Origin of the sequence: Allobosea sp. BK604 (assembly GCF_004341515.1) — a bacterium.
Taxonomy (GTDB): domain Bacteria; phylum Pseudomonadota; class Alphaproteobacteria; order Rhizobiales; family Beijerinckiaceae; genus Allobosea.
On record NZ_SLZF01000015.1, the window covers coordinates 1 to 56680 of the forward strand.

Sequence of the window (56680 nt, forward strand, 5' to 3'; positions counted from 1 at the left end):
ATGCGATGCTGGCCTCCGCCCAGCCAGCATCTTGAATCACAATCCAAAACCCAGGGGAATCCCTCTCGATTCAATCAAACCGGGAAACGCTCTAGCGCATCGGCCCGAAAAGTGCGTCGCGGTTTTCGGAAAAGCCGATGCGGAAAAAGAAGCTAGCGCATCGGCCCGAAAAGTGCGTCGCGGTTTTCGGAAAAGCCGATGCGGAAACGAGGAACGAGGGCGGACACGATACTGTCCGCTCTCGCTACGGCATCAGCAGCCCGCCATTGACCTCGATCACCTGCCCGGTGACGTAGCCGCTCATCGCGTCCGAGCACAGCCACTGGAAGGCGCCGACGCATTCATCGGCGGCGCCGATACGGCCGAGCGGGATCTGCTTCTCCAATGCGGCGAGCATTTCGGGCGGGCTGGTCCGGTCCTGCATCGGCGTCGAGAGCACGCCGGGGGAGACGCAATTGACGCGGATACGGTCGGCCGCGACCTCCTTGGCGAGCGCCCGCGAGAAGGTCGCGATGAAGGCCTTGCTGCCGGCATAGAGCGAGGAACCGCCGCCGCCGCCGGTGCGCGCCGCGATCGAGCTCAGATTGATGATGCAGCCTCCGCCGCCCTGCTTGCGGAATTGCGTGACCGCGGCCCGGCAGGCGGCGAAGGTCGAGCGGAAGTTCAGCGCGATATGCTGCTCGAACAGCTCGTCGCTGGTGTCGGCGACGGGCCGGCGCTCGATCAGGTCGCCGGCATTGTTGATCAGCGCGTCGATGCGGCCGAAATGCTGGACGGTCTCGGCGATCAGCCGTTCGACCACGCCTTTCCGGGAGACATCGCCCTGCAGCAGGACCGCCTCGCCGCCGCCTGCAGTGATGGCATCCCGCACCGCCTCGCCCTCGGCCTTGCCGGAGCGATAATGCACCGCGACCTTCATGCCGGCGGCCGCCAGCCCCTTTGCCGCCTCGGCGCCGATGCCGCGACTGGAACCGGTGACGAGTACGACCTTGCCGGGCAAGTCCTGCCCCAACCCTTTCGCCATCGCTCAGGCCTCCTGCGACATGCTGGCGAGGCCGGTCAGGATCACCTCCGCCACCTCGTCCGGCGCCTCCACGGGAAGCGCATGACTGACATTCTCGATCTCGACGAGCCTGGCCCGCCCGCCGATCTCGGCTTTGAGCGAGCGGCCATTCTCGGGCGGCGCGCTGACATCGGCGAGGCCCTGGACGATCAGCACCTCGGCGGAGCCGGCGGTCCACCAATCCGAGATATCGGTCGCCGCCGCGGCGGCGAGATAGGATTTCATCACCGGCTGCGACCAGCCGCTCATCCAGACCGAGATGTCGCGGCCCTTGCCGTACCAGGCCGCCTGCACGGCCTTGGCGCGGATATCCTGGGGCGTATCGACGGCCTGGGCAAGGCGGATCGCTTCGGCGATCTCCGGCGAGGGCTGGACCTTGCCGGAGCAGCCAAGCAGCACGACGAGCCGCACCAGCTCGGGGTGGTCGGCCGCGACGGTGCGGGCGATGCGGTTGCCGAAGCCATGGCCGATGAGGACGATCTCCTCGGCCTTGAGACCCTCGATCACGGTCGCGACGTCCTGGGCGAGATCATGCAACGTCAGCCCGTCGAGCGGGCCGGAGCTGCCGCCGCTGCCGCGCGGATCGGGCAGGGCGACCTGGTAGCCGGCCTCCACCAGCCGCGCTGCCAGCGGATCGAGATCCTCCGCGGGTCGGCCAAGGCCGGGCAGCAGGCAGAGCAGGGGACCGCTGCCGGCCAAGCGGACGCGCAGCGCGACATCGCCGCGCGCGAAGTTGCAGACGCTGTAATGCATGGTCAGGTCTTCTCGATGTTCCAGTAGACGAGCGTATTGGCCTTCACCACGCCGGTGACGTTCTTGCGCCAGAGGAAGGGCTGCTTGAACTGGCCGAGCGGGATGTAGGGCAGGAACTCCCAGAGCCGGGCATGCATCTTCTCGACCAGGGCCTTCTGCTTCGCCGGGTCGGATTCGCGGATGTATTCGAGCCGCATGTCCTCCTCGACCTGGTCGCAGGGCCAGCCGACGAAGTTCTTGCCGTCGCAGGTGGTGATGGTCGAGGGACTGGTCAGCGGGCTCGCGAGCTGGGCGCCGTTGGCGCTGGTGTGGAAGATGTTCCAGCCGCCCTGGGCCGGCGGATCCTTCTTGGCGCGTCGTGCTGCGGCGGTGCCCCAGTCGGTGAGCTGGAGGTCGACGTTGAAGCCGACCTTCTTGAGGATATCGACCGTGACCATGCTCATCGCCTGGTAGGCCGGAATATCCGAGCCGCCGATCAGGATGACGGGCCGTCCGTCATAGCTGGATTCCTTGAGAAGCTGGCGGGCCTTGTCGAGATCGGGCTTGCGGAAGGCGTCGGAGCCGATCTCGGTGCCGTTCGGGCTGCCGCAGACCCAGTAGCCGTAGCATTCGCGCCAGTATTTCTTGTCGCCATAGGCGGCCGCCATGTAGTCGGCCTGGTTGACCGCATGCGCCACCGCCTGGCGCGCCTTCAGATCGTTGAAGGGCGGGTGGAGATGGTTGAAGCGCAGCACCGCATAGGTCTCGATCGGCCAGACCTCGCCGACGACGATGTTGCTGTTGCTGGCGACCGTCGGGATCAGGTCGAGCGAGGGGCCGTCGAGGAAATCGACCTCGCCATTCTGCAGCGCGCCGAAGGCGATCGCGGCGTCCGGCATGACGTTGAGCTCGACACGGTCGACCTTCACCACCTTGCCGCCGGCGAAGCCGGAGGCCGGCTCCTTGCGCGGGATGTAGCCCGCGAACTTGTCGTAGACGATCTTCGAGCCGGCCCGGTACTCGGCCGTGTTGAACTTGAACGGGCCGGAGCCGACGATCTCCTTGATCGGCGTGAACGGGTCGGTCAGCGCCTCCTTCTCGCGCATGATGCTGCCGGCGATGCCGTTCGAGCCGCCGAGAAGGAACTCGACATAATTGAACGGCGTCTTGAGCTTGAGCGTGAAGGTGCGATCGTCGACCGCCTCCATGCCGGCAAGGGCAGCGGCGAAAATCTGGTTCTGCGTGTCGCGGATGAACATCCGCTTCAGCGAGGCGATGACGTCGCGTGTCGTTACCGGCGAGCCGTCATGGAAGGTCAGGCCTGGCCTGAGCGTGAAAGTGTAGGTCAGCTTGTCATCGGACTTGCTGTAGGTCTCGACCATTTGCGGCCGGGGCACCATGTCGGCGTCCCAGCTGAACAAGGTGTCGTAGACCATGGCCGCGTGCACCGAGGTGACATTGGCCTGCGACTGGTGCGGGTCGAAGACCAGCGGCTCGGCCTGCGGCACCACGCGCAGCACCCTGGCCGCGGGCTGAGCCTGGGCGAACGGTGCCGGCAGCCCGCAGGCAGCAGCGAAAGACAGGGCAGTTTGGGTGAATTGCCGGCGAGATATCATCACGTCCTCCCACGATCGCGATATCGAGCAATGAGGAGGATACGCCGCCGATGTAATTTAACAACGTTATTTTGCGAGCATATCGCCTGATACATGCTCAAAAAAGAAACTAAGCTACATTTTCAATCGCCGATCGGCTGTGAGCCGTCATTGCCGTGGAGCCCGCGCAACGTGTCGCGGGCCTTGCGCAATTTGGCACCCACACGCTCGGCGCGGCGGGCCGCCACCAGGGTGGCAATGCAGTCGAGCATGTAGAGCTGGCCATAGCGACTGCGATTGGGAATCTCGAAGCGCTGGTCGTCATCGGGGATGTCGAGACCGATCAGGACCGAGCTCGCCTCGGCGAGCGGGCTTATGGCCCGGGTGACGGCGATGACGCTGGCGCCGTTGCCGCGGGCGAGCCGCGCGGCCTCGAGCAGCGAGGCGGGTCGGCCGGTGACGGAGAAGATCAGCAGCGCATCCTTCGGCCCGCACAGGCTCGCGGCGACCGGTTGGCGATAGGGATCGACGATCGTCGCGGCGGCGATGTCGAAGCGGTAGAGCCGGTTCTCGGCTTCGGCCGCGACATTGGCCGAGCTGCCGCCGACACCCATGCAGAACAGCCGTTGCGCCCTATGGATCGCCTCCGCCGCCTGGTCGAGCGCGGCCGGGTTGCGCTGGGCGAAGCTATAGGCGAGGGCCTGGGCCGTGGCTTCATAGACCTGTGTGGCGATGGCGGCGGAATCCGCCGCAAGCCCGGCCGGTTCCGACATCACGAACATCCGGCCGGTCGCGAAATCGCGGGTCAGCCGCAGCTTGAAATCCTTGAAGCCGGAGGCGCCCATGCGGCGCGCGAAGCGCACGATGGTCGGCTCGCTGACCTGCGCCCTCTCGGAGAGGTCGCGGGTGGTCATGGCCGCGGCCGCGTCGATATCGACGAGAATGGCCTCGGCCACGCGCCGCTCGGCCTTGTTCAGCTCCGGCAGGATCTGGCGCATATGGTCGATGAGGCTGGCATTCGGCGGCATGGCGGTGAGCTGTTCCCGAGCGCGATCTGGGTGAAAGCGGGACAAGACCATTTTCGAGCGAAGTGGATACCGGTTCGCATGAAGAAAATGCGTCAAAACAGATAGATAGAGCATTTTCGCGATTCGGAGAAACGCGGAAATACTCTCCACTGGCACCTATGCACGAGAGCGGCGGGCGAATGGAAGAACCGGGAGGTTACGTTGAGACGGGCGGGGAGCGCTGGTTGGGCGCTGCCACCGTGAGCCTCGCAACGCCGCCCGTGGTTTCGATCAGGCCCGTTTAGCGAGCGACGGCCGGCGAAGGGCTTTGCTGCACCGGCGCCAAGGCCGGGACGAACATCCGCCCCTTCACGAGCAGCCACAGGGTCATCGCGGCGAGACCGGCGACAAAGAGCGTCGCGAGAACGAGGAAGATCGGGGCGAGTGTCGCCATCGCGCCGCCATCGCCACGGGCGACAAGGCGGATCGGGGCGGTGGCGATCGCCGTGGCGCCGAAGCTGAAGGCCCAGAGACCGGGAACCGCACCCGCCTGAGCGATCCAGGGCGCCAGCCTGGCGAGAATGAGCAACTGGAGAATGCCGTAGCCGATCAGGCCATGGACGAAGACATCCGGCGCGCCGCCGGCGACGGAAAGATAGGCGACCGCGCCGACCGGGGCGGGCGCGAGCTGGATCCCGAGCGTCGGGCGCAGTGCGGCCGGCTTGGTCGGTCCGGTGAGAAGGCGATGGAGGATCACCGACTCCATGGCGAGCCAGGAGAGCACGCCGGCGCCGAAGGCGAGCTGGCCCCAATCGGGATAGCCGAGGGCGGAGACGACCGTCGCCGAGACGAAGCTGCCGGCGACGGTCGGCAGGTAGAGCACAGCCGTTGTGGTCCCGTGATCGCGCTCGCCGTGCCAGAGCTGGCCGGTTCGCCAGACGCCGAAGCCGAGGGTGAAGGCAAAGCCGAGCACGAAGATCACGAGGGCGCCTGATCGCAAGTACGGCACCAGGCCGCCGGCGATCAGCATGGTCGAGACGCCGGCGAGCCCGATGAAACAGCATTGCACGGGGTGGCTGGCCTCGGCGGCCAGCTTCGATGCGGAAAGCAGCGCCTTGATCGCATAGAGGATGATCAGCGCCAGCCAGACGATGCCGGCGACGAGGTAGATCGCTTCGCCGATCGCGGCGGGGAAGCCCCATGCCTGCGCAGCGGCCCGCCATGTTCCGCCGAGGCCTGCGAGCCCGAGGACGATGCCGAAATAGGAGGCCGGCGTGTTCTCGGCGATCTCGGCGAGCCAGAACCGCTGCGCTTGAACGGTCGTATCCATGGTTGACCTCGCAAAATGGCGAATGGGAGCCGGAAGGAGCATAGGCTCGACCAGGCTGGCCGAGCCTATGTGTTTAACGCTACTTCTTGAGTGCCGCAGAGATCTGGCCGACCAGTGTGGCCCAGGGCATGTCCAGCGCGCCATACACCGCGCCAGCCTCGGGCCGGCCATTGTCCTTGAGAATCTCCACCATCAGGGTCGCGTAATCCGAGATGATGACGCCGGCTTGAAGCATGCGCAGCAGGCCCGCCTGGTGCTTGGTCTCGCTGAACGTGCCGGAAGCGTCGACCGCGACATAGGCGTCGAGACCCCGGGATACGGCTGTCATGGCCGGGAATGCGGCGCAGACCTCCAGCGAGATGCCGGCGAAGATCAGCTTCTTGCGGCCGGTGGCCTCGATGGCCTTGGCGACACGGGGGTCGTCATAGGCGTTCACCGTGGAGCGGTCGATGATCTCGATGCCGGGAAGCGCCTCGACGAGTTCCGGGAAGGTCGGCCCCCACATGCTGTCGCGTGCCGTCGTGGTGACGACGATCGCAGGTTGAGCGCCTTGGCGGCCTTCGCCAGGGCGACGACGTTGTGCTTCAGCTCGCCGGTCGAATAGTCCCGCACGCCGGTCATCAGGCCGATCTGGTGGTCGACGAGAACGAGGGCGGCATTGTCGGCGGTCAGCGGTTCGTAGGTGCGGAAGGTCATCGCTTTCTCCTGCAAGTGATCGCGTCTTTGCGATGGGCAAGGAGTTAGCCGCCGGACCTTCGGCCGAGAAGTCGCCAGATTGTGAACCGAGCGTCCAAATGACTGGACGATGACCGAGTCGGGCTGAAACCGAATGATGTCCCCGCGGCGGGACGTCCAAAGCAATCCTTTTTGGGATCGTCCAATTCATCGGACGCTAGGTTTCTGACTTGCCGGCTTCTCGGACGGTGGGCCGAGCCATAGCGTGATCTTCAACAGCAATGACTGACCGGAGATCGAGCAATGCCCATGACAGCGAGGATCGAGACGCAGGAAGGCGGCGTCGGCAGGCTTGGCGATGCCGTTTCGGGCAGGAGCCACACCATCGGCAGCGGCTTCACAGCCCACCATTTCTCGGAAGAGGCATTTGGCGGAACGATGGATCCGCTGATCATGGTGGACCACTTCGTGATGACTGCGCCGACATTCGATCCCCATCTCCATGCGGGGATTTCGGCGGTCACGGCGATGTTCGAGGATTCGACCGGCGATTTCCTCAACCGCGATACGCTTGGCCACGACGTCGCCCTGAAGCCAGGCGACCTGTACTGGCTCGCGGCCGCATCGGGCGCGGCCCATGAGGAGCGCCCGGCGGAAGGCGCGCGGGTCCATGCGCTGCAGATCTTCGTCAATCTTCCAGGCCGCCTGAAGACGGAGCCGGCGCGCTCGTTGCACGTCCGCCGCGACGAAGTTCCGATCCTCGAGGGACAGGGGCACCGGGTGCGTGTCCTGCTTGGCCGCAGCGGGGGCACGGTCGGCACTGAGGGCACGCCGGAAGAGATGACGATGCTCGACGGTTTCCTGGAGCGTGGCGGTGGTTTTGCCCATGAGTTGCCCGAGGGGCGTCAGGCCTGGCTCTACGCCGTCTCGGGCCGGCTGGTGATCCGCTGCGACGGCGAGGAACGCCGTCTGGAGGCAGGCTTCGCAACGACGGTCCGCGCGGGTTCGCCGACCTGGGTCGTTCTGAAGGCCGACGAACCGACCCATTTCGTGCTGATGGCCGCGAAGCCGATCCGCGAGTCCTTCGTCAGGCGCGGGCCGCTGGTGATGTCGACGGTGGCCGATGTCGAACGCACCTTAGCCGGCTACGCCAAGGGCGAGTACGGCCGCATCCCGGCCTGAGGTCCTTCCACTTGAATTCGAAATGCCGCGCGGCGGGGTCGCCGCGCGCTGGGGAGAGCTTTGCCGGTCGTCAGCGCGCGCCCGGCTCAACAGCGGAGAATGACGATGACCCATGTCGCGATTGATCACGCCGACCTGAGCGGCACGACCACCTTCGAGATCTCGCCGGCCGAGCGCGAGCGCGAGAGCGCCTTACGGGAACGCTTCGCCCGCTTCTGGGAGAATGCGAGCGGCGAGCCGCGGGCGGTCTATGACAGGTTCATATCCGGCAGTCCTCTGACGGATGATGTCACCCTCGATGCCGTCGTCAAGGACGGCGTGCGCGGCTGGTGGGTGCGGCCGGCACGCACCGAGTCGCGGCGGGCGATCCTCTTCCTCCACGGCGGTGGCTATGTCCTCGGCTCGGCTGAGGCCTATCGCGGCTTCGTCAGCCAGATCGTGAGCCGCGTGCGGATTCCGGCGCTGGTCATCGATTATCCGCTGGCGCCGGAGGCCACGCTGCCCGCCGCTCCGAATGCGGCCCTGGCGGCATGGCATTGGCTGGCCACCCAGGGTTTCGACAGCATCGCCATCGTTGGGGATTCCGCCGGCGGCGGGCTGACGCTCGTCACGCTCGCGAACCTTGTCGGGCGAGCCGAAGGACCGTCGCCGGTCGCGGGCGTGGTCTTCTCGCCCTGGGCCGATCTCACGCTGTCCGGCGCGTCGATGACGGACCCGGCGCTCCAGGATCCGCTGATCGGCCGCGACTACCTGCAGGATTGCGCCGGGAAATATACCGGCTCCCTCAGCCCCTCCGATCCGTTGGCCTCGCCCCTTCTCGGCGATCTGCGCGGGCTGCCGCCGCTGCTCATCCAGGTCGGCACCGATGAACGCCTCCTCGACGATTCGACGCGCTACGCCGCAACGGCAGCGGAAGCGGGCGTCCCGGTCCAGCTCGAGATCTGGGAGGGCATGCATCACGTCTTCCAGCTCGACGTCGCGCATCTCGAAAGCAGCCGCAGCGCGCTCGACCGCGCCGCCCTCTTCCTCCGCCACGCCTTCGCCTGATCACACCGTACCAGCGGGAGAAACAACCATGTCGTTCGAGACCATTCGCGAGAAATCCTTCGACGTCGTGATTGCCGGCGGCGGCTCAGCAGGCGCCGTGCTCGCGAACCGCCTGAGCGAGGATCGCAGCAGGAGCGTGCTCCTGCTCGAAGCCGGCCCGGCCTATGCCCCGGCCGATTATCCCGACATCATCGCCAATGCGAACCGGGTCGGCGGCGACGCGGCGCATGACTGGGGCTATCACACGCAGGATCGTCTCGGGCTCGGCCACGATGTGAGGGCGATCCGCGGCAAGGTCCTTGGCGGCAGTTCCGGCGTGAACGCGGCGGTCGCCATGCGGGCGAGACCTTCCGATTTCGCGCGCTGGACGGCGCGCGGGCTCGACGGCTGGTCGTTCGAGGATGTGCTGCCGATCTTCAAGGCTCTCGAGAACACGCCGACCGGCGACGATGCCTGGCGCGGGCGCTCCGGCCCGTTCCCGATCCGCCAGCGCACGATGGAGGAGATCACCCCGGCGATGCGGGCCTTTGTCCTCGCCTCGGAGGTGGCCGGCCTGGCTCGGGTGAGTGATTTCAACGGGGCCGAACAGAACGGCGTCTCGCCCTATCCGCTGAACGTTGTCGACGGCCGCCGCATCAACACCGGTATGGCCTATCTGACCGACGCGATTCGCGGCCGGCCTAACCTGACGATCCTGGGCGGAGCCGAGGTCGACAGCGTGATTTTCGACGGCCGGCGCGCGCGCGGGCTTCGCCTGGCGAGCGGCGAGACGATCATGGCCGGTCAGGTGATCCTGTCGGCCGGGGCCTTCGGCAGCCCGGCGATCCTGATGCGCTCCGGAATCGGGCCGGCCTCGCATTTGCGCGAGCTCGACATCCCCGTCCTCCAGGACGCTCCGGTCGGCGAGCGGCTGAAGGAGCATCCGTTCTACTACAATGTCTATGCCCTGCAGCGGGAGGCGGGTTCGATGAACCCCGTCGCCGGCGCGATCATCTGGACACGCTCGAGCGAGGCGGGCCCGGATGAACTCGACCTGCACATCTCCGGAACCCATATTTTCGACCCGGCGCAAAGCCCGACGGGCGGCGCCATCGTCCTCGCCTGCTCGGTGACGTTGCCGAACTCGGTCGGCTCGGTTCGGCTGGCCAGCCGCGATCCGCGCGCGATGCCGCTCATCCGCTATAATTTCTTTCAGGACCCGAGCGACCTTCGCCGGATGATGGAAGCGGTTCGGCTCTCCCGCCGGATCGGGCGGACGGCGCCGTTCAGCGACACGATCGCGTTGGAGATGGCGCCAGGGCCGGACGTCGAGGATGACGAAACGCTCAGGAAGGCGGTGATCGCGTCGGTCGACGGCTACGCGCATCCGACATCGAGCGTTCCCATGGGCGGTCCCAACGATCCCGCAGCCGTGGTCGACAGCAACGGCGCGGTGCGCGGAGTGGACGGGCTGCATGTCATCGACGCCTCGATCATGCCCGACATCGTCTCGGCCCCGACCAACGTGACCACGATCATGATCGCGGAGGCGATCAGTCGAAGGCTCCTCCGAGCGTGATGGCAAGATGTTTTCGGCGTCGCAGGCCGGCTGGCCTGACCCGGCCGGACGATCAGGGCTTCCACAAAAGTGGGCGCGGGGCGAAGCCGAGCTTTGCCTTTGCCCGGCTGTTTGAAGCGCCGGTCAGCAAGCAGTGATAATAGACGGCCTCCTCGCCTGCGGACTTGAGCGCATCGTCGACGCTGATACGCGGCACCTCCCGCGCACCGACCCAGCGAGCGAAGGCCGGAAGCCATTCGGCGACGGGAAGCGGGTCGTCGTCGACGACGTTATAGGCGCCGGGCTCCGCCGTCAGGGCGGAGATCGTTGCAGCAACGGCGTCGTCGATATGGACGAAGGACCAGACGGCGCGTCCGTCGCCGATGATCACCGCCTCGCCCTTCCGCACCTGATCCGCGATGGCACCGTCCGGGCGATACCAGGTGCCCGGACCGTAAAAGAAGCCGTAGCGCAGGACGGTGCCGGCCAGGCTGGGCGACGCAATCAGGCGCGCTTCGTAGTCGTCGAAGGCGCGGGCACTGTGGCCGATCTCGCCGGGGGCGTCGCGCCTCAACCTGGCGTTCTCGTCGGCCAGCGTCCCCGCGGGAGCATCGAGGTAGAAGCCACGAGATTGCATGATGAAGCGACTGACGCCCAACGCCTCGGCGGCGGCGAGCAGATTGCTGCCGCCTTCCCGGTGCAGTCGCGTATCATTGGGCATGGCCTTGATGATGTCGGCCGGGTTGGCGGGAAGCCAGGTCAGCTGATCGATGACGACATCCGGCTCCGCCGCCTCGATCGCCCTGTGAACCTCCGCTGCCTCGAAGGCATCGGCGATGGACACTCCCGCTCCGAGCTCCCGGAGGCGGTCGACGCCCGGCCCCGACCTTGTCATGCCGGTGACCCGGTGGCCCTGCGTCTGCAGCGCCCGCACGAGCGGCAAGCCAACGGCGCCAGAGGCGCCGGCGATGAAGATGTTCATGTCGATAGTCCCGATGATGAGCGCTCGGGAGAGCGCCTTGGTTTCTCGATCCGGCGGCTCGTTGGGAGGCGGATTCACCGAACAGGTTGATTCAACCTGATCGGATCCGGCTCTAGCCCTGCTTGTTGTCGAGCACGGCCTGCGGCGTGTTCCGGAAGCTGATCGCCATGCGGTTATACGTATTCATCAGGCCGATCGCGATGGTGAGATCGACGAGCTCGCGCTCGTCGAAGACCGCGCGCACGGCAGCATAGGCCGCATCGGGAACCCCGGTTTCGGCGACGCGCGTCACGCTTTCTGCCCATGCCAGGGCGGCGCGCTCGCGCTCGTCGAACAATCCTCCCGCTTCCGGCCAGGCCTGCACCAGCGCGATCTTCTCGATTGGCTGCCCACGCTTCAGCAGGTCGCGCGTGTGCATGTCCAGGCAATAGGCGCAGTTATTGATCTGCGAGATGCGCAAATAGACCAGGTCGACCAGGATCGGTGAGAGGCTGCTCTGGAGGATGTAGCCGTAGACCCCGCCGAGAGCCTTCAAGCCGGCCGGAGCGACCTGATTGTAGTCGAGGCGCTTGCTCATCGTCGTATCCTTACGATTCGAGGCGGTTACTTGAGCGGCGTGACGAGCTGCTTGTCGTCGCTGTCGACGACGAAGACAGCCAGGAGCTTGGCAGGCCTTGTCTTGCTCGCGTTCCGGCTGATGGCGTGCGTGGCGCCCGGCACCTCGTGCCAGCTCTCGCCGGCACGATAGACCCGGGCCGGGCCGTCATCGACCTTCGATTCGATCGCTCCTGAGAGGACATAGGCGAAGATGAAGGCCGATTTCGCGTGGGTATGCGCAGGCGAGGCGCCACCCGGTGCGTAATCGACGACAAGCGCGACCAGCGACTTGCCGGGGATATTGGGAATCGCGCGTTCGAAATGCGGGGTGACCTTTTCTTCGGGGCCATGCGCGGCGGCGGGCATCGCAGTGGCGATGGCGAGGCCGCGAAGGTGGCGCCGATCAGGGATCGAATGGTCATGATGGTTTCTCCTTTCCCGCAGAGAGATCGCTCCTTTCTGGTCTAATAAAAAGCACCAAGAACTTATAAAAATCATGTACTACGAAACTATGGACAAGCCGCTGCAGCTCAAGCTCGATCGCTCGGCCCGGACGCCGCTGGCCGAGCAGATCCGCATGGGGATCAGCACCGCGATCGAAACCGGCGTGCTCGCGCCCGGCGCGCGCCTGCCGTCCTGGCTGGACCTGGCGGCCCAGCTCGGGGTCGCGCGCGGCACGGTGCGCGCGGCCTATGACAAGCTTTCGGCGGCACAGTTCATCGTGGCCTCGCGTGCCGCCGGAACCCGCGTTGCGGATCGCCCGCCCGCCACCTCTCGCATCGAGCAAGCTCCTGCTCCCGGCTCCTTCATGGAGACTTATCTGGAGATGATTGCCGGCCCGGCGATCTTCCAGATGGGTGTGCCGGCACAGGAAACCTTCCCGGCGACGCTGCTCGCGCGGCTCCGTGCGCAGGCCGCGCGCGCGGAGGCGAGCGCGCCCGCGATTTACCCCGATCCGCGCGGCGAGCTGGAATTGCGGCGGGAGATTGCGGCTTATCTCGCGGTCGCGCGCGGCCTCGACTGTTCGCCCTCGCAGATCATCGTCACGGCCGGTTACACCGGCGGCCTCGGATTGGCGCTGCGCGGGCTCGGCCTGGAGGGGCGCAAGGTCTGGTTCGAAGATCCGGGCTTTCCCTTCACCAGGCGAGGGCTCGAACTCGCGCGACTATCGCCGGTGCCTATCCCGGTCGATGAGGAGGGCATCGATGTCGAGCACGGCCTGCGCCATGCATCCGATGCTGCGCTGGCGGTCGTGACGCCGGGTCAGCAGGCGCCGCTCGGCTTCGTCCTGTCGCTGGCGCGTCGGCTGCAACTGCTCGATTGGGCCGCCCGGGAGGGCGCCTGGGTGATCGAGGACGACTATCTCAGCGAATTGCAGCTCGATGGCCGCGCCGCGCCCGCTCTCGCCTCGCTCGATCGCGCCGGGCGCGTCATCCATATCGGAAGCTTCAGCAAGACGATCAGCCCCGCCCTGCGGCTGGGCTTCGTCGTCGCTCCGCCCGCATTGGCCGGCCGGCTTGCCGAGGCCGCAGCCTGCCTTGCGCCAGCTCCCGGGCCGGCGGTGCAGCTCGCGATCGCCGAGTTCATGCGGGAAGGCCACTACCTTCGGCACCTGCGCCGGACGAAACGGGTCTACGCGGCCCAGCGGGACGGCGTGCTGCAAAACCTCAAAGCCGCGTCCTGCACCGTCTCGATCGCCGGACTCGCCGTCTTGCTGCGGCTGCCGAAAGGCGTCCCGGACCTTGCCATCGTGCGGGAGGCATCCTTTTTCGGGGTGGCGCCGACCGCCTTGTCGGTCTGGTTCGCATCGCCCGCTTCGGCCCAGAGCGGATTGCTTCTCGGCCTCACTACAGCCCCGCAACGGCAGCTCGCGCGATCCTGCGAGCGCCTGAACGAGATCATCGGGCGCTTTCTCTAAGGCGCCTTCGATGCGCTAGTCGCGCTGAACGTTGATCCAGAGCGTGCGCACGTGGCCGTTGCCGTGGTTCCAGATCCGGTGCGGGCGGCGTGAGCTGTAGGAGATCAGGTCGCCGGTCTCCATGACATGCAGCGTCCCGTCGACCTCGACGGTGAGCTTGCCGTCGAGGACGAAGCCGTATTCGAAGCCGTCATGCTTGATCGGCTTCTCGGTGGCCCCGGTATGCGGGGCATACTCGTTGAGCGCGATCGAGATGCCGCGCGCCTTGTCTTCCCTGATCAGGCGCCTGATCACATGGGCGGCGGTCTCGATCGTGCGCTGCTCGGAGCTGCGCACCACCAGCTTCTCGTCGTCGACCACCTGATCGACGATGAAATCCGACATCTGCACGCCAAGCGCGTTGGCGATGACGATCAGCGAGCCGATCGACGGCGATGCCCTGCCGCGCTCGACCAGGCTGAGCATGGATGGGCTCAGCCCGCAGGCATCGGCCAACGCCTGAAGCGTCATGTCGCGCCCCAGCCTGACCTCGCGAATACGGACTCCGATTGCCGCAAGCGCGGTGGCGGTTGCTCCGGCGGCATCGTCCTGAATGTTCAGCAAAGGCTCGCTCACGATGGCGGTATCCTCGGTCATGTCGACTGCCCGACCACAAGCACGATGCGACCCCACGCATAGGCACTTGCGCCGTTTTCAATTTTGATGGTACTAAAATAAATTAATCAAACTCAAAAGGCAACGGCAGCTCGTGCATCGCTCAACCATCCATAGCACAGTTCGCGTCGTGGATAGCGCCGTCGACTGTCCCACCCTTCCTCTGGTCATCGGCGCCGGCACTGCCCGGGCCGTGATGTGGCCCGGGAATGGCGCTCTCTACCGCACATTCCAGGTGATGGAACTGCAGGCCGGCGACCGGACCATCGACCTACGGCACCCCTCCGACAGCGCCTACTACGTTGCGGCGGGCTCGGGCTCCATTGTCGATCTCGCCTCCGGGGACCGTTTTGATCTGGTTGAAGGTGCGATGTTGCATATCGATAAAGGCGATGGCTACCGGTTCGAAGCATCCGGTCAGGCTGGCGTGAAACTGATCGGCGGCCCATGCCCCGCCGATCCGCAGCTCTATGCCCATCTCGCGGTTGCGGAGGCAAGCTGATGGCCATTCGCATCTTCCACCGCGATACCCCGTCGATGCGCCTCCCGCTCATCTCCAGGGATGCGCGCTTCGTGATCTGGCCCGGCACCGGCGCCTGGTCCGCGAATATGAACTATGTCCGGCTCGAGCCGGGCGAGGCCAACAAGCCGCATATCCATACCCTGTCAGAGGATACGATCTTCATCCTCGAAGGCGAGGGAACTGTCCACGACTATACGAACGACATCAAGCTGCCATTCCGGGCCGGCTGCGTGGTGCATGTCCCGGTCGGGGTCAAGCATGCGGTCGCGGCCGATCGTGGGGTCGGCATCGTCAGTGTCGGCGGGCCGAGCCCGGCCGATGTGCCGCTGCTCAAGGCGGTCGGCGCGCTCGCGGCCGATGCGGAACAGCCGGCATGAAGTTTTCCGTCGCGGCCGTGCAGTTCACTGCCGCGCCGGGGCGGGCAGCTGAAAACCTGGGCCAGACGCTCGCCCTGATCGAGACGGCCGCCGCTAGCGGTGCAAGCGTCGTCATCCTGCCGGAACTGGCGATCTCCGGATACACGCTCGACAAGGACCTGCTCGAGGCGGCGGCCGAGCCGTTCGAGGGCCCGACATTCGCCGCCTGGACAAAGCTCGCGCGCCGGCTCGGCATCGTGATCGCCGGCGGTTTCTGCGAGCGCGATAGCGGGCATCTCTACAATGCGGCCATGCTCGTCGGGCCGGATGGGCTGCTGCTGCGCTATCGCAAGCTTCATCTGTTCGACCGCGAAAAGTTGGTCTTCGCGCCCGGCGATCGCGGGCTTGGCGTCGCCGCGACGCCGTTCGGCCGGATAGGCCTTTGCGTCTGCTACGATCTCAGATTCGTCGAGGTGATGCGGGGCCTTGCCTTGCAGGATGCCGATCTCGTCGCCGTGCCGACTGCCTGGGTGCGCGGCTTCGACAAGGTTGCGCGGGATGGCGACGGCCTGATCGGCCAGGCGCGCGGCGCGATCGTCCAGGCCAATCTCAATCAGGTCTATGTCGCCTGCGCCTCCCAGGGCGGGACGGCCGGCGACATTGCCTTCCTCGGCTCGTCGCTGGTGGCGGATCCCTATGGGCGCATCCTGTCCGGGCCGCTTCCTGAGGATGAGCAGGCGACCGTCATGGCCGAGATCGACCTTGCCGTCATTCGCGCCGCGCAGGAGCGCACCGAGCTCGTCAGGCCGCGCCAGGACCGGCGCACCGATCTCTACGGCGTGAGCCTCGCCGGCCGGATGCTCTAGATGACGAAAAGGGGCGATCGATGAAAATCGCGCAGGAATTCACCGTGGCTCGCCCGCTATCCGTGGTCTGGAGCTTCTTCCAGGACATTCCGACCGTGGCGAGCTGCCTGCCCGGCGCCGAATATCTCGGCCCGAGGGGCGAAGGCAAACATGCCGGCAAGGTCTCCTCGAAGATCGGGCCGTTCCAGGCGAGCTTCGAGGGCGAGGCCGAGGTCGTCTATGACGAAGCGGCCAAGTCCGTGCATGTCGATGGTAAGGGCGTCGACAAGAAGGGCGCCAGCCGCGGCAAGATGGTGATGGATTGCCGCCTCCTGCCCGAGGGCGAGGCGACCAAGGTGGTTGTCGAGGCGGATGTGCAGCTTTCGGGCACGATCGCCCAGTTCGGCCGCACCGGCATCATCGCCGAGATCGCCAATCTCCTCGTCGCCGATTTCGTCCGCAATGCGGAAGCCGAGCTTGCGGTCAGCGCTGTGCCCGCCGCCGGCGCAACGGCCGCCGCCGAGCCGGCGGCCCCCGCGCCTGCGCCTGCGCCTCAACGTGCCGCGGCCAAGCCGATCGGCGGCTTCGCCCTTCTGCTCGCCGCGCTCAAATCCTGGTTCGCCTCGCTGTTGCCGCGGCGCGCCAACTGACCGTTCCGATCCCAGCCTGGAGTTCCGTCATGAAGATCGTCGACCTCTCCCATCTGATGAATGTCCATACCCCGGGTTGGGTCGGCTATGCCGGCAACAAGATGTACTATGCCCAGAACCTCCAAACGAAGATGATCGTCGCCCAGCGCATCGACACCGCGCTGCATGTCGGCACGCATATCGACGGCGCCATGCACGGCACCGACGGCATGGGCGATATGGCCTCCTATCCGCTCGATTATCTCGTCGGGCCGGGCGCCGTGGTCGACGTCTCCGAGCATATGGATGACTGGGCCGTCATCACGCCGGAGATGATCGAGAAGGCGCCGGTCGAGGTAAAGGAAGGCGATATCCTGATCATCCATACCGGCTGGCACCGCTACTGGGAGGGGCAGCCGCAGCAGGACCTCGTGCGCTATTTCTGCATGCATCCGGGCGGCGGCATCGAGCTGCTCGACTGGATGATCCAGAAGAAGATCAAGTGGTTCGGCATCGATTGCGGCTCCGGCGACCACGCGATGAACACCTCGATCCGCCACATGCGCCCCGATCTCGCCGCGCGTTTCGAGAAAAAGGTCGGCAAAAGCTGCGACGAGTTCTTCGGCGAATACACCTACACGCACAAGAAATCGGGCCGTGAGGTGACGGAGAACATCTTCCCGTTCCATTCCTACGCCTTCCAGGAAGGCCTGATCCACGCCGAGAACGTTGGCGGCGACATCGAGAAGATGCTGAACCAGCGTGCCGTCATCGGCGCCTTCCCGTGGCGTTACGAGGGGCTCGAAGCCTGCCCGTGCCGCATCGTCTGCTTCCAGGGCATGGACGAGAGCGTCGAGGCGGTGGGCGATGTCGCCAAGGCGATCATGGGGCCACGGCGCATCGCTTCGGGCGTCTCGACCGGCGGGCCGGACGGGCGCTGATGAAGCGGGATTTGACCGGATTGAAATCGGACGCCTGCGGCATCGCCGCCAGGCGTTCGGCGGGTCCGTCTCCGTCCGGGAAAACCGGCCTGGCCGCGCGTTTCATGGGGTCAAAAATTTGACCATATGTAAAATCAGGTCTATGATTTTCAAAATCAACGAGACGGGCGGCCTTTTCAAGAACGGTCGCAAAGCGGTTTCGAGGGGAAGGCTTCCGGCTGTCGCGTGACGGCACGGCAGAGCCGCGAAAGGTGCTGTATCATGAGCGAACAACCACGACAGATGCATCTCGGGGTGCTCCTTCTGGCCGCCGGCAACGTCGTTTCCGGCTGGCGGATGCCGGAGGCGCAGGCCGGGTCGCAGAATTTTCCGCTGATCCAGCAGGTCGCCAACACGGCCGAGCGCGGAAAGTTGGATTTCATTTTCCTGGCCGATGCGGTCAACACCTTTGCCGGGATGCACCCGTCCATGGTGCTGCGCCTCGAGCCGCTGACTCTGCTCGCCGCGCTCGCCATGAGCACGAGCCGGATCGGCCTGGCGGCGACAGCGTCGACGACCTACACCGAGCCCTATAATCTGGCGCGGATGCTGGCCTCGATCGACCATCTCAGCGGCGGCCGCGTCGCCTGGAACGTGGTCACCGGCGCCTTTGCCGAGGCTGCCGCGAATTTCGGCACGGCCAAGCACCCGCCGCATGAAGAGCGCTACGCGATCGCCGAAGAATTCGTCAAGGTCGCCAAGGGTCTCTGGGATAGCTGGGAAGAAGATTCCTTTGTAATGGACAAGGCGAGCGGCAAATATGTCGACGCCGACAAGATGCACGTCCTTAATCACCATGGAAAATTCTTCCAGGTGAAGGGGCCGCTCAACATCACCCGGCCGCCGCAGGGCTATCCGGTCATCTTGCAGGCCGGCGCCTCCGATACGGGTTGCAACTTCGCGGCGGCCGAGGCGGATGTCGTCTTCGTCGTCCAGCAGAACAAGGATGCCGCGCTTGCCTTCGCCAACCGCCTGCGCGGGCTGGCGGAGCAATATGGGCGCAATCCGGCGCATCTGAAGATCATGCCCGGCATCTGCCCGATCGTCGGCTCGACCGAGGCCGAGGCGCGCGCCAAGCTCGCCGAGCTCGGCGCGCTGGTCGATCCGGTCTACGCGATGAAGGTCCTATCGGAGCGCACCGGGCACGACATGTCGGTCTTCCCGCTCGATGGTCCCGTGCCGGAACTGCCGCCCTCCACGATCATGCAGGGGCATGCGATCACGCTGGCCAAGACGGCGCGCGAGCGCAACATGACCGTGCGCGAGCTGCGCGATTTCGTCGGCATGAGCATGGGCCACAAGCTGATCTGCGGCTCGCCCGAGCAGATCGCCGACGAACTGGAGGACTGGTTCAGGGCCGGTGCCGGCGACGGCTTCAACCTGCTGCCGCCCTGGTTCCCTGGCGGCATGGACGATTTCGTCGATCATGTCGTGCCGGTTCTGCAAAAGCGCGGCCTGTTCCGGACCGAATATACCGGTCACACCTTGCGGGAGCATCTCGGCATTCCCCGCCCGGACCATCCCGCGAAACAGCGAGCGGCCAGCGCTACCGGCGTTTCTGAGCCTGTGCTCACGTAATCGCGGCCTTGGGACGCCAGAGGCCTAAGCAATGTGAAGATGAACGTCGCGTGCGGTAGTCAAATATCGCCTGCGGCGGGCCCTTCTTCATGTCTCGCGACAGAGATCATCCTGCCCGGCATCGCACCATGCTCGTTTCAGGTGCAGTCTTTGAGGTAGTTGCCTAAATTTACATAGAGTGAAATTTTGATATCCGTCTTGAATGACATCAAAATTCATGCAATCAAATACAAGCTCGCAGCTTTTGCCACAGCGTGGATCGGGAGGCGGCCGCTGGTCGCATCGTTCTTGCAGGTCATGGTCGCATGCAGGCCGCCGCGTCGCCAGTTCGGGATGATGAAATGAATCTTGTTTCTCCGCGCAACGACGGCATCGCCCACACTGCCGTGCCGCATGCGGATTTCATGCTTCTCGAAGGCATCACCAAGACCTTCGACACGGCCTCGGGCGATACGGTCCAGGCACTGCGGCGGGTCGATCTGGCGATCGGCGATGGTCAGTTCGCGTCGGTCATCGGTTCGTCCGGCTGCGGCAAGACCACATTGATGCGGATCATCGCCGGACTCGAGCTCGACTATGGCGGGCGCGTCACCATTGGCGGGCGTGCGCATTCCGGGCCGAGCCGCGATATCGGCATCGTCTTCCAGGACGCCAACCTGCTGCCCTGGCGCACCATTCTCGACAACGTCATGCTGCCGGCCGAGGTGCTGAAGCTCGATCGCCAGGCTTCGCTCGACCGGGCGAAATGGCTGATCAGCCTGGTTGGGCTCGGCGGTTTCGAGGCGCGCTATCCCTCGGAACTCTCGGGCGGCATGCGCCAGCGCGCCGCAATCGCCCGCGCCCTCGTCCACGACCCCTCGGTGCTGCTGATGGACGAGCCCTTCGGCGCGCTCGACGCCCTGACGCGCGAGACGATGAATCTCGAGCTGCTGAAAATCTGGTCGGCCGCCAAGAAGACCGTGTTCATGATCACGCATTCGATCACGGAAGCCGTGTTCATGAGCGACCGCGTCATCGTGATGACGCCGCGTCCCGGACGCGTGGTCGATGACGTCACTATCGACCTGCCGCGACCGCGGACGCTCGACCTGATGAGCGAGCCGCAGTTCGGCGATTACACGCGCAAGCTTCGGCGGCGGTTGAACGAAGCCTGATCGCCAACGCCTCTTCCCGGTTTTCGCAGGAGTAGCTGGAATGACCACCGTGATGACTGCCTCGGATGCTCAAGGCAAGATCCGGCCATCGTCCAAGCCGCGGAAGAAGGGGCTCGACCGGCATGCCCGCCTGATCTCGATCGCGGGCTTCGTGTTCCTGATCGCCTTCTGGGAGGTGTCGGTCCGGCTCTTCTCGGTGCCGAACTATATCCTGCCGCCGCCATCCGAGGTCGCCGTGGCGCTCTATCGCGGCATCGCCTCGGGACTGCTGATCTACCATTTCGGCTTCACGGCCTTCCAGACGCTGACCGGCTTCGCGATCGCAGCCGTGGTCGGCGTGCTGATCGGCACGCTGGTGACGCAGTTCAAGATCCTCGACCTTGTCGTCTACCCATGGGTCGTCTCGATCCAGACCTTGCCGAAGGTTGCGATCGCGCCGCTGATCATCGTCTGGGCCGGCTATGGCATCCAGTCGAAGATCATCATCGTCATGCTGTCCTCGCTCTTCCCGATCCTGGTCAACACGATCGTCGGGATGCGCTCCTGCGACCAGGGCAAGCTCGACCTGATGCGCTCGCTGCAGGCGACGCGCTGGGAAACCTTCCGCAAGGTCCAGCTTCCCAATGCGCTGCCCTTCATCTTCGCAGGCCTCAACGTCTCGATCATCTTCGCGATCCTGGGCTCGATCGTCGGTGAATTCGTCGGCTCGCGCGCCGGCCTGGGCAATCAGATCCTCGAGGCGAACGTGCAGTTCAACGTCGCCCTCATCTTCGCGGTCCTGGTCATTCTCGGCCTGTTCGGCCTGACCTTGAGCACGATCATGCGCGCCATCCAGAAGCGCGTCCTGTTCTGGCATTCGGCCTCGTAGCCACGCCAGATCTCATCAGATGAATACTGCAGGCAATGCAGACGCCATAAGCAACAAAGGAGCGGGAACATGTTTGAACGGCTCAAATATCTGGCAGCCATCTCCGTGGCCGCCGGTGCAGTCTTGGGGGCAACCGTCGTCCAGGCCGCAGACAAGGTGGTCTACGCGCTGACGACGACGAACATCTCGGTGGGCAACGCGGCACAGTCCTCGGTGCCGCTCGGGATGGAATACTGGAAGAAGGAAGGGCTGGACGTCAGCGTCATCGGCCTTGCCGGCACGATGCTCGGCGTGCAGCAGATCGCGACGGGTGCGGTGCAATTCGCGACGGCGGGGCCGGAGACGGTGATGATTGCCCGGCAGAAGGGCCTGCCGATCGTCGCGGTCTACGTCATGTCGACGCCGATCTACGAGACGGTCGTCACCGACGACAAGATCAAGAGCTTCAAGGACCTGAAGGGCATGACGATCGGTCTGCCGGAGATGGCCTCGGGCTCGCTGCCCTATGCGCGCTCGGCCGTAAAAGATGCCGGGCTCGATCCCGACAAGGACGTGAAGTTCATCTCGGTCGGCCTTGGCTCCTCGGCCGCCAATGCGATCCGCCAGAAGGAGATCGCGGCCTGGTCGGTCTGGGATACCGGCGTCTCGGCCCTGGAGAATAGCGGCTTCAAGTTCACCAAGATCGACCCGCCCTGGCTCTCGAAAATGCCGGGCAACGTCATCATCACCCATGAGGACCTGGTGAAGAACCATCCGGAGGTGGTGGTGAAGTTCCTGCGCGGCCTGGCGAAGGCGACGGCCTTCTCGCTCGCCAATCCCGAGGCGACGATCCGCAATCATTGGGCGATGTATCCGGCGACCAAGCCGCAGGAGGTCACGCCCAAGACCTTCGCCGACTCGGTCAACATCTACAAGTCGCGCGCCTCGCGCATGGTGAAGTCGCCCGGCCGCAAATGGGGCGAGAGCGTCGATGCGGAGTGGGACAACATCCTCCGCTATTCGGTCGAGCCGCTCGGCGGCACCGAGGCGATGCGGGCCTCCTACACCAACAGGTTCATCGACGAGGTCAACAAATTCGACGACGCGGCGGTGGATGCCGAGGCCAAGGCCTCGAAGTGGTGAGCTGAAGCCGGCGACCCTTACGCTGCCAGACGAGGCTTGCGCCTCGTCTGGGCCTGGGGCGGATAGCGGGGTCGCGCGCAGCAAGACGCCGGGCGGGCTCGCGTCGAGGCGGCCCAGAAGCGCGGAAATGCTCTAGGGATGGAATAGCAATGAAGGCGCCCAAGGATTTGCCGCTCGATGCCCTCGCGTTCCGCGACAGAATGGGACGGTACGCATCCGGCATCACGATCATCGGCGGCCTGGTCGGGGACGAGCCTGCCGGCTTTACCTGCCAATCGTTCTACAGCGTGTCGAGCGATCCGCCGCTGGTCTCGTTCTGCGTGATGAAGACCTCGACAAGCTGGCCGCGCATCCGCCCCGGCGGACGCTTCTCCGTCAATGTCCTGTCCGAGGGGCAGCAGGAGATCTCACGGGCCTTTGCCCGCTCCGGCGGACAGAAATGGCTCGGCATCAAATGGGGGCTGTCGCTCGGCGGCAATCCGCTGATCGAGAAGACGCTGATGTGGCTCGACTGCGAGGTCTTCGCCGAGCACGAGGCGGGCGACCACTTCATCGTCATCGGCAAGGTCAAGGACATGAGCCCGGCCGACTGGCACGAGCATGGCACGCCGCTGCTCTATTTCCGCGGCCAGTATCATCACCTGCGCAGCGCGGCGACGGCCTGATGCGTCAAAACTATAGGCAGGAGATTTTCGCGATTCGAAGAAACGCGGAAATGCTCCAGGCGCCGTCTCGCAATGCGCCGCCGCAAGAGGCTGAGAGGGGCCCGGCGGCAAGCGCGACCAGAGGGGGAGCAGATGGCAGGATTGCGCATGCTCTGGAATCACGTCCGGAGCTACCTGATGGAAGCCGCTTGGGAAATCGGGAGGGGACATTGCGTCTACTCCCCCGACGACATGGTCTCCACGATGGTCTTGTCCGATCTTCGCGAGCGCGAGTGAGCGGGGCAGATCAGCGCTCCCCGATCTTCGCGTGGTTCCAGCCGCCAGCATGAGCCGGGTTAAAAAATTTCTATGATATTCAAATCGCCTTTGCCGCAGTTCAAGCCGTGCCATAGGGTGTGCCAGCATCGGGATGGCATTGGGGATGGGTCATGAATGTGTCGGGACCGATCTGCGTGGAGCGACCATCCGGGCCGATTTTTCCTGCGCTAGGCTTTAGAATCGTTACCGTGCCGACCTTGCGCCGCTCCAGTTCCGGATTTGAATCCCGCTCATGAAGCCTGCTTCCTTCGTTTATGTCCGGCCGGGCTCGCGCTCCGAGATCGTGGCTGCTCTCGCCGAGCACGGCGCCGACGGCAAGGTCCTGGCCGGCGGCCAGAGCCTGGTCGCGGCCATGAACTTCCGGCTGGCCCGGCCCGGCGTCATCATCGACATCAACCGGGCGGGCGATCTCGATTATTTGCGGCCGTCGGGCGATGTCCTGGCGATCGGCGCGCTGACGCGCCATGCGGCCTTCCACAAGCCGCCCGTCGAGGGGCCGCTTGGTGCGCTGCTGGCCAAGGTCGTCCGCCATATCGCGCATTACCCGATCCGTCAGCGCGGCACCTTCACGGGCAGCCTCGCCCATGCCGACCCGGCTTCCGAATGGTGCCTCGTCGCCGCCACGCTCGGCGCGGAGATGGTGATCGCCAATAACAATGGCGAGCGGACCTGCCCGGCCGCGGAGTTCTTCCGGGGCACCTTCACCACAGCCGTCGGCGAACAGGATCTGCTTGCGGAGGTCCGCCTGCCCATGCTCGGTGCGGGCTGGCGCAGCGGCTTCCATGAATTCTCGCGGCGTGCCGGCGATTTCGCCCTGGCCATGTCGCTCGCCGCGCTCAAGCTCGAGAATGGCGTCATCACGGCGGCTCGGCTCGGCGTCGGAGGCGTCTCCGACCGGGCGATCCGGCTGTCCAAACTCGAACAGGAACTCGTCGGCAAGCCGCCGTCCAAGGCTCTGTTCCAGGATGTGGCGGCCTCGGCGCAGGCCGGTATCAGGCCCACGGCCGATATCCACGGCTCGTCCGAATATCGCAGCGACCTGATCCGTGCCGTCGTCGGCCGCGCCCTGACCGAGGCAGCGGCATGAGCTGGATCGGCCGTTCGCTGCCGCGTCTCGAAGATCCGTCGCTGCTGGTGGGGCAGGGGCGCTACGTGGCCGACCTCGCCCGTGGTGCTGCCGCCGTGAAATTCGTGCGCAGCCCAATCGCGGCCGGGCGTATCCTCGGCATCGAGGCCCCGGAGGGAGAGCTCGTCTTCACCGCCGCCGACCTTGCCGGTGTCCGGCCGATCTGCCCGATCCTGCATCGCCCGGACTATATCGCCGTCGAGCAGCCTGTCCTGGCCAAGGACCGCGTGATGTTCTGCGGCCAGGCGCTGGCCATCGTCGTCGCCGCGGATCAGGGCCTCGCCGAGGATCTCGCCGAGCAGGTCTTCGCCGATATCGAGGCGGAGGATGCCATCATCGATTTCGAGGGCGCGCTCGCCGAGGGCGCCGCGGCGGTGCATGCGCATGCGCCCGGCAACGTCCTGGTCGAGGGCAAGCTGCGAAGCCCTGGCCTCGACGCCGTCTTCGCCGATGCGGCCGAGATCGTCGCGCTCGATCTGCGCTCGGGCCGGCAATCGGCCATGCCGCTCGAGGGCCGCGGCGGCCTTGCCCGCTATGACGACATCTCCGGCCGCGTCACGCTCTATGCCTCCGTGCAGATGCCGCACATGCTCCGCACCGGCATCGCCGATACGCTGATGATGCCGGAATCGGACCTGCGCGTGGTCGCGCCGGATGTCGGCGGTGGCTTCGGCCAGAAGATGTCGCTCTTTCCCGAATATGTCGCGCTGGTCTGGCTCGCGCGGCACCTGAAGCGCGACCTCGCCTGGATCGAGGATCGCCGCGAGAATTTCCTGGCTTCGGCTCATAGCCGCGATCAGGCCTTCTCGGTGCGCGGCGCCTTCGCCAAGGACGGCACGTTGCTCGGGCTCGACGCCGATCTGAAAAGCAATGTCGGCGCCTTCTCCTGCTATCCGGTCACCTGTGGCGTCGAGCCCCTGATGGCGCTCGCGGAGCTGCCGGGGCCGTACAAGGTCGCCGAATACGGCGTGCGTTCGCGCGGGGTCACCACCAATACCGGCATGATGGCGCCCTATCGCGGGGTCTCGCGGCCGATGCTGACGCTCACCATGGAGCGGATGATGGACGTGGCGGCCAGGCGCCTCGGCCTCGACCCGCTCGAGATCCGGCGCCGCAACCTGATCGACACGTTCCCGCATCGCTCGCCGACCGGGCTCGTCTATGACGAGGGCTCCTACAAGGAGGCGATGGAGCGCGCGGCGGAAGCGATCGATGTCGCAGCCTTCCGCGAGCGCCAGGCCAAGGCGCGGGCACAGGGCCGCCATCTCGGCATCGGCTTCTCGGTCTTCAGCGAGCGCACCGGTTATGGCACGCCGGCCTATGCGGCGCGTGGCATGGGGATCGTGCCGGGCTATGAGATCGTCTCCTGCACCATGGACCCGTCCGGCTTCGTCGAGGCCCGGATCGGCTCTTCGCCGCATGGGCAGGGCCTGAAGACAGCGCTCGCGCAGCTCATCGCCGACGAACTCGGCACCGTGCCGGAGAAGGTCAGGATCATCTCCGGCGATACCGACGCGACACCCTATGGCTGGGGCACCTTCGCCAGCCGCTCGATGGTGATCGCCGGCGGCGCCTGCAAGCTCGCGGCTGGCAAGGTCGCGGTCCGGCTGAAGATCGTCGCCGCTGTGCTGATGCAGGCGAAGGCCGAGGATGTGGTTCTGGAGGATGGGCTCGCCCGCGTGGTCGGGACCAATCTCTCGTTGCCGATTCCTGAGGTGGCGCGCGCCGCCTACCACCAGAGTCATCGCTTTCCCGAGGCTGGGCCGGGCCTGGTCGAGAACGCGACCTATGATCCGGGCGGCACCTTTTCCAATGCCTGCCATGCCTGCATCGTCGAGGTCGATGTCGAGACCGGCGGCGTCACGATCGAGCGTTTCGTCGTTGCCGAGGATGCCGGACTCCTGATCAACCCGATGATCGTCGACGGGCAGATCCATGGCGGCGTCGCCCAGGGCATCGCCAACGCCCTGTTCGAGGAGCTGGTCTATGACGAGACGGGCAACCTGCTCACCGTCTCGCTCGCCGACTACCTGCCGCCGACGATCGCGGAGATGCCGACGATCGAGATCGAGCATCTGGTCACGATCACCGATGCCAGCATCACCAAGGCCAAGGGCGTCGGCGAAGGCGGTGCGATCGGTGCGCCGGCGGCGGTGCTCAACGCGATCGTCGATGCGCTCTCGCCCTATGGCGTCGAGCTCTTCCAGATGCCCGCCACCCCGCAACGCATTCGTGCGCTCATCCGAGACGCTGAACGGAAAGCCCATGGCTGAGAAACATGCCATCACGCTCAACGCGAACGGCAAGGACTATCGCATCTCGGTCGAGGCGCGGCGCACCCTCGCCGACGCCCTGCGCGACGATTGCGGGCTGACCGGAACCCATCTCGGCTGCGAGCACGGCGTCTGCGGCGCCTGCACCGTCCTCGTCGACGGCAAGCCCGTGCGCTCCTGCCTGATGTTCGCTGTTCAAGCCGAGGGGCAAGCGGTGCGCACGGTCGAGGGGCTGGCCAAGGGCGAGGTACTGCACCCGCTGCAGAAGGCGTTCTGGGAGAATCACGGCCTGCAATGCGGCTTCTGCACGCCGGGCTTCCTGATGCTGGCGACCGGAGCGCTGGAGGCCGAGCCCGACCTGAGCGAGGCCGAGCTTCGCGACATCCTGTCCTCGAACCTGTGCCGCTGCACCGGCTATCAGAACATCATCAAGTCCGTCTGCGCCGCCGCGAGCGAGATGCGTGCATGTCCGCCATCGGCCGATCGCTGAAGCGGCTGGAGGATCGCCCGCTCCTGACCGGGGCGGGCCGCTTCGCAGCCGATAACCGCGCCGACGGCCAGATCCATATGCGGGTCGTGCGCTCGCCGATCGCCTTCGGCCGCATTGTCGGCATCGAGACGGAGGATGCGGCGGCGCTGGCGGGCGTCGTTGCCGTCTGGACGGCCGCCGACATTGCCGACCTGCCGCCGATCGACTTCCGCATGACCCGGATCGCCGGGCTCGAGCCCTATCGCCAGCACGTCCTGGCGCGGGACTATGTCCGCTATGTCGGCGATCCCGTCGCGGTCGTCTTCGCCGAGGACCCGTACACGGCCGAGGACGCGGCCGAACTCGTCTTCTGCGATATCGAGGAGGAGGAACCCTGCCTCGATGCAACGGCTGAACCGGTGCCGTTCATGCCGGAACGGCATCCCGGCCTGCTCAGCGAGCCGGCGACCATCGTCAAATCCTATGGCGATATCGACGCTGCCTTCGCCGGCGCCGCCCATGTCCTCGAGCTGGAGCTGAAGGTCGGCCGGCATACCGGAGTGCCGCTCGAAGCGCGCGGCGCGTTGGCGGTGCATGATCGCGAAACCGGCATGCTCACCATGTACGGCGCCGCCAAGGTACCGCATTACAATCGCGACAGCATCGCGCGCATGCTCGGCCTGCCGCAGGACAAGGTTCGCCTCAGCGAGGGCCATGTCGGCGGCGGCTTCGGCATCAGAGGCGAGCTTTATCCCGAGGATGTGCTCGTCTGCGCGGCGGCCTACCGGCTTGGCGTCCCGGTGAAATGGGTCGAGGATCGGCGCGAGCACCTCATGGCCGCCAACCACTCGCGCGACCAGGTGCACCGGCTCCGCGCCGCGGTCGATCCGAACGGATTCGTGCGTGGGCTCACCGACACGTTCTTCACCGATCAGGGCGGTTATGTCCGCACCCATGGCGGCACGGTCTCGGACCTCGCCGCCGCGCTGCTGCCGGGGCCCTATCTCATTCCGGCCTATCGCGTCGAAGGCCATATCAGGCTGACGAACAAGACGCCCTCGGGCACCTACCGCGCGCCCGGCCGCTACGAGACTACCTTCGTTCGCGAGCGGCTGATGGATGCGGTCGCCGCCCGGCTCGGGCTCGATGCCGTGGAGGTGCGCCGGGTCAATCTCATTCCCGAGGACAGGATGCCGTTCGACCGCGGCATCGAGGCGCTCGGCACCCACGTCCTCTACGATTCCGGCAAATATCATGACCTGCTCGAGCGGACCCTGAAGCATCTCGACTATGCCGCGCTCCGCTCGGAGCTGGAGAACCGCCGCGCCGCCGGCGAGGCGGTCGGGCTCGGCCTCGCCTTCTTCGTCGAGAAGAGCGGATTGGGTCCGCATGATCTCGTCAGGATGGCGGTCCTGCCGGACGACACGATCGAGATCGTCACCGGTGCGGCCTCCGTCGGCCAGGGCGTCGAGACGGTCATGGCACAGGTCTGCTCGGACGTCATCGGTATGCCGATCGAACGGATCCGCGTCGTGCACGGCCAGACCGACCGGATTCCGATCGGCTTCGGCGCCTTCGCTTCCCGCGTGACGGTCATGACGGGCTCTGCCGTCAAGATCGCCTCGGAAGCGCTGCGCGACAAGGCGTGCGCCCTGGCGGCGCCCTTGCTCCAGGCTGATATCGACGACCTCGTCCTGGAGGCCGGCCGGGTCGTCTCGCGCAGCAGCGGCGCCGGGATCGGCCTTGCCGAGATCGCGTCGCAATCGGCCGAGGCGCTTGACGCCGAAGGGCTCTTTCGCGCCGACCATATGAACTATCCTTACGGCATCCATGTCGCGCAGGTCCGGGTCGATACCGAGCTCTGCGGAGTGAAGGTCGAGCGCTATCTCGTCGCCTACGACATCGGCCGGATGATCAATCCCATGCTGGTCGAGGGGCAGATCGTCGGCGCCGCTGCACAGGGAATCGGCGGCGCCCTGCTCGAGGAGTTCGTCTATGACGAAGCCGGCCAGCCTCTCGCGACCAGCTTCGCCGATTACCTGATGCCGACGGCGCATGAGATGCCGCCGGTCGAGGTGCTGGTCAGGGAGGACGCGCCGAGTCCGCAGAACCCGCTGGGCGTCAAGGGAGCGGGCGAAGGCGGCATCACCGCGGCCGGTGCGGCGATCGCGGCTGCGGTCGACGACGCGCTGGGGCGGCCTGGCCTGGTGACGCGCTTGCCGATCGTGCCCACGCGGCTGCATGCGAGTCTGTATCCGCGATGAAGCGAGCATGGCGCGTCGGGAGAGACGCCCCTCAGGTCAAGAATTGCTACGGCGAGAGGTCGGCATGAGCACCGAAAACAAACCGGCTGAAGAGCTTAGCCCCGGTCAGTTCTGGCAGGTCCTGGGCCGCCGTGCCACGGGGATGACGATCGTGACCACCCGCCATGACGATGCCGTGTTCGGGTTCGTCGGGCTTTCGGCTACCCATGTCACCGCTCAACCTCCGACTCTGCTGGTCTCTCTCGATCGTGGCACGACCGCGCTGGGACCGATCACGCAAAGCGGGGCGTTTGCGGTGAACTACCTGGCGAACGACCAGCGCCAAGTTGCAGAGGGTTTTCTGGCCCGGGGCACGCCGATGGCCGAGCGCTTCTCGAGGGGAAACTGGGATCGGCTGGAGACCGGAGCGCCGGTCCTGCAGGACGCGCTCGGCGCCTTCGACTGCCGGGTCGAGGAGATGATCGAACGTCCGACCGCCGTGATCGTGATTGGCCGCGTCGTTGGCTGGTCGCTGGGGCATGATCGCTCGCCCCTGGTCTTCCATAAGGGCGCCTTGGTCGAATAATTTCCAGCAATTGCTTGGGGTGCGTCAAAGGCAAGCAAGCAATTCGGCAGGCCGGATGGGCGCCGGTCCAATGGTCTAGCCCTCTGACACATCCTCGAATTTCAAGGCGAAGCGCGCCAGGTATTTGCGCAGCCTGTCGGCATCGTTGCCGCTCGTCTTGGCCGCGCGCGAGACCGAGAACAGCTTGCGCCCCGCCGCGCTGAGCGTGCGGCTCTCGCGGCAGACCGCGATGACCGCCGCCAGTTGAGCTCGGTCGAACAGGTCGATTTCGTCGACGCGATCGCGCCCCAGGATGTCGGCAAGCCGCGCCTCGTGATCGGGAGCTGCGGCCTGGCCGGCATACCAATGCTCCGATAGCCGCGTGATCTCATCGCGCACCGTCGCTTCGTTGATACGACCTTGCGGGGCGAGCGTCGCCATCCTTGTGATCGACGCCGAGAGGTCGCGGAAATTGGCGCGCCAGGCGGAATCGGGGGCGATGGCGAATTTGAGATAGAGCTCGCGCGCCTCCTTGTTGAAAGCGACGTTCTGCCGTTCGCGCTCCGCAAAGCGGCGCAGCTCGAAATCGAGATTGGGCTCGATATCCTCCTTGCGATCTCGCAGCGCCGGCAAGCGGAAGGTCCAGAGATTGAGCCGCGCGAACAGGTCCTCGCGAAACGTCCCCTCGCGCACGCTGGCCGAAAGATCGCGGTTGGTGCCGGCGATGAGCTGGAAATCGGAGGTCCGATCGCGATCGGAGCCCATCGGCAGGAAGCGCTTCTCCTCGATCGCACGCAGGCACATCGCCTGCTCGTCGAGCCCGAGTTCTCCGATCTCGTCGAGGAACAGCACGCCCTTGTCGGCAGCCTTCATCAGGCCAGGGCGGTCGCTTTGGGCGCCGGTGAAGGCACCTTTCACATGGCCGAACAGGGTCGACATCGCCTGGTCGCCGCGCAACGTCGCGCAGTTGACCTCGACGAAGTCACCGGGGACCTGGTGCTGGGCCTTCTTCAGCTCATAGATGCGTCTTGCGAGCTGCGATTTGCCGGCTCCGGTCGGGCCGGTCAGCAGCACCGGCGCACGCGAGCGGATCGCGACCTTTTCGATCTGGTCGATCATCGCGTTGAAGGCTGCGCTACGCGTTGCGATGCCGGATTTCAGGAAGGAGGTCGCCTCCTCGTGCTCAGCAGCGAAACGTGTGGCGATCTCGTCATAGCGCGACAGATCGAGGTCGATGATGGAGTGGCTGCCCGCATAGTCGCCGTTCTCCGGACGCCCGCGCGGCGGCGACAGCTGGAGCAGCCGGCCCGGGATGTAGCGCGCCTCGACCAGCAGAAACCAGCAGATCTGCGCGACATGGGTGCCGGTGGTGATGTTGACGAAATAATCCTCGCGCTCGGGGTCGAAGGGATAGGAGCGGGCGAAATCGCGCAGGCCGGTATAGACCTCGCTGAAATCCCACGGATCCTTCATCGAGACGCTATGTTCGCGGACCTCCGTCGCCGGCGAGACGGTCCCGATATCGGCAATGATCTCGCGCGCCAGACCGATGGAATTGGAGCCGTGAAGCAGTTCCAGCCGGTCGATGAACAGGCCCTTCTGCTGGCATAGGGCGACCGTCGGGCGCCAACGCTTCCAACGCTCGCCGCGCCCGGCGTCGAGGGTCGTTCCGAGAATGCTGATCGCGACGCGACGGCGCATAGTCGTCTATCCCATGATCTAGTATATTATCCTAGTGGATAGATATTAGCGGCGCCAGCCTATCGGCGCCAATGCTTGAGCAGCGTGAAGAGAAAAATTTTTCTCCTTTGTTTTCAAAATTTTGACGCGGAAACGGCTCCGACCGCGTCGGCACTCTCCAGCAGTTGGCACGAAGCCTGAAATGAGGAGCTCGTGAAAACGAAGGACGAAGACGATGGCAAACAAATCCGTGTTTGCGACGATGGCAGGAACGCTGCTCCCACGCACTGACGCCGCGAACCATGCAGGGGCACAGGCCTATGGCCTGTCGCCTCGGCAGGCCCTGGCGCAGCTGGCGGCGACGGGAACGTTCAACGCGACCTTCTATGCCGGGGCGCGGGAGCAGCTGACCGACATTCTGGAGCTGGCCTCGCAGGTCGAACCGGAATTCCTGGCGAAGACCGCGATGTTCGCATTCGAGAAGGGCTACATGAAGGACATGCCGGCACTGCTGCTCGCGGTGTTGTCCTGCCTGCATGGCGACGAGTTCGGCCGCGCATTCCCGCGCATCGTCCGGAACGGCAAGATGCTGCGCAACTTCGTGCAGGTCATGCGGTCCGGTGCGACCGGGCGCAAGTCGCTCGGGACGCGGCCGAAGCGCTTCGTCCAGGCCTGGCTCGAGCAGGCCCATGATATCGAGATCATGCGCGCCGCGGTCGGCAATGAGCCGTCCCTGGCCGATGTGATCAAGATGGTGCATCCGAAGCCGGCATCGGCGGCGCGTGCGGCGCTGTACGGCTATCTGATCGGCAAGCCGCACGATGTGCTGGCGCTGCCGGAGCTGGTCAAGGCTTTCGAGGCGTTCAAGCGCGACCCGTCGCTGCCGGTGCCGGCGGTGCCGTTCCAGATGCTGACGGCGCTGCCCCTCACCAGGGAGCACTGGGTCCAGATCGCCGAGACGTCTGGTTGGCAGATGTTGCGCCAGAACCTCAACAGCTTCGCCCGCAACGGTGTGTTCGAGGTCGAGGGGTTCGCCGAGCAGGTGGCGAGGCGGCTGCGCGATCCGGAGGAAATCCAGCGTGCCAGGGTGTTCCCGTATCAGCTGATGGTGGCCTTCACCATGGCTGACGCGGCGGTGCCCAAGCTGGTGAAGGACGCGTTGCAGGAGGCGATGGAGATCGCTTTGGCCAACGTGCCCGCGATCGACGGTCGCGTCGTAGTCTGCCCGGACGTGTCGGGCTCGATGAGCTCGTCCGTGACGGGATACCGTCAGGGCGCCTCGAGCAAGGTGCGCTGCATCGATGTTGCGGCCTTGGTGGCGGCGGCGCTCCTGCGGGCCAACCGCACGGCGCGGGTGCTGCCTTTCGAGCAGGATGTGGTCGAGATCGACCTCAACCCGCGCGATGCGGTGATGACCAACGCGGCCAGGCTGGCTGCGATCGGCGGCGGCGGGACGAACTGCTCCGCTCCGCTGGAGCGGCTGGCACAGGAGAAGGCGAAGGTCGATCTCGTCGTCTTCGTCTCGGACAACCAGTCCTGGGTGGATGCCTCGGCGCATGCACATCAGGGCACCGGGCCAATGCAGGCGTGGAGCAAGGTGAAGATGACGAACCCGCAGGCGAAGCTCGTCTGCATCGACATCCAGCCCTACGCCACGACGCAGGCGAAGAGCGGAAGCGACATCCTGAATGTCGGCGGCTTCTCCGACCAGGTCTTCGAGGTGATTGCCACGATGGCCGGGACCGAGACCGGTGCCGACCATTGGGTCGAGCAGATCGAGGCCATGACGTTATAGGCCCCCGGCGGCAATTCGGCCGCCAGGGTTTCAGGAGAAGGATCGCTTTCTGGCATGACGAATGCCGATGGGACTACATGGTCGCGGGTTCGATGCCCGCCGGGTCCACCATCTGGGGGCCCGTAGCTCAGTGGTAGAGCGTGCGTCTCATCCCCACTCGTCGTCATGATGAAAGCCGGAATGGGAAGAAGATAACGCGGACGGTTGGGCATGACGAATGCCGATGGAACTACAGGCAGTCCCCTGTCCGTCGCAAGGCGGGCGATGTTTCATCACCACTTGTCGTCATGACCTCGAACGAGGATTGGAGACTTCACAGCACCCGGCAAATGCAGGCGGGACTACAGGTAGAGCAGCCAAGGCGTATGCCGAGGCAGGTCGGATGTTCAGATCATCCCGTCCTTCCCTGGAAGGGCGTAGCTCAGAACAGGGGTCTCGCCGCCCTTCGTTGCCGGGACCAGAGACCAAGCATGGCGAATGCCTGCGGGACTACATCGGTCGTAGTGGTTCGAATCCACATCCGATTCGTCGGACGAAAGGCGTCCCGCAAATCCTCGTCGCCATGACCGAGTTGGAACGGCTGAATGCAAACGGGACTACAGGCAGACGCAGCCTGCTTCGGCAGGTGCCGAAAGGCGTGAAGGTTCCAACCCTTCCCTCGCTCGCGCGAGGTGGCGGAAACAGTCTCGTGACCCTTGTCAGCCGGTCCGGACGACATTCGAGATGAACATTGCAGCGCAAGCGGCCGCGTGGCGGAGGCATGCGGAAAGAGAGACGAGATGACTGAAGTTCTGAGTGGGCAGGACCTGATCGATGCCGGGGTCAAGCAGGGCAAGTGGTTCGGCCGCGCGCTCGCGGCCGGAAACGCGCTGCTGGAAAAAGGCGGTTCCTTCGAGGAGGCGATCGCTGTCGCGCGCGGCTTCGAGCCGCCCCCGGCGACGCCGCTCTATCCCGTCGGAACCGTGCCGTTCCATCTGAACATCGAGGCGGAGACGCCGGAGGAGGAGGCGAATATCGCCTCGGTCGTGCTCAGCATGACCGAGCTGATGCGCACGCCGGTCGTCCGCGCCGGCGCGGTCATGCCCGATGCCTGCCCTGCCGGCCCTGTCGGCACGATTCCCGTCGGCGGCGTCGCGGTCTCGGAAGGGATCCATCCCGGTATGCATTCGGCCGATATCTGCTGCTCGATGGCGATCTCGGTCTTTCCCGGCATCGCTCCGGCCGCTCTGCTGGATGCCGTCCAGGTCGTCACGCATTTCGGCCCCGGGGGGCGGCCGCGCGGCCAGCAGATCAGGCCGCCGGCGCATGTGCTTGAGCGCTTCGCGGAGAACCCGCTGCTGCGCGACGGAACGAGCGCCGCGATCGAGCATTTCGGCACGCAGGGCGACGGCAACCACTTCGCCTATGTCGGCACGCTGAAGTCGAGCGGCGAGACGGCGCTGGTGACGCATCACGGCTCGCGCGGCCCCGGTGCGCGGCTCTACAGCAAGGGCATGCGCATCGCCGAGGATCTCCGCAAGCTGCTCTCGCCGCAGACAGCACCGCAGAATGCCTGGATTCCGGCCGATACGCGCGAGGGCGACGAGTACTGGGCAGCGTTGCAGGCCATCCGCGAATGGACAAAGCAGAGCCATCTCGTCATCCACGACATGGCGGCCGAGCGGCTGTCGGCACGTGTCGCCGACCGGTTCTGGAACGAGCACAACTTCGTCTTCCGGCGCTCGGACGGGCTGTTCTATCACGGCAAGGGCGCGACGCCGGCCTTCGACGGCTGGGCCGAGGACGCGACCGACCTCACGCTGATTCCGCTCAACATGGCGGAGCCGGTGCTGATCGTGCGCGGCAAGAACGCGGCCAACGGCCTTGGTTTCTCGCCGCATGGGGCGGGGCGGAACTTCTCGCGTACCCAGCACAAGCGCAGGCTTGCGGGCCGCACCGACGCGGAGATCTTCGCGGAGGAGACCAAGGATATCGACGCGCGCTTCTTCTCCGGCGTGACCGATATCTCGGAGCTGCCGAGCGCTTACAAGCACGCGGCCTCGGTGCGCCGGCAGATCGAGCGCTATGGCCTGGCTGATGTGGTCGACGAGGTGCTGCCCTATGGCTGCATCATGGCCGGCGACTGGCAGGCCGACGCGCCCTGGCGCCGGAAGAAACAGCGGCAGCAGGGCGAGAGCTGAGCTCTGAAAAGCTGGATGGATACCGATGGGCGAGGCCCGTCGGTATCGCATCCTCATTTCGCTCGCCGCGCAGGGCGTTCGGCGGCGTTTACTTCGGCAGCAGCCGCAGCAGGTCCTGCTTCACGGCGAGGATATGATTGAGCATCAGCTCGGCCGCGGCGTTCACGTTGCCTTCACGACAGAACACCAGAAGCGCCGCGTGCTCCCGTCTGGCACGCGTGGTTGCCCCTTCCGACATGGCAAGCTGGACGCGGGTGTATCGGTCCGTATTGGCGAGCAGCATGCGGACCAGCGCCAGGGTTTGCGGGCGGTCGGCCGCCCTGTAGAGCGCCAGGTGGTATTCGGTGTTCAGCTCGCCCCAGGCGTCGATATCGCCGTCACGGATCGCCGCCTCATAGTCGTCGAGGATCCGCTCGACGCGCGCGAAGTCGCTGTCCCGCAGCCGCGGTACCGCCCGCCGCGTGAGATCCGGCTCGAGCATGGCACGCAGGTCGAAGAGCTCGGCGATATCGTCGGCCGAAAGCGCGGTCACCACCGCGCCGCGGTGCGGATGAAGCGTGACAAGCCCCTCGGCCGCCAGTTCGCGAAAGGCCTCGCGAATCGGGATGCGGCTAATTCCGAACTCGTTGGCGAGTGCATCCTGCCGCAAGGCCTCCCCCTCCGCCACGGAGCCTGAGAGAATGCGCCGGCGCAGTTCGGCGACCGTGGCGCTCGCGACTGTCTGTCGAAGCTGCAGCTGCGGTTGGCCCGGCTGGCGCTTTGTCATTCAAGTCTACCCTCGCTGAATCAGAACACGCCGTACAACTAGCGACCTCCGGAATTAGCGGGCAACCCCCCGTGACGTGAGACATTTGGCCATCCCGGCCTGCCCGCTTCCGCCGGGCCGGCCGCCTGTCAGGCGCGATAGCGGCGGGGGACCAGCGTATGGGCCACCACGGCCAGCAGCAGGGTCGTCGCCATCAGCACGAAGGCCAGCGCGGATGCGAACGGCCAATTATTGTTGGTGCCGAATTCCCAATAGACGAGCGGCGCCATCATCTGGAACCGGGGTCCGCCGAGAAGAATGGGCGTGGCATAGGCGTTCATGCCGAGGATCAGGCACATGATCGTCGCGATCGCGATGCCCGGGATGGCGAGCGGCCAGATCACGCGCCAGAAGGCCCTGACCGGTGCCGCGCCAAGGCCGCGGGCCGCTTCCGACAGGCGATCGTCGATTCCGGCGAAGACGCTCTGCGCCATCAGGACCATGTAGGGCAGGTTCGCCGAGACGATGCCGATCACCACGCCGGTCGAGCTGAACTGCATCTCGAAATGGCGCTGGAAGAAATAGCTCGAGCCGAGATCCAGGACGCCGCCGCGGGCAAAGAGGATCATCCAGCCGAGCGCCCGCACGGTGCTGCTGACGAAGAGCGGCATGATCATCGCGAAGATGAATATGCCGCGCCAGGGCGGGCGCATGCGCGACAGGCGCCAGCCGATCGGCAGGCCGAGGATCAGGCACAGCACGGTGCTCAGCAGCGCCACGCCAATGGTCGTGCGCATGACCTCCAGGTAGAACGGGTCCGTGAAGAAACGGACATAGTTCTCGGGCGTCACCGCCGCGATCATCAGGTCGGTCGGGCTGAACCTGTTGAAGCTGTAGCGGACCAGCAGCGCCAGAGGCGCTGCCAGCATAATCAGAACGACGAGGGTCGCCGGCGCGAGCAGCACCGTGCCGCCCAATTGCCGGCTTCGCCGTCCGGAGATGATCGCGTCACTCATCGCTCAGCTACGCTGAATGGTTTTCTTCCACCAATCGGCGAGGTCGGCCGATCCTGCCGCCATCGCGGCATAATCAGGCACGACCAGCTTCGGCGCGGGGACCGGCAGGGCGAGCTGCTGGGCGAGCGTGCCCGACAGCCCGGCATTGTCGGTGGCCGGGATGTAGCCGAGCTTCGCGGCAAAGCCCTGCTGTGCCGAAGGTTCCAGCATGGCGTTGATGTATTTGAGCGCCGCCTGCTTGTTGGGGGCGTTCTTGGGGACCACGAGGCTCGAGACGTACAGGGCCGCGCCTTCCTTGGGGAAGGCCGCCTTGACCGGGATGCCCGAGTCCTGCCAGCTGATCACGCGGGCGAGGAACATGATGCCGGCATCGATCTCGCCCGATTTGAAGGGCGGGGCGGTGGCGTCGACCGAGGGGTAGAGCTTGAGCCCGTTCTTGTTGAGGCGGATCATCGCCTCCTTCGCACCGGCAACATCGGTGATATTGCCGCTGGCATAGAGGGCGGCCGCCATCATGTTGAACGGGAAATTGCCGTCGGTCAGGCCGACCTTGTTCTTGTAGGCGGGCTCGAGGAGATCGGCGAAGCTCGTCGGCGGCTCCTTCACGCGCTCCGAACTATAGATCAGGACCTGCGGGCTATAGAATTGCGGCGCGGCCGTCGGCGTCAGCAGGTTGGGAAGCGCATGGGCGAGGTTCGGCACCGTCGCTGCGTTGAGCGGCTCCAGCGCGCCGAGATCGGCGAGGCGCTGGGCGACGCCGCCGGTGACGCAGGCAACGTCGATATTTCCCTGCGGGAGCATCCGCTGCGCCTGGATCTTGGCGACGCGGGCCTCTTCACCGCCGATGTCCTGAACAACCTCGATGCCGAGCGGCTTCATGAAGGGGACATCGACATTCTCGGTCAGAAGACGTCCGAAATTCCCGCCCCAGGTGCTGACGACGAGGGTCGAGGATTGAGCCCTGGCGCCGGAGGTCCAGATCGCCGGCATGGCCAGTGCGGCGGAGCCGGCCAGCACAGTCCTGCGGCTCGGCAGCCCTCGTCCCCGGCTGCGCTTTCCGATGTCTTCCATTGCCATCTCCCTCTTCCTTGCTCCAGTCAGTGGCCGGCCGATAATGGCCGGTCGTCTTCGCTGAAGACCCTCTCGTCACCGATCGCCCAGGAGACGCCGACCAGGTCCCCTTCGGCGAACCGCCTGGTCGCGGCCGGGCCTGAAGACGGGCTGCGGATAACCAGGCGGGCGTCGCCGAGCCGCACGATCTGTTCGACGGTCGTCCCGAGATAGGTTGCAAGCTCGATGCGCCCGCAGACGCGCTCGTCGCCGCCCGTGCCGGCCGGCGTCAGCACGATCCGCTCGGGCTTGAGCGCCAGGGTGACGGCGCCGCGAGCCTCATATCGCCCGGCCAGGGCGACTTGCACGCCGCCGCAATCCAACGTTCCGGCGTCGCTCAGCCGCCCCTGGACGAGGTTGCTGTGACCGATGAAGCCCGCCACGAATGGCGTGGCCGGACGTTCATAGACATCCTCCTGCGTGCCGATCTGCTCGATACGGCCGGCGCGCATGACGACCAGGCGGTCGGCCATGGCCATGGCTTCGCTCTGGTCATGGGTGACCATCAGAGCGGTCAGCCCATGGCTCTTCTGGAGCATCCTGATATCGCGTGCCACATCGGAGCGCAGCGCGGCGTCGAGATTTGAAAGCGGCTCGTCCAGGAGCAGCAGGCGCGGATGCGTCGCGAGGGCGCGGGCGATCGCCACGCGCTGCTGTTGTCCGCCCGAGAGCTGCTTGGGATAGCGCTCGGCAAAGCCCTCGAGCTTGACCAGCTTGAGCACATCCATGACGCGCGCTGCCCGGTCGGTCTTGGGCACGCCATGCATCTCCAGCCCGAAGGCGACGTTCTTGGCGACGGTGAGATGCGGGAACAGGGCGTAGCTCTGAAAGACGACGCCCATGTTCCGTCGATGCGTCGGCAAGGCCAGAATGCTGCGCCCGTCGAGCAGGATGTCGCCGCCGCTGGCCTCGACGAACCCTGCGATCATGCGCAAGGTCGTGGTCTTGCCGCAGCCGGAGGGGCCGAGCAGCGCGATCATCTCGCCCGGATTCACATCGAAGCTCATCCGATCGACGGCCTGCTCCGAGCCATAATGCTTGGAGAGATCGCTGACGCTGACCGCGACGCTCATGATGCCACCTGATCGAGGCGGACCAGGCGGTCGAGCAGGAGAAGGGCCGCGCCGACGATGGCCATCTGGATGACGGCGACGGCGGCGATCAAAGGGTCCGTGCTGTAGGTCAAATGCTGAAGAACCGCGTTCGGCAACGTGTTCGTGCCCGGGTTGATGAGGAAGATCGTCATTTCGAGGTTCTCGAACGACACGATGAAGGCGAAGAGCCCGCCGGCCACGATCCCCGGCACCATGGCGGGCAGGGTGACTCGCCAGATCACCATCAGCGGGGAGGCGCCGAGACTGGCGGCTGCGTCTTCCGTGGAGCGATCATGGTTGGTGAGGCTGGCAAGGCAGAGGCGCACCACCCAGGGGAGGGTGATCAGCAGATGGGCGAGGATCATCAGCCCGAGCGATCCGGCCAGCCGCATGCCGAAGCTGAGCTGCACCCAGATGGCGAAGACGTAGATGCCCAAACCCATGGCGATGCCGGGCACCGTCAGCGGCGCCAGCAGAAGCGTGCTGATCAGGCCGCGCCCGGGAAACCGGTAGCGCGACAGCCCAATTCCCGCGGGCACGCCGACGAGGAGAGCGAAGAAGACCGCCACGACCGCAATGCGAAGGCTGGTCCAGATCGGCTTGCCGAACTCCTCCGGAATTCTCGCATACCAGTTCAGGGTGTAGCCGCGCGGCGGAAAGGTCACCAGCGTCTCGTCGAAGAAGCTGATGTAGAGCGTCAGGACCAGCGGCAGGAAGATGGCGACGATGCCGATGACCAGCGCGGCATGAGCGCCCCAGCGGCCGCCCACCTCAAGAATCTGCCTGGCGAGACTATCGCGCCGGTTGGAGGGGAGGCTGCGTGCAGTCACCGGGACGGCTCAGCGATGGCGGCCGCGCGCGTCGATCCAGCAAGGAAAAGACTTCGTACACCAGCCAAGCGCCCCTCCCAGATCCGCTTGTTCTCCGCGAATATTTTATACAATCCTCACGCTTTTTATCCAAAGTCAAGCGGTGCGTTCCGCATAGGTCGGCATCGGAAATAAGCGGTGGGGCGAAAGGCCACCGAGGCGGCCGACAGGCGTGATTCCGCCAAGAGCAGCGCTTCGCCATCGCGATGGCCGAAACTCCCTCGGCCTTCCCCGGGTTGATGGTCGCAGGGGTGCAACATCGCGATTATCCCAATGAAATGGCTCGCAATCTGGGCCCCATCGCCTTCGTCGCTCAGCCCCGCCTGGCTTGGGGCCAAGCCCGCTCATCCGCCTCGGGGAATCTGGGCCAGGCCCAGCGGCGGGGATTGCCCATCTGGAGTGCGAAGCTGTGAACGCCGGGCCTGAAGCGTTCGAAATGTCCTATCCGAGTACCAGTCTGGGGATGGCGCTGCCGGCAAGGCTCCTGAATGCAATCCGCATCGGTGGAGGCGCTGGTGGCGTGACGGAAAGCGACGAGACCGTCGCCATCGAGCCACGCACCCAAATCGTCGGCCGGCCCGTCCTCATGTCATGACCAGGCCGCCATCGACATGGAGCGTCTGGCCGGTCACGAAGCCGCTCCAGTCACTGGCGAGAAAGAGCACTGGGCCCGCCACGTCTTCCGGGCTCGCGATCCGGCGCAGCGGCGTCTGTGCGATCAGCATCTCGCGCACCTCTTCCTTTGTCGCCGCGCTCGCCTCGGTGGGGTAGACGAGCCCGGGAGCGACGCAGTTCACCCGGATGCCGAGAGGGCCGAGCTCAGCGGCGAGATTGCGGCTGAAACCGATCAGCGCCGCCTTGGCTGTCGTATAGTCGTGATAGGGGATGCTCGGGCGCGTCGCGAGATCGCTGGCGATGTTGACGATGCTGGCCTGGCTGCGCCGCTGGAGCAGGGGCAGCATCGCCCTCGTCACCGTGTAGGCCGCCTTCACCGCGCCGTCGAATTGCTGCTCATACGCCTCCCAGGGCGTCTCCCAGAAACGGGCGCGCCGGTCGGGATCGAAGCGATAGGGCGCCAAGGCATTGTTGATGACGATATCGAGCCGGCCGATTTCCTGCCCGATGCGCTCCGCCATTGCGGCCACCGCTTCGGGGGAGGTGACGTCCGCCGCAACAGTCAGCGCTTCGCCACCGAGTTCGCGGCAGGCCGCGGCCACGGCCGAGGCCGCCTGCTCGTTCTCGCGGTAGTTGATGATGACGAGCCCGCCCTCGGCGGCGAAGGCCTGTGCGATCGCGGCGCCGATGCCACGGCTGGCGCCGGTGACGAGGATGCTCCGGTCGCGGAACTTCATCGCGCCGCGTCCTTCGCCGGGACGAGGTCGCTTCTGACGATGGCCGCCATGTCGAGCTTGCTGCCGATCAGGCCGAGGCTGTGGAACGTGTCCGCGCCCTTCTGCATGACCTCGGGATCGAAATGGCCGAGGCCTTCGCGGTCGGTCGTCGGCGACACGCTGGCGAGGTTGCGCAGCTTGATGATCTCGAGATTGACAGCCTCGTCACGTCCGTTGATCGCGCGGGTGACCGCGAGGCGCGCGGCCTCCTGCGGCTGCGCGATCATCCAGGCGGCGGAGTCGCGATAGGCGGCGAGGAAGCGCCTGAGCAGCGGCTTCTTGGCCTCATAGGTCGCCTGCGTCACGACGAAAATGTCGCTGGGGAGGTTGAGATGGTCCTTGACCTCGATCACCTCGACCTCGCCCAGCCCCTTGGCGCGGCCAACGAGCAGGCCGGTATCGGTCGCGGCGGTGGCGTCGACCTGCCCCTGGATCAGCGGCGCGAAGTTCAAAAGGCCGGTGACCTCGATCGTGACGTCCTTCTCACCGAGCCCCACCTGGTTGAGCAGGACCTGCAGGTTCTGGCGGGTGCCGCTGGACAGGCTGTAGACGCCGATGCGCTTGCCCTTGAGATCGGCGGCCGAGCGGATGCCGCGCCCCTTCGGCGCGACGACGTTGAAGACGTTCTGGGGGTAGATGTTGTAGATCGCGACGAGCTTCTCGCCCTTGTCGAGGGCCAGGTAGAGCGACGCGGGGTCGGTGAAGGCGATGTCGGCCTGGCCGGCGAGCATGTTCTGGATCGCCGAGCCCCCGCCATTGCCGGGAATGTAGTCGAGCGCGATGCCCTTCGCCTTGAAGAAACCCTTGTCCGGTTCCGCGAGCAGATTGGTGATCTCGCTGATCGGCTGGCTCCAGCCTGCAACGGTGACCTTGTCGAGGCCCTGGGCGGTTGCGGGCCCGGCTGCGAGCCACGTGGCGGCGAGCAGGAGGATAACGCGCAGGATGAATGGCGCGGACATGGTTCAACCTTTCGGGAAGCGATGCAGGACGCGGCGCTCCAGCACGCGCACGGCTTCGTAGAGCAACATTCCAAGAGCGGTGATCACGATGAACAGCGCGAAGATCAGGCTTGAATCCATCACGCTCTGGGCGGCGATGATCGAGGCGCCGAGACCGCTGCGCCCGCCGACGAATTCGCCGACGACGGCGCCGACGAGCGCGAGCACGACCGCAACGCGCAGGCCGGCCAGGATGACGGGCAGGGCCGCCGGCAGCTTGAGGCGCAGGAGGGTCTGGAGCCGGCCGGCTCCGAGCATGCGGAAGAGCTCGCGCCGCGCCGGGTCGACCTCCGCGAGCCCGGTCACCGTGTTCTCCATCAATGGGAAGAAGCAGATCAGCGCGGTGATGACGATGGTGGGCGTCAGGCCGAAGCCGAACCAGATGATGAAGAGCGGGCCAAGCGCGAGCTTGGGCACGAGCTGGCTCGCCAGCACATAGGGCCTCAGCAGCCGGCTGAGCGCCGGGAATTCCGCGAGCAGGATGCCGGCGCACAGCCCGACGATCGCACCGATGCAGAGGCCGAGCGCCATTTCCGTCGCGGTGACGGCGAGGTGCGGCCAGAGCCGGCCTGTTGCCATCTCGCTCCAGAGCGTTGCGAGCACGTCGGATGGCGGAGGCAGGATGAGGGCGGGCACCGCACCGAGCCGGCACCAGGCCTCCCAGCCAGCGAGCAGGGCGAGCAGAAGCAGCAGCGAGGGCAGGCGCGCCGTCATGCCGCCGGCCTCTGGCTGGGTGCGATGCCGGTCCCAACGTCCATGGCATCGCGCAGATCGCGGCAGGTTGCAGCGAAGGCCGGTGAATAGCGCATGTCACGGTGACGGGGCCGCGGCAGCGGGACCGGTTGCGCATGATGCACGCGGCCCGCCGCCATCACGGCGACCCGGTCGGCGAGATAGACCGCCTCGGCGATGTCGTGGGTGACGAAGAGCGCTGTCGTGCCTCGCATTCCGCACAGCCGGAGTAGGTCGTCCTGCAGTTCCTCCCGCGTCAGGGCGTCCAGGGCCGCGAAAGGCTCGTCGAGCAGGAGCAGGTCGGGTTCGCCGATCAATGCCCGCGCCACGGCGACGCGGCTCTGCTGACCGCCCGAAAGCTCGAACGGTCGGCGTGCGGCCAGCTCCGCCAGCCCGACGAGCGCGAGCAGGTCGAGCGCTGCGGCGCGGTCGCGTGCCGTCACGCGGCGCTTCAGCGAGATCGGCAGCAGGACGTTATCGAGTGCGCTCAGCCAGCCGAGCAGGGTCGGTGCCTGGAAGACGAAGCCGATGCGCTCGCCGGGGCCACGCAGCGTCTCGCCACCGATGCGGATCGTGCCTTCTTCCGGCAGGATCAGCCCGGCGGCGAGCTTCAGCAGCGTAGTCTTGCCGCAACCGCTGCGGCCGAGAAGGCAGTGAAGCTCGCCGCGCGGGATCGTCCAGTCGATTCCGTCGACAATTGCAGGCCAGGCGCCGCCATAGCTGAAGCGCGCGCCGTCGATCACGACGAAGCCGGCAGGCGACGGATCAGTCGACATAGGGCGCGAACCCTTCTGCCGCCGCCTCGGCGCTGTGCTCGATCTCGGTCATGGTGACGAGGTCGAGCAGGCTGAAGCGTCCGTCATGGTGCCAGCCGGCTTCCGGCGCGGTCATCCGACCGATGGCGGTGATGCGGCTGATGCCGACTTCGCCGAGCCTGGCTGCAAGCCGGAAGAGCTCGGCCGGCGGAGCGGCGATGCCCGCCGTCTGCAGGAAGCTCCGATAGGGGGCGACGAGCGCGGGAACCTCATCGAGGCTGTCGACGGAGACCAGCTTGAGCGTGCGATTGAGGCCGGAGGGACTCAGAGCCTCGACGGCTTCGACATGGATGACGGCCCAGGAATCGGCAGGTTCACTGAGGAGCTCCGACATGCCATCAAGCGTCCGCAATTCCTGGGCGGCGCGCCAGGACGCGATCGAGGCCGCCTCCTCGGGCGAAAGCTGGCGGCGCGGATGGCGTCGGGCGAGGGCGGCGAGCTCATGCGCCAGATAGCGCGCGAATTCCCGCGGCGCGACCATTCCGCCGCGCTCGACGAAGAGCAATTGCGGGGAATAGCAACCCTGTTGCTCATAGCGGACGACATCTTGCGCGGCGAGGCGGGCGAGCGCCGGCGCCTTGCGGCTGTCGAGTGCCGCGCGGGAGATCGCGCCGAAGCCGATCTTGTGGCCATGCGGCAGGAAGCGCGTGGTGATGGGCAGCTTGGCGCGCAAGGTCGCAAGCGTGGCATTGCCGCCATAGGCCATCACCGTGTCGGCCGCGCGCAGGAAGGCGGCTTCGCCCGCTTCCTCGCCGCCTTTCCACCAGACGATGGCGAGGCATTCGCCGAGTTCCGGATCGATCTCGGCGACCAGACCGGCGAACCAGCCCGCCATCAATGGCTCGGCCGAGGCGAGCTTGCCGACGGTGCCGGCTTTGACCAGAAGCCCGCAGATCAGGCTCCAGAGCGGCAGGGCAGGGACATTGCCGGCCCAGACATGCAACAGCAGGTCCGGGCCCCGCGCGCGCAGGAAACCGCCCTTCGCCGCCGGCTGGAAGGCATCGAGCATGCCGGGATTGGCAAAATCCTCGGCCAGGAAGCGCAGCAGCTGTGGCCGCCGAAAGGTCTTGAGGTAGCTGGTGAGGCCGAGACGGACCGTCTCCCGGTCATAGCCGGTGACGATGGGCAGGAGCTGCTCGGCCTTGCGGCGCAGCGGATGCTGGCGGTCGAGAAGCCGCGCGATCGCCTCGTCGATCGCGCCCACGATGCGCGCAACCTCCATCCGGCGGATGCGGGCACGCGCGCTCGAACGCACGCGTTCGCACAGGGCCTGCGCCTGCGCCTCGTCGAGCTCCGGCAAGGCGATCTCGACCGTCTCGCCCCATGCCGAGTGACGCACGTGGCGCCAGCGCAGCTCCTCGCGTGTCAGGCCCGGCAGGTGGCCCGCATATTCGATCACCGGCTCAACCTCGCGCCGCCGCCAGGAACTCGGCGACCGCCACGGAACAGCCCTTCGATTCAGCGCCGTCGACCCGGCCGAACAGCCGGAAGCCACCCGGCACGATCTCGCCGGCATCCTCGGTCAGGATAGCCGAGACACAGTTGAAATGGGCGAGGTCGTGATGCACCAGCACGCCGCGCGCGCCCTCCGGCAGGTCGGCGCCGGTCAGCGGGTCGACGACGCGGCTGCGGATCCAGTGCGGGCCGGACTTGACCGGTGGGCAGGCCGCGTTGCCGTCGTCGTAGAACTGGGTGCTCAGCTCGGTCATGCCGTACATGTTGATGCAGGAGCTCCGCTGCACGCCGAATGCGGCCGACAGCCCGTCATAGAATTCGTCCGGCGCCAGCTCGCGCGACTGGCCCTTGAAGCCGCCGGTATCGAGGACCAGGCTGCCAGGCGGCAGCGCGAAGCGTTGGCCGCGCGCCGCGAGCGCGTCCATCAGCGGCACGAAAGAATAGCTCGCTCCGAGCAGTGCATAGGGCTCGTCACCCGCCTCGGCCTGCGCGAGCACCGGCAGAAGTCGATCGAGATCGAGTCCGTTCGCGCCGATGAAAACAGCGCTTTCAGGCGTGCCGCATTCGCGCCGGGCAAGGGCGAGGTAATGCGCCAGCGAGGAATTGGGCAGCTCCGTCTCGTCGGGGAAGAGGATGCCCATGCCGAGACGCTCGCGCCCCTTCATGAAGCGCCGGCGGAAATTCACCAGCATCGAACGGTCGTAGACGGCGAGCGTGGGGTGATAGCTGCGGCCGCGAATTCCCTGTGTCGTGCCGCTGGTCATGAAGACGCGCTCGGCCGCCTCCGGCGGGCTGCAGCTCAGGGTCAGGTCCTTGAAGGCGGTGATCGGAACCGGCGGGATGTCGCGCCAGCGCCGCACCGAAAGCGGCGTGCGGCCGCGCTGCAGGGCGAAGCGGCGATAGGGCTCGTTGTTCCGGAACTGATAGGCGAAGAGCTTGAGCGCCAGCGCCTCGAACTCCGCCTCCGTCGCCTCCGGAAGCGCGATGAACGCCAGGAGCGCCTCGATGATCTCGGCTTGCGTCACGTGGCCACTCCAACCCGACCCGCCGGCTCTGCCGGACACAGGTCGACCGCGAAAGGACCATCGGCGCAGTTGGAATCAGGGCGTATAAGGCCGCCTGTCCCGCATCCCTACGCCGGTATGATCCGGATCAGGTTCGTAGGGTCACCGCGTTGCCGGGACCTGAAGTCCGGGCCGGCGGAATCTCAGCCTCCTAGCGAGGCCCCCCTGGGAACATGCTTAGGTGGCTGTCCGCATGGCGGCTTGTCAAGTTAAAGCAGCGCGTAGCGCAGGCTGCCGCAGGGAAGGCCCGTGAATGGCGCATGCGAGAAGCGGCAGTTCACATAGGACTGTCATGGAAGAATGGCGCCGCGATCTGCTGGCCTTCTTCGTCCGATCGCCGAAGCGGCGCGGGAGGCTTGAGACGACGTATGGCCGCGGCAACGAGGACGCCGCGCGCGCGTGACGTTGGCTAGAGCCGGCGCTGCCTTCGCTCCGCACTCACCGGCCACGGGCCCCCTTCATCAGTGAGCCGGAAAATGACCAGATTGTCTCAGCTGATCAATACGCCGCCTACTGGAAGGCCATAGGAAGCGCGAGTAGCGCGAGAACCGTGACTACAATACTGGCGCGAAGCCAGATACCCGTGACGCCACCACTTACGAGCATATACAACCTCGATAGCACAACGTGCGGTGCTAGTTCCGACGCTTTACTGGCCGGCGTCGTCGACAATTCCCCAACTGTTTTTGATTGTGCTCATATTGATCGTGGACGCAAGTTACTTGTGCCCTTTGGCCGGGTATGAAACCAACACGCCGCTGTCGACGATCTCAAATCGACAATCGTCCACGAATTTGACCGGCCGGCCGTCATCCAGGGTGTATTCGGTGAGGTTCAGTCCCGGCAATGGACGCCAGACTATGACCGTATAGGCGTTCCCCTCGGTATCCCTACAGGCCTCGCGGCAGAGTTCTTGGGGGTGGGATACGATGCGGCCGAAGCGGACGATCGGCTCTGATCGGACGGTGCTTCCATGTTTCGAGAGTTTGGGGCTGGCATTCATGGTGGCACCTGCGTAACGCGATCAGTGCCCGTCAACGAAATATCGGCGATCTGTGTTCCCTGACGGACCTGCGCCCCGCTGTCCCGCCATGGCTTCGATGACCGTCTGCGTCACCGGCAGGACATGTGCGCCGTTGCCGGCCAGTTCCAGCTCCGGCAGCCGGGCGTTGAGATCGCAGGTTGCCAAGCCCCAGGGTGAGCAACGTTTTCGCAATTTCTGGAGTTGAGGCTGGTGCTGCGAGAGAGGATTGAACTCTCGACCTCTCCATTACCAATGGAGTGCTCTACCACTGAGCTACCGCAGCAGGACCGCAAGCCTTGATGCGCCGGAAGGATCGCACGGAGGCGAAGGGCGCGGCGTCGTTCCGAAGCGGCGCCCTGATGCCACAAGCCCCGCGCCGACGCAACCCATTGTTCAGTCGGCCAACAGCAATCGCCGGTCTATCCTGAACAATCTGCCATCGCCTAGCATATGTGCGGTCACTGTCTCCCGGAAGAGCGGCCGGAAGGCGGCGTCGCGCAGGTTCAGCCCGCCGGCATAGGCCCCCATTGCCGGCATGATGCAGCGTCGTTCCGAGAGTGCGAAGCAGCGCCGGCGCAGGGCCCGGCCGCGCATCCTGACCTTGGCGGCCGGGTGGAGATGGCCGGCGATCTCGTAATCCGTCTCGGCCGGATCGGGCTCATGGCGCAGCGCCACGCCGCAGAGGCTGAGCATCGCGGCGGTCTCGCCGCCCATCTCGCCGCTGATCTCAGGGTCATGGTTGCCGGTGACCCAGAGCCAGTCGCGGCCCTTCTGCAGCAGGCGCAGGCTGGCGAGGTTTTCGGCGCTGATCCGCTCCTCGGCGCCGCGATCGTGAAAACTGTCGCCGAGCGCGATCACGCGGGCGGGGTCGTGGCGCAGGATCGCGGCCGCGAGCGCGGCCAGCGTCGCCGTCGAATCATAGGGCGGCAGGAAGACGCCACGCGCCGCATAGGCCGAGCCCTTCTCAAGATGCAGGTCGGCGACGATCAGCGTCCGCTCATCCGGCAGGAAGAGCGCGCCGGAAAGATCGGGCATGATCGCGAGCCGGCCGAGCATGAAGGCCTCGGCGGCCGCGGGGAGGGCATTTGCCGCCAGGTTCACGCCATCGCCTCTTCGAGCATCGTCGCTTCCGCCTCCGCCAGGATCTCGTCCGCCGCCTCGCCATGGACAGCCTCGCGGCCAATCTCCAGCATCACCGCGACGCTGAGCGGCGAGACGTGATCGAGCGGCTGATGGACGATATGGCCGCCGATTCGTGTCAGCATTTGAGCGAGACGGCCGATATCGAGCAAGCCCGTCGCGGCATCGGCACGTGCGGCACGCAGCAGCACATGGTCCGGTTCGTGCCGGCGCAGCACGTCATAGACGAGGTCGGTCGACATCGTCACCTGCCGTCCGCTCTTCTCCTGGCCGGGAAAGCGCTTCTCGATCAGCCCGCCGATCACGGCGCAGGCGCGGAAGGTGCGTTTCATCAGGGCCGATTCGGCAAGCCATTCCTCGAGGTCGTCGCCGAGCATGTCCTCTGCAAACAGCTCATCGAGCGAGAACGCTCCGCGCGCGATCGCCGCCGACATGTCGCCGAGCGTCCAGACCGCGATGCCGTAATCGTTGCAGACGAAGCCGAGCGGCCGCATCCGGGCGCGCTCCAGCCGCCGCGTCAGCAGCATGCCGAGCGTCTGGTGGGCGAGGCGGCCCTCGAACGGATAGGCGACGAGATAGAAGCGCCCGCCGCGCGGAAAGCTCTCGACCAGGAGCTCACCCGGCTTGGGCAGACGCGATTTCAGGCGCTGCGCATGCAGCCAGGCCGAGACCTCGTCCGGCAGCTTGTCCCAGTCCTTCGGCGACCCCAGCATGGCGCGGACGCGGGCCGCGAGGAAGGTCGAGAGCGGGAACTTGCCGCCGGCATAGGACGGGATTTTTGGATCGGTGCCGGCCCTGGTGCGCGAGCACACCACCTCGTTCTCGATGATGCCCTCGAAGCGCAGCACCTCGCCGGCGAAGACGAAGGTGTCGCCCGTCGTCATCGTCTCCGCGAAATACTCTTCCAGCTCGCCGAGCACGCGGCCGCCGCGCGTGAGCATGCCGGGTTGTCCCGGCTTTCCGGCGCGCAACCGGCCGAGCCGGACCTTGAGCATGGTCGATTCGACGATCGTGCCGACATTCATCCGGTATTGCTGGATCACGCGCGGATTGCTGGCGCGGAAGAGCCCGTCCTTGCCCTGCCGCAGCTTCGCGAAGCGCTCATAGCTGCGCAGGGCGTAGCCGCCGGTCGCGACGAAGTTCACGGTCGCGTCAAAGTCCCCGCGCGCGAGATCCATGTAGGGCGATGCCGTGCGCACCTCCTCATAGAGCGCATCGGGATCGAACCCATCAGAGCAGGCGACGCCGAGCACGTGCTGGGCGAGCACGTCGAGCGCGCCGATCCGCGGCGGCGGTGTGTCCTGCGCGGCTTCCGCCACCGCATCGAGCGCGGCCCGGCATTCCAGCAGCTCGAAGCGATTGGAGGGTACGAGCAGCGCCTGCGAGGGCTCGTCCATGCGGTGATTGGAGCGGCCGATGCGCTGCATCAGCCGGCTCGCGCCCTTGGGCGCGCCGATATTGATGACGAGATCGACATCGCCCCAGTCGATGCCGAGATCGAGCGTCGAGGTGCAGACGACGGCCCTCAGCTTGCCCGCCGCCATCGCCGCCTCGACCTTGCGGCGCTGCTGCGCGTCGAGCGAGCCGTGATGCAGCGCGATCGGCAGGTTGTCGTCGTTGATGTGCCAGAGCGCCTGGAACATGAACTCGGCCTGCATGCGCGTATTGACGAAGACCAATGTCAGGCGGTGGTCCAGGATGGCCTTGTAGACATCGCGCACGGCATGGCCGGTCGTGTGCCCGGCGAGGGGGATCCGGCTCGCCGTATGCAGGATGCCGATCTCGGCGCTCGCCCCGCCCTTGACCGTGACCAGCCCGGCCGGCGTGCCGGAGCCGCCGAGGAAGCGCTGCAGGTCGGCCGGCTCGCGGACGGTCGCCGAAAGTCCGACCGCCGAGAGCTTTGGCGCCAGTGCCCGCAGGCGGGCGAGGTCGAGCGCGAGCAGGTCGCCGCGCTTGGAGGTGACGAGCGCGTGCAGCTCGTCGAGCACCACGCGCTTGAGGTTGGCGAAGAAGGGTTTTGCGTCGCGATGCGAGACCAGCAGCGCGAGCTGCTCCGGCGTGGTCAGCAGGATGTCGGGCGGGCGGGCGATCTGGCGGGTGCGCTTGGCGGCGGAGGTGTCGCCGGTGCGGGTCTCGACCGAGATCGGCAGCGACATCTCGCGGATCGGCGCCTCGAGATTGCGGGCGATATCGACGGCGAGCGCCTTCAGCGGCGAAATGTAGAGCGTATGCAGCCCGTCATAGTCGCCATTGCTCTCGGCCAGCTCGACCAGCGATGGCAGGAAGCCGGCGAGCGTCTTGCCCGCGCCGGTCGGGGCGACGAGCAGGGTCGAGCGCCCGGCACGCGCCTCTTCCAGCAGGGCGAGCTGGTGCGGCCGCGCAGTCCAGCCGCGGCTGGCGAACCAGGCCGAAAAGCGTTGCGGGAGGAGGTCGGCGCGCGCGTCCATTCTGAACAAAGATAGAACGGGTTGGCGCGGGAGGGAATGGCTCAGCGCCCGTCCTCGAGTGGCGCAGGCTATCCCCGCTCCGCCACGACCAGCAGCCCGGGCACCGGCTGGTCGCGATCATGCCGTGTGCTGGCGTCCTCGATCCGCAGCGGCCTGAGCCTCGCCTCGTGCAACCTCTCGCGCAGCCAGAGCTCGGCATGGGCGAAGCGGCGATCCTCGCCGACGATGACGCCCTCGCCGCCATGGCTCTGCACGGTGAAGGCGATCAGCCCGCCGGTCTTCAGCACGCGCGCACTCTGGGCGAAGGCGGCGCCGAGATCGCCGAGATAGACGAAGACATCGGCCGCGATCACGAGATCGGCCGATTTGTCCGGCCGGCTGGCGAGGAAGCTGGTCAGGCCCGCCACCGCGAGCTTGTCGTAGAGCGGCTGGCCATCGGCCGTGGTCTTGGCGCGCGCGCGCTCGATCATGCGCGGGGAGAGATCGCAGCCGGCGAGGAAGCCGCTCTCGGCCCGGATCGCCTCGCCCATCAGCCCGGTGCCGCAGCCGAGATCATAGACCGTCTCGAACCGGAAGCTGAGATTGTTCAGCGCACAGACCCGGCCGAGCGCCTCCTTCAGCAGGGCGGGCGCGCGGTATTGCAGCGCCTCGATCAGATGGCTGTCGAAGCGCTCGGCATAGCCGTCGAACAAGGTGCCGGAGAAATTCTCGGAGGTCGCCTCCGCGGCCGGCATGGCGCCGACGCGGGCGAGGTCGAGCCTGGCGCCGAAATGGTCGGCCGGGTCGAGCACCAGGCATTGCCGCCAGGCCGTGGCGGCGTCCTCGTTGCGACCGAGCGCCTCCTGCGCCAGGCCGTAAAGATGCCAGGCGGCTGTGAACCCATAGGCTTCGGCCAGCGTTTGATCGAGGATCTCGATCGCCGCCTTGGCGTCGCCATCCTTGAAGGCAGCCTCGGCCCAGGCATAGCGCCGGTCGAGCGTCGGGTCGCCGGAGCTGGCGGAATGTGCGCTGCTGCCCTTTTCAGTCATGGCGTGCGGTTTATCTGAGGAGCATGACATTGAACAGACGATGCGCCCCTCCGAGCTGCTGATCCCGACCCCGGCCGGGCTCTATTGCCCGCCCGCCGATATCCATATCGATCCCGTGCGGCCGGTGGCGCGCGCGCTGATTACCCATGGCCATTCCGACCATGCCCGCGCCGGTCACGGTGCTGTGCTGGCGACGCGCGAGACGCTGGCGATCATGGCGCTGCGCTATGGCGAGGGCTTCACCTCGTCGCAGCAGGTGGCCGAGCCCGGCGCGGTGACGCGGATCGGCTCCGTCGATTTCCGCTTCGTGCCGGCGGGACATGTGCTCGGCTCGGCGCAGATCGTGGTCGAGTGCAATGGCCTGCGCATTGTCGTCTCCGGCGACTACAAGCGTGAGCGCGATCCGACCTGCGCCGGTTTCGAACCCGTCCCCTGCGATATCTTCATCACCGAGGCGACCTTCGGCCTGCCGGTCTTCCGCCATCCGCCGGCGCGTGAGGAGGTCAACAAGCTGCTGGAATCGGTCAGGCTCTTCCCGGAGCGCACGCATATTGTCGGCGCCTACGCCCTGGGCAAGGCGCAGCGCGTCATGGCCCTGATCCGCGAGGCAGGCTACGAGCGGCCGATCCATATCCATGGCGCCCTCGCGACGCTGACCGAGTTCTACGAGGAGGAGGGCGCGCCTCTGGGCGAGACGCGCCTTGTCGCCGCGAGCGAGCGCAAGGCGCTGGGCGGCGAGATCGTGCTCTGCCCGCCGAGCGCGATCCAGGATCTCTGGGCTCGCAAATTTCCCGATCCGGTCACCGCTTTCGCCTCCGGCTGGATGCGGGTCCGGGCAAGGGCACGCCAGCGCGGCGTCGAGCTGCCGCTGATCATCTCCGACCATGCCGACTGGGACGATCTCCAGGCGACGATCCACGAGACCGGCGCCGGCGAGATCTGGGTCACGCATGGCGAGGCCGATGCGCTGGTGCATTGGTGCGGCACGGTCGGCCTGAAGGCAAAGCCTCTGCACCTCGTCGGCTATGGCGACGAGGGCGAGGCCGAGCCCGAGCTTGCACCGAACGAGGCTACGCCGAGCGAGGCCCCGCCATGAACCGCTTCGCCTGGCTGCTCGACCGCCTCGCCTATGAGCCGCGCCGCAACGCCAAGCTGGCGCTGATCGCCGATTACCTGCGCAGCACGCCCGATCCCGATCGCGGCTATGCGCTCGCGGCGATGACAGGCGGGCTCGTCTTCCAGAATGCCAAGCCCGGGCTGGTCCGGGCGCTGATCGCCGAGCGCACCGATCCGGTGCTGTTCGCGCTCTCCTACGATTATGTCGGCGACCTCTCGGAGACGGTCGCGCTGATGTGGCCGGCGAAGCACGGCGCCAACGCCGTGCCGCATCTGCCTGAAGTCGTTGCCGGCCTGCGCAACTCGGGCAAGACCGAGCTGCCCCGGCTGATCGCGTCCTGGCTCGATGCACTCGACGAGACCGGGCGCTGGGCGCTGCTGAAGCTGATCACGGGAGCGCTTCGCATCGGCGTCTCCGCCCGGCTCGCCAAGACGGCTGCGGCCAGCATCGGCGGCATCGCGCCCGACGAGGTCGAACACGTCTGGCATGGGCTGGAGCCGCCCTATACCGAGCTTTTCGCCTGGCTCGAAGGCAGGGCGCCGCGGCCGCAGGCGACCGATCCCGCGCCGTTCCGCCCCGTGATGCTCTCGCATGCGCTCGAGGATGGCGATTTCGCCAAGCTCGACCCGGCCGCCTTCCAGGCCGAGTGGAAATGGGACGGCATCCGCGTCCAGGCGGTCAGCGGCACGAGGCCAGACGGCACGCGCGTGACGCGGCTCTATTCCCGTACCGGCGAGGATATCGGCGCTTCCTTCCCGGATATCCTCGAGGCCCTGCTGCTGGACGGCGCGCTCGATGGCGAGTTGCTGGTACGGCGCGAGGAGGCCGTTCAGAGCTTCAATACGCTGCAGCAACGCCTGAACCGCAAGAGCGTCACCCCGAAGATGCTGGCTGAATACCCGGCCCATATCCGCGCCTATGATCTGCTCGTCGACGGCGAGGAGGATATCCGCGAGCTGCCGCTCGGTGAGCGCCGCAAGCGGCTGGAGAATTTCGTCTCGCGGCTCGCTTCGCCGGCGGTCGATCTGTCGCCGCCGATCCCGTTCGGAAGCTGGGAGGAACTGACTGCCGCGCGCGCCGATCCAGCCTCGGCGGGGGCCGGCGCCGATGCCGAGGCGGTCGAGGGCTGCATGCTCAAGCGGCTCGATTCGCCCTATTTGCCCGGTCGACCCAAGGGCTACTGGTACAAATGGAAGCGCGATGCCCGGCTGGTCGATTGCGTGCTGATGTATGCCCAGCGCGGCCATGGCAAGCGCTCGTCCTTCTATTCCGATTTCACCTTCGGCGTCTGGCGGACGTCGCCGGAGGGCGATGAGCTCGTGCCGGTGGGCAAGGCCTATTTCGGCTTCACCGATGAAGAGTTGGTCGAGCTCGACCGTTTCGTTCGCCGCAACACGCTCAATCGCTTCGGCCCGGTGCGCGAAGTCACGCATGAGGCTGGGAGCGGGCTCGTGCTCGAGGTCGCCTTCGAGGGCTTGCAGCGCTCGACGCGGCACAAATCCGGCCTTGCCATGCGCTTCCCGCGCATCAGTCGCATCCGCTGGGACAAGCCGCCACGCGAGGCCGATCGCATCGAGGCGCTTGAGCAGCTCCTGCCGGCTTGATCCGGTTCAGGCTCGAAGGAGTGTATTGGCGAAGGCTGCAGCGAGAAGCCCGGCTGCAGCTAGCGCGTGATAGGCGGCAAAGCGCAGAAAAGCCTCGCGGCGCGCTTGCGCGAACAGGCCCTGCGCTTCGCTCTCCGCCGGCCGCTCGGACTTGTCGAGCATCAGCCAGATCTCGGTGCGCTTATAGGGACGCGACAGTGCCTGGCGGGCCATCATCACCAGCCAGAGCGCGACGAGCAGCGCGCAATAGCCGCCTCCCTTCAGCGCGGTGGAGAGATTGGCTGATAGCCCGACCATCAGGCAAAGCGTCGCCAGCCCGGCGAAACCGCAGGCCCGCGCGGTCGATATCTCCGCCAGTGCCCGCAGGCGTCGGCGCAGTCGGAAGGCTTCGGACTCGGGCGCATCAGGCATGGCGACCTCGGGCCGGCCGCCCTTGCGCCCGTCATCCCGACAGGCCCGTCACGGCCGGCAGTGCCAGAATAAGCACCCCCACCAGCCAGATGCCAAGCGAGGCCGCATCACTATTTCGTCGTCCGGTCGCGCGTTCGAAGATCGCTGCCGGCACGCCGGCGAGGATGAGGCAGGACACCGCCACGAAGAGCGAGGTGAAATAGAACAGCAGGATCGGCGAGGAGATGAAGAAGGCCGGGGCCAGCAGGAATTTGACCAGGATGAAGGCCGGGTCGAAATAGGGCGAGAAATGCATGCCGGAAAGCAGGGAGAAGCCGGCGATGCCGACCAGCAGCCCATCCTGCCGCGCCAGTTTCTCGCGTTCGTCACTGTCGGGACCGAGGCTCATGGCGTCACCCTGATGCGGCGGGCAGAAGGCCGAGCATGCGCACCGCGTAGAACAGCACGAAACGCAGCAGCAACAGCCAGACCACGGCAAAGAGATTGAGGAGCGGCGCCGGCACCAGCGCGGGCGTCACCACCCGCACGACATTCAACACCGGATCGGTCATCTGGCTGAAGACGCGCCAGATGACCTTGTCGCTGTCGGGCGGGAAGAAGAGCGACAGGATATAGCGGCCGAGCAGCGTATAGATCAGCGCGGCCAGGATCAGATTGGGCAGGTGAAATACCCAGAACCCGTCGGTGGCGGTCAAGCAGATATCTCCAGCGGCGGCCCATGGCGAATTGTCGAAGATGCCGGCGGCGCCCCGCCATCGCCAATGGGGAAGGGGCAGGACGCAAGGTCCCGCCCCCGGTTTCGTCATCGTGTCGCGCTGCGGATCAGACGGTTTTCTCTTCCATCAGCGTGCCGCCGCGCGGGCGCCGGCAAGCGTCGACGAAATCCATCATCTGCTTCGACGGCGCTTCGGTCAGCATCGACACCACGTACA

General features: G+C 66.2%; 53 protein-coding genes, 1 tRNA gene, 1 pseudogene and 1 riboswitch (1 of these 56 cut by a window edge). Of the genes and pseudogenes, 23 read left to right on the forward strand and 32 right to left on the reverse strand.

Annotated features, from left to right (window positions below; genetic code table 11):
• Positions 1-244: 244 nt before the first annotated feature.
• From EV560_RS33025 to EV560_RS36585, 7 genes are all read right to left on the reverse strand, one after another.
• A complete protein-coding gene (locus EV560_RS33025; RefSeq protein WP_131860119.1) occupies positions 245-1024 on the reverse strand; it encodes an SDR family NAD(P)-dependent oxidoreductase in 780 nt (259 codons plus the stop codon).
• A gap of 3 nt (positions 1025-1027) precedes the next feature.
• A complete protein-coding gene (locus tag EV560_RS33030; protein WP_131860120.1) occupies positions 1028-1816 on the reverse strand; it encodes an alpha/beta fold hydrolase in 789 nt (262 codons plus the stop codon).
• A 2-nt stretch (positions 1817-1818) separates the two neighbouring features.
• The gene (locus EV560_RS33035) at positions 1819-3411 is read right to left on the reverse strand and encodes an ABC transporter substrate-binding protein (RefSeq protein WP_131860121.1); all 1593 of its coding nucleotides are present in this window, start codon (positions 3409-3411) and stop codon (positions 1819-1821) included.
• 122 nt (positions 3412-3533) lie between these two features.
• The gene (locus EV560_RS33040) at positions 3534-4418 is read right to left on the reverse strand and encodes a MurR/RpiR family transcriptional regulator (RefSeq protein WP_131860122.1); all 885 of its coding nucleotides are present in this window, start codon (positions 4416-4418) and stop codon (positions 3534-3536) included.
• A 280-nt stretch (positions 4419-4698) separates the two neighbouring features.
• Positions 4699-5727: a dicarboxylate transporter/tellurite-resistance protein TehA gene (tehA, locus tag EV560_RS33045; RefSeq protein ID WP_131860123.1), complete on the reverse strand. Its 1029-nt coding sequence runs from the start codon at positions 5725-5727 to the stop codon at positions 4699-4701.
• 79 nt (positions 5728-5806) lie between these two features.
• A complete protein-coding gene (locus EV560_RS33050) occupies positions 5807-6232 on the reverse strand; it encodes an isochorismatase family protein (RefSeq protein WP_248312331.1) in 426 nt (141 codons plus the stop codon).
• Positions 6160-6423 (reverse strand): hypothetical protein, encoded by a 264-nt coding sequence (locus EV560_RS36585; RefSeq protein ID WP_248312332.1) that lies wholly within the window; start codon positions 6421-6423, stop codon positions 6160-6162. Before EV560_RS36585 ends, EV560_RS33050 begins: the two co-directional genes overlap by 73 nt.
• Positions 6424-6705: 282 nt before the next feature.
• Between EV560_RS36585 and EV560_RS33055 the strand changes: the two genes are divergently transcribed.
• From EV560_RS33055 to EV560_RS33065, 3 genes are all read left to right on the forward strand, one after another.
• Positions 6706-7584: a pirin family protein gene (locus EV560_RS33055; protein ID WP_248312333.1), complete on the forward strand. Its 879-nt coding sequence runs from the start codon at positions 6706-6708 to the stop codon at positions 7582-7584.
• A gap of 105 nt (positions 7585-7689) precedes the next feature.
• Entirely contained in the window at positions 7690-8631 is a 942-nt protein-coding gene (locus tag EV560_RS33060) for an alpha/beta hydrolase fold domain-containing protein (protein ID WP_131860124.1), read from the forward strand.
• A 28-nt stretch (positions 8632-8659) separates the two neighbouring features.
• Positions 8660-10189 (forward strand): GMC family oxidoreductase, encoded by a 1530-nt coding sequence (locus EV560_RS33065; RefSeq protein ID WP_131860125.1) that lies wholly within the window; start codon positions 8660-8662, stop codon positions 10187-10189.
• A 52-nt stretch (positions 10190-10241) separates the two neighbouring features.
• Here the strand turns inward: EV560_RS33065 and EV560_RS33070 are convergent, their stop codons facing one another.
• From EV560_RS33070 to EV560_RS33080, 3 genes and pseudogenes are all read right to left on the reverse strand, one after another.
• Positions 10242-11150: an NAD-dependent epimerase/dehydratase family protein gene (locus EV560_RS33070; protein ID WP_131860126.1), complete on the reverse strand. Its 909-nt coding sequence runs from the start codon at positions 11148-11150 to the stop codon at positions 10242-10244.
• A gap of 112 nt (positions 11151-11262) precedes the next feature.
• Complete coding sequence (locus EV560_RS33075) at positions 11263-11727, reverse strand: carboxymuconolactone decarboxylase family protein (protein ID WP_131860127.1); 465 nt, start codon at positions 11725-11727, stop codon at positions 11263-11265.
• A gap of 26 nt (positions 11728-11753) precedes the next feature.
• Positions 11754-12169, reverse strand: a pseudogene (locus EV560_RS33080) (cupin domain-containing protein).
• A gap of 89 nt (positions 12170-12258) precedes the next feature.
• On the opposite strand from EV560_RS33080, the gene pdxR reads away from it, so the two are divergent.
• On the forward strand, positions 12259-13665 hold the full coding sequence (gene pdxR / locus EV560_RS33085) for a MocR-like pyridoxine biosynthesis transcription factor PdxR (protein ID WP_131860300.1): 1407 nt from the start codon (positions 12259-12261) through the stop codon (positions 13663-13665).
• A 15-nt stretch (positions 13666-13680) separates the two neighbouring features.
• Here the strand turns inward: pdxR and EV560_RS33090 are convergent, their stop codons facing one another.
• Positions 13681-14301, reverse strand: coding sequence for a cupin domain-containing protein (locus tag EV560_RS33090; protein WP_131860129.1), 621 nt, complete (start codon positions 14299-14301; stop codon positions 13681-13683).
• Between the two features lie 148 nt (positions 14302-14449).
• Between EV560_RS33090 and EV560_RS33095 the strand changes: the two genes are divergently transcribed.
• From EV560_RS33095 to EV560_RS33165, 15 genes are all read left to right on the forward strand, one after another.
• Positions 14450-14821 (forward strand): cupin domain-containing protein, encoded by a 372-nt coding sequence (locus tag EV560_RS33095; protein ID WP_131860130.1) that lies wholly within the window; start codon positions 14450-14452, stop codon positions 14819-14821.
• Positions 14821-15219, forward strand: coding sequence for a cupin domain-containing protein (locus EV560_RS33100; RefSeq protein ID WP_131860131.1), 399 nt, complete (start codon positions 14821-14823; stop codon positions 15217-15219). Before EV560_RS33095 ends, EV560_RS33100 begins: the two co-directional genes overlap by 1 nt.
• Positions 15216-16064 (forward strand): nitrilase-related carbon-nitrogen hydrolase, encoded by an 849-nt coding sequence (locus EV560_RS33105; protein ID WP_131860132.1) that lies wholly within the window; start codon positions 15216-15218, stop codon positions 16062-16064. Before EV560_RS33100 ends, EV560_RS33105 begins: the two co-directional genes overlap by 4 nt.
• A gap of 20 nt (positions 16065-16084) precedes the next feature.
• Entirely contained in the window at positions 16085-16693 is a 609-nt protein-coding gene (locus EV560_RS33110; RefSeq protein WP_131860133.1) for an SRPBCC family protein, read from the forward strand.
• A 29-nt stretch (positions 16694-16722) separates the two neighbouring features.
• A complete protein-coding gene (locus EV560_RS33115; protein ID WP_131860134.1) occupies positions 16723-17613 on the forward strand; it encodes a cyclase family protein in 891 nt (296 codons plus the stop codon).
• Between the two features lie 261 nt (positions 17614-17874).
• Positions 17875-19230 carry an LLM class flavin-dependent oxidoreductase gene (locus tag EV560_RS33120; protein WP_131860135.1) on the forward strand — a complete coding sequence of 452 codons (1356 nt, stop codon included), beginning with the start codon at positions 17875-17877 and terminating at the stop codon, positions 19228-19230.
• A gap of 341 nt (positions 19231-19571) precedes the next feature.
• The gene (locus EV560_RS33125; protein ID WP_131860136.1) at positions 19572-20384 is read left to right on the forward strand and encodes an ABC transporter ATP-binding protein; all 813 of its coding nucleotides are present in this window, start codon (positions 19572-19574) and stop codon (positions 20382-20384) included.
• A gap of 40 nt (positions 20385-20424) precedes the next feature.
• Positions 20425-21252 (forward strand): ABC transporter permease, encoded by an 828-nt coding sequence (locus EV560_RS33130; RefSeq protein ID WP_131860137.1) that lies wholly within the window; start codon positions 20425-20427, stop codon positions 21250-21252.
• Between the two features lie 69 nt (positions 21253-21321).
• Positions 21322-22374, forward strand: coding sequence for an ABC transporter substrate-binding protein (locus EV560_RS33135; RefSeq protein ID WP_131860138.1), 1053 nt, complete (start codon positions 21322-21324; stop codon positions 22372-22374).
• 149 nt (positions 22375-22523) lie between these two features.
• Positions 22524-23039 carry a flavin reductase family protein gene (locus tag EV560_RS33140; protein WP_131860139.1) on the forward strand — a complete coding sequence of 172 codons (516 nt, stop codon included), beginning with the start codon at positions 22524-22526 and terminating at the stop codon, positions 23037-23039.
• Between the two features lie 550 nt (positions 23040-23589).
• Complete coding sequence (locus EV560_RS33145) at positions 23590-24444, forward strand: FAD binding domain-containing protein (RefSeq protein WP_131860140.1); 855 nt, start codon at positions 23590-23592, stop codon at positions 24442-24444.
• Positions 24441-26756: a xanthine dehydrogenase family protein molybdopterin-binding subunit gene (locus EV560_RS33150; RefSeq protein ID WP_131860141.1), complete on the forward strand. Its 2316-nt coding sequence runs from the start codon at positions 24441-24443 to the stop codon at positions 26754-26756. The genes EV560_RS33145 and EV560_RS33150 overlap by 4 nt, the downstream gene beginning before the upstream one ends.
• On the forward strand, positions 26749-27246 hold the full coding sequence (locus tag EV560_RS33155; protein WP_131860142.1) for a (2Fe-2S)-binding protein: 498 nt from the start codon (positions 26749-26751) through the stop codon (positions 27244-27246). Before EV560_RS33150 ends, EV560_RS33155 begins: the two co-directional genes overlap by 8 nt.
• Entirely contained in the window at positions 27222-29489 is a 2268-nt protein-coding gene (locus EV560_RS33160) for a xanthine dehydrogenase family protein molybdopterin-binding subunit (RefSeq protein ID WP_131860143.1), read from the forward strand. The genes EV560_RS33155 and EV560_RS33160 overlap by 25 nt, the downstream gene beginning before the upstream one ends.
• A 64-nt stretch (positions 29490-29553) precedes the next feature.
• Complete coding sequence (locus EV560_RS33165; RefSeq protein ID WP_165923755.1) at positions 29554-30054, forward strand: flavin reductase family protein; 501 nt, start codon at positions 29554-29556, stop codon at positions 30052-30054.
• Positions 30055-30129: 75 nt separating this feature from the next.
• On the opposite strand, the gene rtcR is transcribed toward EV560_RS33165, so the two are convergent.
• Positions 30130-31734, reverse strand: a complete 1605-nt coding sequence (gene rtcR, locus EV560_RS33170) for an RNA repair transcriptional activator RtcR (RefSeq protein WP_131860145.1) — start codon at positions 31732-31734, stop codon at positions 30130-30132.
• Between the two features lie 214 nt (positions 31735-31948).
• Between rtcR and EV560_RS33175 the strand changes: the two genes are divergently transcribed.
• Positions 31949-33508, forward strand: coding sequence for a vWA domain-containing protein (locus tag EV560_RS33175; protein ID WP_131860146.1), 1560 nt, complete (start codon positions 31949-31951; stop codon positions 33506-33508).
• 779 nt (positions 33509-34287) lie between these two features.
• A complete protein-coding gene (locus EV560_RS33180) occupies positions 34288-35688 on the forward strand; it encodes an RtcB family protein (protein ID WP_207908176.1) in 1401 nt (466 codons plus the stop codon).
• An 88-nt stretch (positions 35689-35776) separates the two neighbouring features.
• On the opposite strand, the gene EV560_RS33185 is transcribed toward EV560_RS33180, so the two are convergent.
• From EV560_RS33185 to EV560_RS33260, 16 genes are all read right to left on the reverse strand, one after another.
• Positions 35777-36454 carry a GntR family transcriptional regulator gene (locus tag EV560_RS33185; protein ID WP_131860147.1) on the reverse strand — a complete coding sequence of 226 codons (678 nt, stop codon included), beginning with the start codon at positions 36452-36454 and terminating at the stop codon, positions 35777-35779.
• A 128-nt stretch (positions 36455-36582) separates the two neighbouring features.
• Complete coding sequence (locus tag EV560_RS33190; protein ID WP_131860148.1) at positions 36583-37449, reverse strand: ABC transporter permease; 867 nt, start codon at positions 37447-37449, stop codon at positions 36583-36585.
• Positions 37450-37452: 3 nt separating this feature from the next.
• Positions 37453-38520, reverse strand: coding sequence for an ABC transporter substrate-binding protein (locus tag EV560_RS33195; RefSeq protein WP_165923756.1), 1068 nt, complete (start codon positions 38518-38520; stop codon positions 37453-37455).
• Between the two features lie 26 nt (positions 38521-38546).
• Positions 38547-39632: an ABC transporter ATP-binding protein gene (locus tag EV560_RS33200; RefSeq protein ID WP_131860150.1), complete on the reverse strand. Its 1086-nt coding sequence runs from the start codon at positions 39630-39632 to the stop codon at positions 38547-38549.
• Complete coding sequence (locus EV560_RS33205) at positions 39629-40483, reverse strand: ABC transporter permease (RefSeq protein WP_131860151.1); 855 nt, start codon at positions 40481-40483, stop codon at positions 39629-39631. The genes EV560_RS33200 and EV560_RS33205 overlap by 4 nt, the downstream gene beginning before the upstream one ends.
• 623 nt (positions 40484-41106) lie before the next feature.
• Complete coding sequence (locus EV560_RS33210) at positions 41107-41874, reverse strand: glucose 1-dehydrogenase (protein WP_131860152.1); 768 nt, start codon at positions 41872-41874, stop codon at positions 41107-41109.
• Entirely contained in the window at positions 41871-42872 is a 1002-nt protein-coding gene (locus EV560_RS33215; protein ID WP_131860153.1) for an ABC transporter substrate-binding protein, read from the reverse strand. Before EV560_RS33215 ends, EV560_RS33210 begins: the two co-directional genes overlap by 4 nt.
• Before the next feature lie 3 nt (positions 42873-42875).
• Positions 42876-43625, reverse strand: coding sequence for an ABC transporter permease (locus EV560_RS33220; RefSeq protein WP_131860154.1), 750 nt, complete (start codon positions 43623-43625; stop codon positions 42876-42878).
• Complete coding sequence (locus EV560_RS33225; RefSeq protein ID WP_131860155.1) at positions 43622-44419, reverse strand: ABC transporter ATP-binding protein; 798 nt, start codon at positions 44417-44419, stop codon at positions 43622-43624. The genes EV560_RS33220 and EV560_RS33225 overlap by 4 nt, the downstream gene beginning before the upstream one ends.
• Entirely contained in the window at positions 44409-45857 is a 1449-nt protein-coding gene (locus EV560_RS33230; protein ID WP_207908177.1) for an acyl-CoA reductase, read from the reverse strand. The genes EV560_RS33225 and EV560_RS33230 overlap by 11 nt, the downstream gene beginning before the upstream one ends.
• A 4-nt stretch (positions 45858-45861) precedes the next feature.
• Positions 45862-46938 carry a LuxE/PaaK family acyltransferase gene (locus tag EV560_RS33235; RefSeq protein WP_131860157.1) on the reverse strand — a complete coding sequence of 359 codons (1077 nt, stop codon included), beginning with the start codon at positions 46936-46938 and terminating at the stop codon, positions 45862-45864.
• 84 nt (positions 46939-47022) lie between these two features.
• A riboswitch (TPP riboswitch) is annotated at positions 47023-47154 on the reverse strand.
• A gap of 541 nt (positions 47155-47695) precedes the next feature.
• Positions 47696-47980, reverse strand: a complete 285-nt coding sequence (locus tag EV560_RS33240) for a hypothetical protein (protein WP_131860158.1) — start codon at positions 47978-47980, stop codon at positions 47696-47698.
• Between the two features lie 229 nt (positions 47981-48209).
• Positions 48210-48284 (reverse strand) — tRNA-Thr (locus EV560_RS33245).
• Between the two features lie 110 nt (positions 48285-48394).
• On the reverse strand, positions 48395-49102 hold the full coding sequence (gene pdeM / locus EV560_RS33250; protein WP_248312334.1) for a ligase-associated DNA damage response endonuclease PdeM: 708 nt from the start codon (positions 49100-49102) through the stop codon (positions 48395-48397).
• Positions 49099-51588 (reverse strand): ligase-associated DNA damage response DEXH box helicase, encoded by a 2490-nt coding sequence (locus tag EV560_RS33255; RefSeq protein WP_131860159.1) that lies wholly within the window; start codon positions 51586-51588, stop codon positions 49099-49101. Before EV560_RS33255 ends, pdeM begins: the two co-directional genes overlap by 4 nt.
• Before the next feature lie 68 nt (positions 51589-51656).
• Positions 51657-52616, reverse strand: a complete 960-nt coding sequence (locus tag EV560_RS33260) for a class I SAM-dependent DNA methyltransferase (protein ID WP_165923757.1) — start codon at positions 52614-52616, stop codon at positions 51657-51659.
• A gap of 40 nt (positions 52617-52656) precedes the next feature.
• On the opposite strand from EV560_RS33260, the gene EV560_RS33265 reads away from it, so the two are divergent.
• The gene (locus EV560_RS33265; protein ID WP_131860161.1) at positions 52657-53712 is read left to right on the forward strand and encodes a ligase-associated DNA damage response exonuclease; all 1056 of its coding nucleotides are present in this window, start codon (positions 52657-52659) and stop codon (positions 53710-53712) included.
• Complete coding sequence (locus EV560_RS33270) at positions 53709-55337, forward strand: cisplatin damage response ATP-dependent DNA ligase (RefSeq protein ID WP_131860162.1); 1629 nt, start codon at positions 53709-53711, stop codon at positions 55335-55337. The genes EV560_RS33265 and EV560_RS33270 overlap by 4 nt, the downstream gene beginning before the upstream one ends.
• Positions 55338-55343: 6 nt before the next feature.
• Here EV560_RS33270 and EV560_RS33275 read toward each other — a convergent pair whose 3' ends face one another.
• The 4 genes from EV560_RS33275 to EV560_RS33290 form a co-directional block, all read right to left on the reverse strand.
• The gene (locus tag EV560_RS33275) at positions 55344-55748 is read right to left on the reverse strand and encodes a hypothetical protein (protein WP_131860163.1); all 405 of its coding nucleotides are present in this window, start codon (positions 55746-55748) and stop codon (positions 55344-55346) included.
• 31 nt (positions 55749-55779) lie between these two features.
• Positions 55780-56136 (reverse strand): hypothetical protein, encoded by a 357-nt coding sequence (locus EV560_RS33280; protein WP_131860164.1) that lies wholly within the window; start codon positions 56134-56136, stop codon positions 55780-55782.
• Positions 56137-56140: 4 nt separating this feature from the next.
• On the reverse strand, positions 56141-56443 hold the full coding sequence (locus EV560_RS33285; protein WP_207908178.1) for a YggT family protein: 303 nt from the start codon (positions 56441-56443) through the stop codon (positions 56141-56143).
• 127 nt (positions 56444-56570) lie between these two features.
• On the reverse strand, positions 56571-56680 hold the final stretch of the coding sequence (locus EV560_RS33290) for a sodium:solute symporter family protein (protein ID WP_131860166.1). It continues 1879 nt past the right edge of the window; 110 of the gene's 1989 nt are visible here — the last part of the coding sequence; the start codon falls outside the window, past its right edge; it ends in the stop codon at positions 56571-56573.

Excerpts from the sequence above, each read along its gene's own strand:
- EV560_RS33025 (WP_131860119.1), bottom strand. The coding sequence starts at position 1,024 with ATGGCGAAAGGGTTGGGGCAGGACTTGCCCGGCAAGGTCGTACTCGTC.
- EV560_RS33030 (WP_131860120.1), bottom strand. The coding sequence starts at position 1,816 with ATGCATTACAGCGTCTGCAACTTCGCGCGCGGCGATGTCGCGCTGCGC.
- EV560_RS33035 (WP_131860121.1), bottom strand. The coding sequence starts at position 3,411 with ATGATATCTCGCCGGCAATTCACCCAAACTGCCCTGTCTTTCGCTGCT.
- EV560_RS33040 (WP_131860122.1), bottom strand. The coding sequence starts at position 4,418 with ATGCCGCCGAATGCCAGCCTCATCGACCATATGCGCCAGATCCTGCCG.
- tehA (WP_131860123.1), bottom strand. The coding sequence starts at position 5,727 with ATGGATACGACCGTTCAAGCGCAGCGGTTCTGGCTCGCCGAGATCGCC.
- EV560_RS33050 (WP_248312331.1), bottom strand. The coding sequence starts at position 6,232 with ATGTGGGGGCCGACCTTCCCGGAACTCGTCGAGGCGCTTCCCGGCATC.
- EV560_RS36585 (WP_248312332.1), bottom strand. The coding sequence starts at position 6,423 with ATGACCTTCCGCACCTACGAACCGCTGACCGCCGACAATGCCGCCCTC.
- EV560_RS33055 (WP_248312333.1), top strand. The coding sequence starts at position 6,706 with ATGCCCATGACAGCGAGGATCGAGACGCAGGAAGGCGGCGTCGGCAGG.
- EV560_RS33060 (WP_131860124.1), top strand. The coding sequence starts at position 7,690 with ATGACCCATGTCGCGATTGATCACGCCGACCTGAGCGGCACGACCACC.
- EV560_RS33065 (WP_131860125.1), top strand. The coding sequence starts at position 8,660 with ATGTCGTTCGAGACCATTCGCGAGAAATCCTTCGACGTCGTGATTGCC.
- EV560_RS33070 (WP_131860126.1), bottom strand. The coding sequence starts at position 11,150 with ATGAACATCTTCATCGCCGGCGCCTCTGGCGCCGTTGGCTTGCCGCTC.
- EV560_RS33075 (WP_131860127.1), bottom strand. The coding sequence starts at position 11,727 with ATGAGCAAGCGCCTCGACTACAATCAGGTCGCTCCGGCCGGCTTGAAG.
- pdxR (WP_131860300.1), top strand. The coding sequence starts at position 12,259 with ATGGACAAGCCGCTGCAGCTCAAGCTCGATCGCTCGGCCCGGACGCCG.
- EV560_RS33090 (WP_131860129.1), bottom strand. The coding sequence starts at position 14,301 with ATGACCGAGGATACCGCCATCGTGAGCGAGCCTTTGCTGAACATTCAG.
- EV560_RS33100 (WP_131860131.1), top strand. The coding sequence starts at position 14,821 with ATGGCCATTCGCATCTTCCACCGCGATACCCCGTCGATGCGCCTCCCG.
- EV560_RS33105 (WP_131860132.1), top strand. The coding sequence starts at position 15,216 with ATGAAGTTTTCCGTCGCGGCCGTGCAGTTCACTGCCGCGCCGGGGCGG.
- EV560_RS33110 (WP_131860133.1), top strand. The coding sequence starts at position 16,085 with ATGAAAATCGCGCAGGAATTCACCGTGGCTCGCCCGCTATCCGTGGTC.
- EV560_RS33115 (WP_131860134.1), top strand. The coding sequence starts at position 16,723 with ATGAAGATCGTCGACCTCTCCCATCTGATGAATGTCCATACCCCGGGT.
- EV560_RS33120 (WP_131860135.1), top strand. The coding sequence starts at position 17,875 with ATGAGCGAACAACCACGACAGATGCATCTCGGGGTGCTCCTTCTGGCC.
- EV560_RS33125 (WP_131860136.1), top strand. The coding sequence starts at position 19,572 with ATGAATCTTGTTTCTCCGCGCAACGACGGCATCGCCCACACTGCCGTG.
- EV560_RS33130 (WP_131860137.1), top strand. The coding sequence starts at position 20,425 with ATGACCACCGTGATGACTGCCTCGGATGCTCAAGGCAAGATCCGGCCA.
- EV560_RS33135 (WP_131860138.1), top strand. The coding sequence starts at position 21,322 with ATGTTTGAACGGCTCAAATATCTGGCAGCCATCTCCGTGGCCGCCGGT.
- EV560_RS33140 (WP_131860139.1), top strand. The coding sequence starts at position 22,524 with ATGAAGGCGCCCAAGGATTTGCCGCTCGATGCCCTCGCGTTCCGCGAC.
- EV560_RS33145 (WP_131860140.1), top strand. The coding sequence starts at position 23,590 with ATGAAGCCTGCTTCCTTCGTTTATGTCCGGCCGGGCTCGCGCTCCGAG.
- EV560_RS33150 (WP_131860141.1), top strand. The coding sequence starts at position 24,441 with ATGAGCTGGATCGGCCGTTCGCTGCCGCGTCTCGAAGATCCGTCGCTG.
- EV560_RS33155 (WP_131860142.1), top strand. The coding sequence starts at position 26,749 with ATGGCTGAGAAACATGCCATCACGCTCAACGCGAACGGCAAGGACTAT.
- EV560_RS33160 (WP_131860143.1), top strand. The coding sequence starts at position 27,222 with ATGTCCGCCATCGGCCGATCGCTGAAGCGGCTGGAGGATCGCCCGCTC.
- EV560_RS33165 (WP_165923755.1), top strand. The coding sequence starts at position 29,554 with ATGAGCACCGAAAACAAACCGGCTGAAGAGCTTAGCCCCGGTCAGTTC.
- rtcR (WP_131860145.1), bottom strand. The coding sequence starts at position 31,734 with ATGCGCCGTCGCGTCGCGATCAGCATTCTCGGAACGACCCTCGACGCC.
- EV560_RS33175 (WP_131860146.1), top strand. The coding sequence starts at position 31,949 with ATGGCAAACAAATCCGTGTTTGCGACGATGGCAGGAACGCTGCTCCCA.
- EV560_RS33180 (WP_207908176.1), top strand. The coding sequence starts at position 34,288 with ATGACTGAAGTTCTGAGTGGGCAGGACCTGATCGATGCCGGGGTCAAG.
- EV560_RS33185 (WP_131860147.1), bottom strand. The coding sequence starts at position 36,454 with ATGACAAAGCGCCAGCCGGGCCAACCGCAGCTGCAGCTTCGACAGACA.
- EV560_RS33190 (WP_131860148.1), bottom strand. The coding sequence starts at position 37,449 with ATGAGTGACGCGATCATCTCCGGACGGCGAAGCCGGCAATTGGGCGGC.
- EV560_RS33195 (WP_165923756.1), bottom strand. The coding sequence starts at position 38,520 with ATGGAAGACATCGGAAAGCGCAGCCGGGGACGAGGGCTGCCGAGCCGC.
- EV560_RS33200 (WP_131860150.1), bottom strand. The coding sequence starts at position 39,632 with ATGAGCGTCGCGGTCAGCGTCAGCGATCTCTCCAAGCATTATGGCTCG.
- EV560_RS33210 (WP_131860152.1), bottom strand. The coding sequence starts at position 41,874 with ATGAAGTTCCGCGACCGGAGCATCCTCGTCACCGGCGCCAGCCGTGGC.
- EV560_RS33215 (WP_131860153.1), bottom strand. The coding sequence starts at position 42,872 with ATGTCCGCGCCATTCATCCTGCGCGTTATCCTCCTGCTCGCCGCCACG.
- EV560_RS33220 (WP_131860154.1), bottom strand. The coding sequence starts at position 43,625 with ATGACGGCGCGCCTGCCCTCGCTGCTGCTTCTGCTCGCCCTGCTCGCT.
- EV560_RS33225 (WP_131860155.1), bottom strand. The coding sequence starts at position 44,419 with ATGTCGACTGATCCGTCGCCTGCCGGCTTCGTCGTGATCGACGGCGCG.
- EV560_RS33240 (WP_131860158.1), bottom strand. The coding sequence starts at position 47,980 with ATGAATGCCAGCCCCAAACTCTCGAAACATGGAAGCACCGTCCGATCA.
- EV560_RS33255 (WP_131860159.1), bottom strand. The coding sequence starts at position 51,588 with ATGGACGCGCGCGCCGACCTCCTCCCGCAACGCTTTTCGGCCTGGTTC.
- EV560_RS33260 (WP_165923757.1), bottom strand. The coding sequence starts at position 52,616 with ATGACTGAAAAGGGCAGCAGCGCACATTCCGCCAGCTCCGGCGACCCG.
- EV560_RS33265 (WP_131860161.1), top strand. The coding sequence starts at position 52,657 with ATGCGCCCCTCCGAGCTGCTGATCCCGACCCCGGCCGGGCTCTATTGC.
- EV560_RS33270 (WP_131860162.1), top strand. The coding sequence starts at position 53,709 with ATGAACCGCTTCGCCTGGCTGCTCGACCGCCTCGCCTATGAGCCGCGC.
- EV560_RS33275 (WP_131860163.1), bottom strand. The coding sequence starts at position 55,748 with ATGCCTGATGCGCCCGAGTCCGAAGCCTTCCGACTGCGCCGACGCCTG.
- EV560_RS33280 (WP_131860164.1), bottom strand. The coding sequence starts at position 56,136 with ATGAGCCTCGGTCCCGACAGTGACGAACGCGAGAAACTGGCGCGGCAG.